Here is a 56,021-nt window from a genome sequence, read left to right as displayed (position 1 = left end):
TTCCTGGTCTACATGCTGGGCGCGGCCTTCATGGTGACGGTCTATTCGCAGTTGACCGCGGCAACGGCGCTGTTGGTCGGCGGAGCCGTGATGGGCTTCTTCGTCAACGGCATGCTCGGCGGCTATGGCGCGCTGATGAGCGAGCTCTATCCGACCGCCTCGCGGGCGACCGCGCAAAACGTGTTCTTCAATATCGGTCGCGCGGTCGCCGGCTTCGGTCCGCTGGTGGTCGGCATGATCAGCGCGTCCTACGGCTTTCCGACGGCGATCGCTGCTCTGGCGCTGCTCTACCTGCTCGATGTCGTAGCGCTGCTCGCGCTTGTCCCCGAGCGGCGCGGCGCGGAGCTTGAATGACCCGGCGTCCGCTCAGGACGCCTCGAGCAGGCCGTGCTTCGAGAGTGCCTGCCTGAGAGCTTCTGGCGTGGTGTGCTGATATGCCAGGAGACCGGCTTCCTTCGCACCGGCGACATTCTGCGCGAGGTCGTCGATGAAGAGAACGGCCCCGGGCGCCACCTGTAGCTCGGACAGGCAGCGGCGATAGCAGTCCGGGTCCGGCTTGGCCGTCTTGAACTGGGCCGAGGTGTAGATACGGGAGCCGAACAGCGAACGCAGCTCCGGCAGCAGCGTGTCGATGTGGTCGGCGACCAGCGTGGTATTGTTGGTCAGGACGGCGACATCGACGGTCTGCCGCAAGCGGGCGACAATCTCCAGCATCGCGCGGTCCGGCTGCATTGAACGGCGCCGCGCCTCCACCCACTCCGCGAGCGAGAGGGGATAGCCGATGCGTGTCCCAAAGCCTTGCAGATAGTCGGCGGCGGCGAGCGCTCCGGAATCGCCGAGCAGCTCGAATCCGCTGCCCCAGATCGCCGCGTGGACGGCCTCGCTGCTGGTCCCCGCAAGCTCTGCCAGATAGGCGACACGCGTCGGCCTGTCGTAGGCGCAGAGGACATTGTCCATGTCGAAAAGGACGAGCTTGATGGCATCGGTCACGGCGGCACTCGCGAGCAGGCCTGGTAGACGGCCCGCTCGGACTCATATCCCGTCGGACCGCCGGCGACAAATCCGGGGTGGAGCCCGATCGCCGCGATGCGCCCGCCGTCATCCCTCCAGCGTGAAGCCGACGCGCAGCGTCACCTGGTAATGACGTACGGCACCGTTCTCGATGTGGCCGCGGGTCTGCACCACCTCGAACCATTTCATCTCGCGAACGGTCTTGGCGGCGCGGCTGATCGCGTTCTTGATCGCGTCCTCGATCGAGGTCTCGGACGATCCGACGAGGTCCAGGATCTTGTAGACGTGATCGCTCTCGGTTGCGGGCATGGGTCTTCCCCTGTTTCGATTTGCGGCCGACGACGCGTTCGCGGAACGTGCATGCGGGTGCGCCTGGCGTTGACTCTGAACGGGCAGGGCGGCCTCAGGTTCCCCGCACCGTGATGGCCCGCATGCGCCAGCCGAGGTGGAGCGGGCCGCGCCTGGCTGCTAAGCGCTGGTGATGGACCCGGCACGACGCGACAGGACGATCGGCTCTCTCTGCCTCTGCGTGACGGCCTTCGGCTGGGCGTTGAACTGGCCGCTGATGAAGCTGCTGCTCCAGCAATGGCCGCCCCTGTTCGCGCGCGGGCTTGCGGGCGTTTGCGCCTCGCTCATTCTCGGTACTCTGGTGTTGAGCCGGAAAGAGTCGTTCGCCGTTCCGCGCGAGGCCATCCCGCGGCTGGTGTTCGCGACCTTCACCAATGTCTTTGCCTGGATGGGGCTCGGCACGGTCGCGATGAAATATGTGACGGTGAGCGAAGGCGCTCTGCTCGCCTACACCATGCCGATCTGGGCGATGCTGTTCGCCTGGCCGGTGCTGCACGCGCGGCCGGGCCTGCGGGACATCTTCGGGCTCGTCCTCGGCGTTGCCGGGGTCACGCTGCTCCTGAGCGGCAACGGCTTTGCGTTCGGCGCAGACAAGCTGGTCGGGATCACGCTCGCGCTGCTCTGCGCCATCCTGTTCGCGCTCGGCAACGTGCTCAACCGCAAGCCATTGCCGATGCCGCCGCTGGTCGTCGTCGTCTGGCAGGTCGGGCTCGGCTGCGCCGCCATGCTGGTCCTCGGTGTGCTGTTCGAGCGTCCCGACGTCACCGCGATCACCCCGCTGGGGCTCGGCTGCTTCGTCTACATGACGCTGGTGCCGATGGGCATCTGCTACGTGACCTGGTTCGAGACGCTGCGTCGCCTGCCGCCGACCACGGCCTCGACGGGCATGCTGATCGTTCCCGTGATCGGCGTGGTCTCTGCCGCCATCATTCTGGGCGAGCCGCTCGGCTATCGCGAGTGGACGGCGATGGCGCTCACGCTCGGTGGCGTGACGCTTGCCTTGCAGCGCGGGTAAGGTCGTCACGTCCCGTGCCGCGGAACGGAAGCGAGCGAGGCGGTTTTCAAATCGCCCGCCGGCGTCGGATGCCGCCGTTGCCGGCGCGAAGACGGGTGAGCTAACTTCCGCCCATGTCCTGGTCTCTTCGAGGTGCGATGATGATCGAGCGTTGGACGAGGGGCGCTCTGGCCGTGATCGGTCTTTGCGCCGTGCCTGCGCCGGGCATCGCGCAGGACGAGCTCGATGGCGCGCCGGTGCACATGTCGCTGCAGGTCACGACCGATCCCTCCACCATCGCGTGCCGCAGGCTTGAAACGGTCAATCCGGCCTCGCTCGGTTTCCTGCCGCTGCGCCGGACGTTCAGCGAGGATTTCGACGAGCATCCGCTGTCGAACGGGCGCTGGGTCCCCCATTATGCGGGCGGGGCCGCCTGGCCGGAGGCGCGCTATTGGGGCGGCGACGGCTCCGACTTCAAACGCAAGACCAGCGCCAATGGCGAGCAGCAGATCTACGTCGATCCGCGTTATGCCGGCCGCGCGGCCGCGCGGCCGCGCCGCTCGGGCTCGATCCGTTCAGGGTGAAGGACGGTGTGCTGTCGATCGTCGCCAGCCGCACGCCGCCGGAATTGAAGCCGGTGCTGTTCAACAACGAGTACATCTCGGGCATCCTGACGACCCAGGGTACGTTCGCCCAGAAGCACGGCTACTTCGAAATTCGCGCCAAGGTGCCGGTCGGCCATGCGGTATGGCCGGCGTTCTGGATGCTGGCGGACGACGGCGGCTGGCCGCCGGAGGTCGACGTGCTGGAAGGCCGCGGCGAGCGGCCGGGCGATCTCGTGATGACGACGCATTGGCGGATTCCCGCGACCCAGAAGATCCAGTCCTGCGGCTTCGATTTCGCGGTCGGCGACGCCTCCAGCGCATTCCATAACTACGGTGTGCTGTGGCAGGAGGACCGGCTGGTCTATTTCATTGACCGCAAGCCGGTGTCCGACATCGAGGTGCCGATCGGCTTCGACGATCCCATGTACATGATCGTCAATCTCGCGATCGGATCGAAGTTCTTTCCCGGCGTCAGTCAGGTCGACGCGGAATCGCCAACGAGCGTCGCATTCGAGATCGACCGCATTTCCGTCTATCAGATCGAAATGGAGCAGGCGCGGAGATAGCGATGTCGGCCGATGTCTCGCGGCGCTGTTTTACAGGGCTCGCGAGTCTTTGGACGGCCTGGGTTGAGTGCGGTGTCCTCTCGCGACGTGATATCAAGCAACGCGATCCGAGGGCGCCGGCTTCGACTCCTACGGATCCAGCTCCGTATCCCAGTACAGATAATCCAGCCAGCTGTCGTGCAGGTAGTTCGGCGGAAACAGCCGGCCGTTGCGGTGCAGCTGGTGCACGGTCGGGGCAAACGCGTTCTGGCGCGGAAACATCTTGGCCTGTGCCGGCGTCAGATTGCCCTTGCGTAAGTTACACGGCGAGCATGCCGCGACCACGTTCTCCCAGGTGGTCTGGCCGCCTTTGCTGCGCGGGATGATGTGATCGAAGGTGAGGTCTTCGGGCGAGCCGCAATATTGGCAGGCGAAACGATCGCGCAGGAAGACGTTGAACCGGGTGAAGGCCGGATGGGTGGTCGGCTTGACGAAGGATTTGAGCGAGACGACGCTCGGCAACTGCATCTGCAGCGTGGGACTGTGGACCGCCTGATCGTAGTGGGCGACGATGTTGACGCGGTCGAGGAACACCGCCTTGATCGCGTCCTGCCACGACCAGAGAGACAGCGGGTAGTAACTCAGCGGCCGGAAGTCCGCATTCAGCACCAACACCGGCCAACTGCCTTGCGAGACATGTGCGTTCAAGTAACGCTCCCGGCCTCCAATATACGCTGCGAAGCAGCATGTCCTGACATACTACATGCAGCGTGACGGGATTGTGAAGCCCGTTGAGCGACTTATTCAGGCGCATGCAATGCGGCGCCGGGGTGGCAAAAACGCTCAAAAAGCCGCGATCCCGCTCAGGGCAGACCGGCGGCGGGGAACCGTCAGCCCCGTTCGTCGCACGTTGCCGTGACTGCTACTCCCGTACCCGCTCCAGCTTCTGCAAGCACCTGCTCGCGCGCACGACGGCCGGCATCTCCTCGTCCGGAAAGCTCGTCTTCCAGTCGGTGACGCCGACCTCGCCGACATAGATGTCGCCCTTCGAGTCCAGCGCGATGCCGTGCGGTGCCAGGAATTTTCCGCTCGCAACACCCGGTCCGTCCTCGCCGCCGAGCCGCGCGATGCGTTTGCCCTTGGCGTCCACGATCGACAGCCGCGGCCCGAGATTGGGCACCTTGCGATTGACGGCCAGGCCGGGGCCGAGCTCGCCGATCACGAAGGTCGGACTCTTGGCCCCGCCGCAGCAGCACAGCGCGCAAGGGCGGTGCAGATTATTCCACTGCGTCTCGTACGCGCCTTCGCCATTGAACACCTGGACGCGATGGTTCTCGCGGTCGGCGACATAGACCCAGCCGTCGGCGTCGGTGGCGATATTGTGCACGATGTTGAACTGGCCGGGATCTGTGCCGGGCTCGCCCCAGCTCTTGATCAACCTGCCGTCGGGGGTGAACTTGTGCACGCGCGCATTGCCATAGCCGTCGGAGACGTAGATCTCGCCCTTCGGCGACAGGGCGGTATGGGTGCAGCGGTGGAACGGTTCCCCGCTCATGAACGGCGCAGGCTTGGCAGGGATGCCGATGGTCAGCAGCACCTTGCCGTCGGTGGTGCATTTGCGCACTGTGTGGTCGCCGTCATCGGTGCAATAGAGATTGTCGTCGGCATCGATGTGCAGGCCGTGCGCGCGCGAGAACAGGCCTTCACCAAAGCTGCGCAGGAAATTGCCCTCGCGGTCCAGCACCACCATCGGATGGGCGCCGCGGTTGAAGACGTAGACGCGGTCCTTGCTGTCGACCGCGACCGAGGCGACGTCGCTGAGCTGCCAGCCGTCGGGCAGTTTCGCGAAATTGTCGACGACGCGATAGCGGTGCTCGCCGCTGCCGAGAATGGCTGGCATGGGTCTCTCCTTCTGTCATTCCGGGGCGCGACGAAGTCGCGAGCCCGGAATCCATTTGGCCGCATAGTTTGGTGGATATATGGATTCGGGGTTCGCGCTGACGCGCGCCCCGGAATGACGTTTGTGGTTATGCCCCGCCCAAAATCCCTTCCTCGATCGCCTTGATCTGCAGCGCGAGATATTTCGAGTTGATGCGGCACTGCGCGAGGCTGCCGGCGATGAACCACAGGCCGGGCTGTTTCGTGCGCGTATACATGTTGCGCAGCTCGAAGCCTTCGCCAAAGCCCCAGATCGGGCCGACGCGGTCGGCGACGGCATCGCCGTACAGCTTTCGCACCAGATATTCCTGCGGCTTGTAGCCGGTGGAGAGCACGATGAGGTCGGCCGGGATGATCACACCGTCCTTCATCCGCGCGCCGTCAGCGACAAAGCTCTCGATGTCGTCGAACTGCCTAAGCTTGACCTTGCCCTCGACGATCAAATTGGAGCAGCCGACGTTGAAATAATAGCCGCCGCCGCGGGTGAGGTATTTGAACTGCCAGCCTGTGCCGGCCTCGCCGAAGTCGAGCTTGAAGCCGACGCGCGCGAGGCCGTCGAGCAGATCCTTGTCGAGCTGCTTCGACTGCTCCGTCAGCATCACATGCGTCTTCTTCGCCAGCGGCGTCGGCATCGAGGCGGCGATCAGGTCGTTGTCCTCGAGCGTGCCTTCATTGTAGGTGGCATAAGCGAGCTGCGCCGACGGCTCGATATTGGTGACGAGCGTGGGCGAACGCTGCACCAGCGTCACCTCGGCGCCGCTGGAATACAGATCCTGCGCGATATCGTGCCCGCTGTTGCCGGTGCCGATGACGATCGCGCGCTTGCCGGTCCAGTTCTCGCCGTCCTCGTAGCGGCTGGAATGCAGCAGCGTACCCTTGAAATTGTCGAGGGTCGGAATGGCAGGAATGTTGGCAATGCCGCTGACGCCGGTCGCCATGATCACGTGGTGCGGATGCATGGTCCGCGTGCTGCCGTCGGCGCGGCGCAGCGTCACCGTCCAGTGACCTCTGGCCTCGTCATAGCTGCCGCCTTCGAACTCGGTGCCGGTCCAGAAATTCAGCTCCATGGCGTCGACATAGGCCTCGAACCAGTTGGCGAGCTTGTCCTTGGGGATGTAGGTCGGCCAGTTCGGCGGAAACGGCATGTAGGGCAGGTGATTGACCTGCACCTGGTTGTGCAATGTCAGCGCGTGGTAGCGCTTGCGCCAGTTGTCGCCGATCCGCGTCTCGCGATCGACGATCAGCGTGTCGACCTGCAACTGCTTCAGCCGCGCTGCGATCGCGAGCCCGGCCTGGCCGCCGCCGACCACCAGCACGGCCGGATCGCGGTCGGCGTAGTCGCGCGAGGCGTTGCGCAGATCGAGCCAGTTCGGTCCGCGGAAATCGCGCGAATAAGCCTGGCCGCGCGGGCGCGAGGTGCCGAGCTGCTCCTCGAAGCCCTTCAATTCGTCGAGCGCGGTGAGCAGCGTCCATGCCTTGAGGCGGTCGCCGTCGGTGCTGTCAGGTACGAGCCTGATGATGCCGCTGCCGCGCCCGATCGCGGTTTCGAAATTGAAGATGGCTTCGATGCTGCTGGTGCCGGCACGCGTCACTTTGCGGGGCTGCGCGCGGTTGGGGGCGATCTCGAACCTGGCCGGTGCCGCCTTGGGCGCGAGCGCCGCCAGCGCTGGCGCAATCGCTTCGCGGCCCGCGAGCGTTTGCAGGTTCCAGCTCAGCGCCAGCACATCGCGCCAGAAGCTGTCGGCGACGAAGAGGGCGGCCAGCGCGGGGGGATCGCTCTTGCCCAGCGTGTGCTCGAACACGTCGAGCCAGCTCTGCGCGGCGACGGAAATATCCTTCGTCCTGTCCAGCATGCGCGACCTCGTGGCCGTCTTCGCGGCGTTTCCTCTGGTCGAAGCTATACGGTTTCGCTGGCCGCCAAAAGCCGATGACCCGAGCAATGCCGGCATATGGCCCTGCTCGGACGGTATATGCCGGCGATGCTTCAGCGAGGGGGCGGCGGCGGGCGGCTAAGGCCCAGCCGCCCTCTGGTCCGCCCAATAGGGATCGCGCAGCTTGCGCTTGAAGATCTTTCCGGTTGCCTCGCGCGGCAGCGTATCCAGGAACCGGATCTCCTTCGGCACCTTGAAATTGGCCAGCCGGTCACGCAGCCAGGCTTGCACGGCACTGGCGGAGAGCTGGATGCCGGTGTCGGGCTCGATGCAGGCGCACAGCCGCTCGCCGTATTCCAGGTCGGGGATGCCGAACACGGCGCAGTCGCGGACGCCGGGCATCGCGATCAGGACGTTCTCGATCTCGGCAGGATAGATGTTGACGCCGCCCGAGATCACCATGTCGCGCTTGCGGTCGCACAGGAACAGATAGCCGTCCTCGTCGAGATAGCCGACGTCGCCGACGCTGACGAGGCCGTCGCGCCCCGCCTCGGCCCGCGCCTGCGCCTTGCCGTGATAGTCGAAATCGGGCACCGCGGTCTGGCGCATGTAGATTTCGCCGACCTCGCCAGCGCCGCAGAGGCTGCCGTCATCGCGAAAAATCTTGACGATGCCGCCTTCGATGGCGCGGCCCACCGTGCCAGGCTTCTTCAGCGCTTCCTCGGCGGAGTGCCACACCGGGATTCCGGTCTCGGTCGAGCCGAAATACTCGTTGATGACAGGTCCCCACCACTCGATCATGGCCCGCTTGATCTCGGGCGGGCAGGGTGCGGCGCCATGCACGACAAAGCGCAGCGACGACAGATCGTAGCGTTGTCTGACGGCCTCGGGCAGCCGCAACAGCCGCACGAACATGGTCGGCACCATGTGGATATGCGTCACGCGGTGGCGCTCGATCAGCGCCAGCAGCTCCTCGGCGTCGAAGCGCGGCTGAAGGACGATGGTGCAGCCGTTGCGGAAGGCCATCATGCCGTAGGAGTGCGGCGCCGAGTGATACATCGGCCCGTTGATCAGCACGACCTGGCCCTCGCGCGGCTTGATGCCATAGGCGATCGCGCCGACGCGCTCGGAGGCGGCCGCCTGTTCGGGCTGCATCGGCATGCGCCGCACGCCCTTGGGCATGCCCGTGGTCCCCGAGGTGTAGATCATCGCCGCCGCCCGGCGCGGCGGCTCCTGCATTTCCGGATGACCGTCGCGCCAGCGGTCCCAATCGGCCAGTCCCGCGGCAACCCCGGTCAGCTCGGGCGGAATCGCGAAGGTCGCCGCCAGCTCGGGCGGCGTTGCCACGACGAGCAGGCTGACATCCTCCGGAACGCCGCTGCGAATTTGCGGTAGCAGATCGGCGTGGCAGACCAGGATCTTCGCGCCGCTGTCGATCAGGATGTAGCGGACCTCCTCGGCCTTCAGGTGCCAGTTGATCGGCACCACGGGGCTGCCGAGTGCGGCCGAGGCTGCGACCACCTCGAACAAGGCGAAGTCGTTGCGCAGCATCATGGCGACCGGCGCGCCTTCGGCAAGGCCGAGGGTGCGAAGCCCGCTCGCCGCGCGTTTGATGCGCGCCTGGATCCCGTCATAGCCGATCCGGCGCTCGCCGCTGATGATCATGGTCTGTCCTTGTTCCGCTCGAGGCTAGCGATCGTCCAGCACGTCGCCGAAGCCGACCCAGCTCTTGCCGTTGAAGCGCCGGAGCTGAAGCTGCTGGAACGGCAGATAATCGTCGGGGCCGGTCGTAACCGACATTCCCGGCAGCAGCAGCGGCAGCTTCACCTCCTTCAGCGCGGCGGCCTGACGCATGATGTTGTCGCGGCTGACATCGTCCTTGCACGCCTTCAGCACCGTCATCAGCAGCGTCGCGTAATGGTAGCCGGCCGCGTAGTTGGAGTTGGAAAGGTCGGCGTTCGGCATGTATTGCTTCATGAAGGCGAAATACTCCTTCACGCCGGGATCGCTGGCCCATTGCGGGTCCATCGTGTCCTTCTGGTTGCTCGACGAGATCAGGCCGACGGCGTTGTCGAGCCCCGCCGGCTCGAGGAACGAGATCGACGAGGCCGAGGTCGGCACGAAGAACAGCTCGGGCTTCCAGCCGATCTCGGCCACGCCCTTGATCATCTGCGAGGTGAACTTGCCGAGCACGACGCCGAACAGCACGTCGGCGCCCGACGCCTTCAGGGTCGAGAGCTGCGAGCTGATGGTCGGCGCGCTGGTCTCGTAGGTCGCTTCCGCGACGATCATGCCCGCGGCCTTGGCGCCGAGCGCGCGTTTGAAGCCGGCGACATAGTCGCGGCCGAAATCGTCGTTCTGGGACAGGATGGCGATCTTCGCGTCGGGCTTGGTCCGCAGCACGTGCTTGGCATAGACCACGCCCTCGGATTCATAGGCGGCCATGCCGGGCATGGTCCACGGATATTTCTGCGGGTCGGCCCATTTGGTCGCGCCCGAGAGCACGAATAATTGCGGCACCTTCTTGCTGTTCAAATAGCGCTGCACGGCGCTGTTGGTGGCGGTGCCGAGCGAGCCGAACATCATCAGCACCTCGTCCTGCTCGACCAGCTTGCGGGTCTGCTCGACCGTCTTCGGCGGCGAATAGGCGTCGTCCAGCGTGATGAACTTGACCTTGCGGCCGTTGATGCCGCCTTCGGCATTGACCTTCTCGAAGAAGGCTTCCTGCGTCCGGCCGATCGCGCCGAAGCCGGAGGCCGGGCCGCTATAGGGCAGGGTCTGTCCGATCCGGATCTCGTCCGTGCCTTCGGCGCGAGCGCCACCGCCGGCGAGCGCCAGCAGGGACAGGCCGATCAGTGTGGCTGCCAGCTTCATGATGTCCTCCCGTTTTTCTTTCAGTCTGAACCGTCAGGCGCTGGCGCGCATCAGGAATTCCTGCCGGGCCTGATCGAATTCACGCTTCATGCGGTCGACGAGCTCGGCGACCGGAGGGACATCGGTGATCTGGCCGATGCCCTGGCCAGATCCCCAGATGTCGCGCCATGCTTTCGATTTCATGTTGCCGCCGGAGCCGAAATTCATCTTCGATTTGTCGGCGACCGGGAGGTTGTCCGGGTCCAGCCCTGCGGCGGCGATCGAGGGGCCGAGATAGTTGCCGTGCACGCCGGTGAACAGGTTGCTGTAGACGATGTCGTGAGCGGCGTGCTGCGTCAGCGCGGACTTGTAGGCCTCGTCGGCATTGGCTTCCTGCGTCGCGATGAAGCGCGTGCCCATGTAGGCGAGGTCGGCGCCCAGCGTCAGCGCCGAGGCGATGCCAAAACCGTCGCTGATCGCACCGGACAGCAGAATGGCGCCGTCGAACCATTGCTTGACCTCGCGCACCAGCGCGAAGGGAGACAGCGTGCCGGCGTGTCCGCCGGCACCGGCGCAGACCAGGATCAGTCCGTCGACGCCCTGCTCGGCGGCTTTCCGCGCGTGCTTGACGTTGATGACGTCGTGGAACACCAGCCCGCCATAGGAATGCGCGGCTTCGACGATCTCCGCCGGCGGCCGCAGCGAGGTGATGATGATGGGCGCCTTGTGCTTCACGCAGGTCTCCATGTCCTTCATCAGCCGGTCATTGGAGGCATGACAGATCTGGTTGACGGCGTAGGGGGCGACCTTCTTGCCGGGATTGAGCGATTTGTATTCGCCGAGCTCGTCCTCGATGCGGCTCAGCCACTCGTCCAGCTTCTCGACCGGACGGGCATTGAGCGCGGGAAAGGAGCCGACCACGCCCGCCTTGCACTGGGCGATCACCAGCTCCGGCCCGGAGACGATGAACAGGGGCGAGCCGACGACGGGCAGCGCGAGCGAATTCTTCAAGGGAGTGGGCAGCGCCATCATGTCCTCCTGAAACGCGGCTCCGCCGGCAGGCGGATGACGAGGCGTTTCCTGGTGATTGTCGCGCGGGCGGATCGCCGCCCGTGTTGCGGATTTGATTGCACTATAAGGTTGGACGGCGCGCCCATGCCGTTCAATAATGAACGGATGATCATTCAGACATGAACGGGGCGGCCGATGGACTGGGACCTTTGCAAGACCTTCGTCGCGGTCGCCGAAACCGGCAGCTTCACCGCCGCTGCACGCCGGCTGCACACCAGCCATCCCACCGTCAGCCGCAAGATCGCGGCGCTGGAAGCCCAGCTCGGCACCCGATTGGTGGCGCGCGCCGCCGACGGCCTGGCGCTGACCGCTGATGGCAGAACCTTGCGCGAGCACGCCGAGGCCATGGCGGCAGCGGCGCTACGGGCGGAGACCGCGGTGGCGGCGAAAGGACACAAGGCGCGCGGCATCGTCAAGCTGTCGATCGGCGCGACGCTGGCCTCGCATTGGCTGATGCCGCGTCTGCCCGCCTTCCTGCGTGCGCACGATCATATCCAGCTCGAGATCATCACCCATCCGTTTCCGGCGAGCGTGCGCCGGCGCGAGGCGGACGTGGTGCTGCGGCCGTTCGACAGCGGCGAGGAGAACCTGGTCGGCCGCAAGATCGGCCGTCTCGGCACGGGCTTCTATGCCTCTCGCGATTATGCCGCCGGGCGGCCCCTGCCTGAACGGCGCGGCGATTGGAAGGAGCACAGCGTCATCGGCTTCGCCGATCAGACGTCCAATGCGCAGCTTGCGCGCTGGAGCGACGTCGTCACGCGGCAGGCAAGGGTGGCGATGCGTTGCTCGTCGCAGGGGGATATGTTGGCGGCGGTCCGCGCCGGCATCGGAATCTCCGCGCTGTCGTGCTTCGTCGCCGAAGCCTATTCCGATCTCGTGCGCGTCGCCCCGCAGAAGCTCGCCAGCGTCGCGGATCTCTGGCTGCTGGCCCATCCCGACCTCGTCGAGCTCCCGGCGGTGCGCGCGGTGGTCGACTTCGTCGCCGAATGCGCCCGGGCCGACCGCGCGAGGCTGCGGGGCTAGACCGATCCCGCGAGCACGCCCTCGCGCTTCTTCACCGCGCGATAATAGCTCCACCACAAATGCGCGGCCGCGCCGCGCAGCGGACGCCAGGGTTCGGCGAGCGGCGCCATCTGCTTCTCCGTCGGCCGTGCCTTGAGGCCGAGGCCGATCCTGATGGCCTCCTGCACGGCGAGGTCGCCGGCCGGCCAGGCATCGCCATGGCCAAGGCAGAACAGCAGATAGACGTCGGCGGTCCAGGGCCCGATGCCGGGCAATGCGATCAGCGTGTGGTGCGCGGCGTCGGCATCCTCCTCCGCGAGCACGTCGAGGTTCAGCCGCTGTGCGCCGATCTCGCGGGCGAGATGCTTCAGTGTCTTGATCTTGGCGGCCGAAAGTCCGAGCCGCCCCAGGCGGTCGGTGCGGGCGCGGCGCACGGCGTCGTGGTCGAACGGATCGAAGGCCGCCGACAGCCGTCCCCAGATCGCCGCGGCGCTCGCGGTCGACAGCTGCTGCCCGCAGACGATGTGGGCAAGACCCGCGAAACCCGGCTCCCGCCGCCGCAGCGCCGGCATGCCCGCGATCGTGAGCACGGGCTTGAGGCGCGGGTCGCGCTTGATCAGCGCGTCGACCGCTTCTTCGAGATCGGACTGGGTTTCGAGGTGGATTGTCATGGTTGCTCAACTCGTCATGCGCGGGCTTGACCCGCGCATCTATTATCCTACTCCGTCATTCCGGGGCGATGCGAAGCATCGAACCCGGAATCTCGAGATTCCGGGTTCGGTCCTGCGGACCGCCCCGGAATGACAGCCGTGGCGGCCAAGCCCGGCCATGACGAGATTCATGTCGATGGGACCACCCGTTTTCCGATTTGCCCCCAGCCCCAACGGCCACCTGCATCTCGGCCACGCCTATTCCGCACTGCTGAACTTCCAGCGGGCGCGCGAGACCGGCGGGCGATTGCTGCTGCGGATCGAGGACATCGACGCGACGCGGTGCCGGCCGGAGTTCGAGGCGGCGATCTACGAGGATCTCGCCTGGCTCGGGATTGAATGGGAGACGCCGGTGCGGCGGCAGTCGGAGCATCTCGCCGATTATCGCGCCGCGCTGGACAAGCTGTCGGCGCTCGGCCTCGTCTATCCCGCCTTCGAAAGCCGCGCCGAGATCGCAAGGCTCGTTGCCGCGCGCCAGGGGGATGGCCCGTGGCCGCGCGATCCCGACGGCGCGCCGCTCTATCCCGGCGATGCGAAGTCGCTCTCAGCTTCCGAGCGCGACCGGCTCATCGCATCGGGCGCGCCTTACGCGTTGCGGCTCGACATGGCGGCCGCCTGTCGGCGGGCCGACGGTCTGGCGTGGAACGAGCTCGGCGAGGGCCCCGGCGGCGCGTGCGGCGTCGTCCCGGCGCGGCCCGAGGCGTGGGGCGATGTGATCCTCGCCCGCAAGGAGACACCGACCAGCTATCATCTGTCCGTCGTCGTCGACGACGCGCTCCAGGGCGTCAGCGAGATCGTACGGGGCCAGGACCTGTTTCACGCAACCTCGGTGCACCGCCTGTTGCAGGTCCTGCTCGGCTTGCCTGAACCCGCCTACCGCCATCACCGGCTGATTTGCGACGGCGAGGGGCGGAAACTGTCGAAATCGAGCGGCTCGACCGGTCTGCGTGCCTTGCGTGCGGCCGGCACAACGCCTGCCGGCATCCGCCAGCAGGTGGGATTAGGTTAAGTTTCTCTGGGGGTTAGCGAAACGTCGCCGTGACTCCGGGTATTTCGCCGTGCCATGCTCGGCAAACAGCCCGGGGGTCCGAAGGGGATACTTCGAAGGGGATTCATGGCGGCGAAGAAGCGCCCAGCGCGCACCACGCGGACGACGAGGCGACCGCCTCGGAAGCGGTCCGGGGAGGCCGGACAGGTGCGCAAGCGCAGCACCAGGACGGACGCGCCCGACGTGGTCCAGGCGGCGCTCGCCGCCTTTGCCCATGAGGTCCGCACCCCTCTGACCGGCATTCTCGCGATCAGCGACCTGCTCGCGACCTCCGATCTCGGCGAACGTGAACGGCGCTGGGCCGACACCATCAAGGCCGGTGCCGAGCATCTGGCGAGCCTCGCCACGCTGTTCGTGGATGCCGCCAGAACCGGCGGCAAGGGCGGCAGCACGCTGCGGCAGGATCTGTTCGACCTCAGGACGCTCGCCCGCAGCGCCGGCGATTCGCTCGCCGGGCGTGCCGCGGCCAAGGGCCTTCAGGCCCAGGTCGAGATCTCCGCAAGGCTGCCGGGCCTCGTGGTCGGCGATCCCGTCCGCCTGCGTGCCGCGCTCGAGAACCTGATCGACAATGCCGTGAAGTTCACCGACCAGGGCGGCGTGGCGCTCGCGGTGACGCCCTGGCGTCCGGCCAAGGGCAAGACCAAGGGCAAGACCAAGACCAAGGGCAGGGCCGGCGTTGCCTTCGCGGTGTCCGACAGCGGCATCGGCCTGACCATGGCCGAGATCAAGCGGCTGTTCCGCCCGTTCACCCAGGCCAATGTCACGATCGCCTCGCGCTTCGGCGGCGCCGGGCTCGGGTTGTCCTCGGTGAAGCAGTTGGCGCGGGCGATGGGGGGCGACATCACGGTCGCGCCGCGGCGTGGCGGCGGCGCCACCTTCACGTTGACGGTATCGCTGGACGCGACGGGGCCGGCCAAGTCCCGCAAGTCGAAGGGCGACGCCGAGCCCGATGCGGTCGCCGCGCTCCGCGTGCTGAGTGTCGAGGACAATCCGTTCGGCCGCGTCGTTCTGAACACGATTCTGACCGAGCTCGGCCATCATGCCGAGTTCATCGGGCGCGGCGAGGACGCCGTCGGCCGGCTGGCGCAGGGTGCATTCGACGCGGTGCTGATGGACATGGTGCTGCCGGGCATCGACGGCGTCGAGGCCATCCGGCGGATCCGCACCATGGAGCCGCCGCTGGCGCGGATCCCGATCATCGGGGTATCCGGCCGCGGCGAGGACGAGGCCGCCTCGCGCGAGGCCGGCGCCGATGCCTTCCTGGTCAAGCCTGTGTCTCCTCGGGCGCTAGCGACTGCGCTGCTTGAAGCGACACGCCGTGAGGAAGCCGCGACTTGATGATCGCGGCATTGAGCTCGCCGCCGTAAACGAAGATCGCGGCGATGAAGTACAGAAACACCAGCGCGATGATCACCGAGGCGAGCCCCGCATACATGGTCACGTAGTTGTTGGCGAAGCGCGCCAGATATTGTCCGAACACGATGCCCGATATCAGCGACGCCACGATGGTGAAGACGATGCCGGGCAGGATCTGGAAGAAGCCGCGCCGCCCTGCCGGCAGCCAGGCATGCAGGATCAGCAGCGCCACCACCAGCGCGCCGACGGTGATGCCGTAACGCAGCCAGGTGAGGATGCTCTCGTTGGATTCGACGAACAGCGGAATGTGGGCACGCGCGGCCTCGATGATCAGCGGGCCGAGCACGATCAGGAACGCCATGGCGAGCGCGGTGAAGGCCGCGACCAGCGTGTAGCCGATCGATTCCAGCCGCAGCCAGTACCAGCGCCGCATCTCCACCACCGCATAGGCACGGTTGAGCGCAACCCGCAGCGCCTCGACGCCGTTGGAGGCGAAATAGACCGACAGCGCAGCGCCGATCGTCAGCACGCCGGTGCGGGTCGTGGTCAAGACGTCGTGGACCTCGCCCGAGATCGAATCGGCCACCTGCTTGGGCCAGATCTGCAGCATCAGGCTGGCGGCCTGGTCGGCGAGTTCCTTGGAGCCGAAGAAGCCGGCGAGCGAGGTCAGCACGATCAGGAACGGGAACAGCGCCATCAGCGTCGACAGCGCGATGTGGCTCGCAATCGCCCAGCCGTCGTCGGCGAGGAACGTATAGAACGCATCCATCACCACGACGTAGATGTAGCGGACGGCTTTCACGGCTGGCCCTGTACTGCTCCCTTTCGCCTCTTGGGGGGAGAGACGGAGAAGGCTTGCGATAGACGCAAATCGGAAATCATCCAGCCAGCTTCTGATATTATTGGCCTAAAAGCCAGATCGCCAACCAACCCAGTCGTCATTCCGGGGCGATGCGACGGGACCGCGCAAAGCGCGACCCGGAGCATCGAGCCCGGAATCCATTTCACGGCGCGTGACGCTGCTTGATGGATTCCGGGCTCGCGCCACCGGGCCGCATTGCGGACCCGTTGGCGCGCCCCGGAATGACGGGTGGGGAGATGGCGGACCGGCGCGCGCGGTGTTATCACCCCCCAATGGCATCTCTCCTGACTACTTTCATCCTGCCGGCGGCCGCCGGTGCAGTCGCCTTGGTGCTGCTGCTCGGTCTCATCAACATGATGCGCGGCGGCTCGCCCAATACCTCGCAGAAGCTGATGCGCTGGCGCGTGCTGCTTCAATTCGTGGCGATCGTCATCGCGATGCTCGCGGTCTGGGCGATGGGGCGCTGATCATGGTCGTACTCAATCGCATCTACACGAAGACCGGTGACGACGGTACGACGGCGCTCGGAACCGGCGAGCGGCGTCCGAAATACGATCTGCGTATCGAAGCCTATGGCACCGTCGACGAGACCAACGCCGCGATCGGCGTGGTCAGGCTCCATACCGGCGACGTGCCCGAGCTCGACGCGATGCTCGGCCGCATCCAGAACGATCTGTTCGACCTCGGCGCCGATCTTGCGGTGCCCGAGCGTGAGGGCAAGGCGGAGCGGCTGCGGGTGGTGGCGAGCCAGGTCGAGCGGCTCGAGCGCGACATCGATGCGCTGAACGACAAGCTCCAGCCGCTCACCTCCTTCGTGCTGCCCGGCGGCACGCCGGCCGCAGCCCATCTGCACGTGGCTCGCACGATATGCCGCAGGGCGGAACGGGTGATCGTGGAACTGGCAGCCCGGCGGGGCGAGCCGGTCAGCGCGGCTGGCATTCAATATATGAACCGCCTGTCGGACTTCCTGTTTGTGGCCAGCCGAGCCGCCAACGGTAATGGCGCCGGCGACGTGCTCTGGGTTCCCGGCCAGAACCGCTGACCCATCGAGCCCACCCGCGGGCCTTGCGCATTTCAGAAGGCCAAAATTAGGCCCGCTCGCGCGTTGACCGGGGCAGATCGGGCCTTTAGGTTCCGCGCCAGTTGATAACCCCCCTCCCAAATTGAGTGAAAGAGGATCGATGAAGGTCTTAGTGCCGGTAAAGCGGGTGGTCGATTACAACGTCAAGGTCCGCGTCAAGGGCGATGGATCGGGCGTTGAACTCGCCAACGTCAAGATGTCGATGAACCCGTTCGACGAAATCGCGGTCGAGGAAGCGCTGCGTCTGAAGGAAGCCGGCAAGGCGACCGAGGTCGTGGTGGTCTCCATTGGACCGGCGCAGGCGTCGGAGACGATCCGCACGGGTCTTGCCATGGGCGCCGATCGCGGCATCCTGGTGAAGGCCGAGGGCGCGGTCGAGCCGCTCGCGGTCGCCAAGATCCTGAAGAAGGTCGCCGACGAAGAGCAGCCGGGCCTCATCATTCTCGGCAAGCAGGCGATCGACGACGACTCGAACCAGACCGGCCAGATGCTGGCCGCGCTGCTCGGCTGGTCGCAGGCGACGTTCGCCTCGAAGCTCGAGGTCGAAGGGTCCGACTTCAAGGTGACCCGCGAAGTCGATGGCGGCCTGCAGACCGTCAAGCTCAAGGGACCGGCGATCGTCACCACCGATCTCCGTCTCAACGAGCCGCGCTATGCCTCGCTGCCGAACATCATGAAGGCGAAGAAGAAGCCGATCGCGGAGAAGACCGTCGCCGATTACGGCGTCGACATCGCCGCGCGCCTCGAGGTTCTCAAGACCACTGAACCGGCGGGCCGCAAGGCCGGCGTCAAGGTCAAGGACGTCGCCGAGCTGGTGTCGAAACTCAAGAACGAAGCCGGGGTGCTCTGATGACGACGCTTCTGATTGCCGAACACGACAATGCGTCGCTCAAGGATGCGACCAACAAGGCCCTGACCGCAGCAGCCGCGCTCGGCGCGGATGTCGAGGTGCTGGTCGCCGGCCAGAACGCCAAGGCCGCCGCCGATGCCGCTGCCAAGCTTGCCGGCGTCAAGAAGGTGCTGCTCGCCGACGGCGACCTCTACGCGCACGATCTCGCCGAGCCGCTGGCCGCGCTGATCGTCTCGCTGGCGTCGGGCTATGACGCGATCGTCGCGCCCGCGACCTCGCGCTTCAAGAACGTGATGCCGCGTGTCGCCGCCCTGCTCGACGTCATGCAGGTCTCGGAGATCACCAAGGTGGTCGCCCCCGACACCTATGAGCGGCCGATCTATGCCGGCAACGCGATCCAGACCGTGAAGTCCAAGGACGCCAAGAAGGTCATCACGGTGCGCACATCGACCTTCGCCGCAGCCGGCGAGGGTGGCAACGCACCGGTCGAGACCGTTCAGGCCGCGGCTGATCCCGGCCTGTCGACCTTCGTCGGCGAGGAGGTCGCCAAGAGCGACCGCCCCGAGCTGACCTCGGCCAAGATCATCGTCTCCGGTGGCCGCGCCATGCAGAGCCGCGAGAACTTCGCCAAGTACATCGAGCCGCTCGCCGACAAGCTCGGCGCCGGCGTCGGCGCCTCGCGCGCCGCGGTGGACGCCGGCTATGCGCCGAACGACTGGCAGGTCGGCCAGACCGGCAAGGTGGTGGCGCCGGAGCTCTATGTCGCGGTCGGCATTTCCGGCGCGATCCAGCATCTGGCCGGCATGAAGGACTCCAAGGTGATCGTCGCGATCAACAAGGACGAGGACGCGCCGATCTTCCAGGTTGCCGATTATGGCCTGGTCGCCGACCTCTACCAGGCGGTTCCTGAGCTGACGACCGAACTCGGCAAGCTCGGCAAGTAAAAGACGTCGAAAACACCGGCCGGAGGGATAAACTCCGGCCGGTGTTTCATTTCTGAGGCGTTTTCTTTGGCGTGGGGCACGCCGGGGAAGCGATCCAATCTAGGTTTCGAGCCCGGGTTCTGATTAAATCAAGCTTCTGATCAAATCAGACCTCCCGGCTCGGAGGATAGACAGGCGCGATATGCGCGCCGTTCCGGTGGATGACATTATGGCGGCAGTGATCAAGAAGGTCGGCGTGATCGGCGCGGGTCAGATGGGCAATGGCATCGCGCATGTCGCGGCGCTGGCTGGCTTCGACGTGGTGCTCAACGACGTCTCGGCCGAGCGCCTCAAGTCGGGCATGGCGACCATCAACGGCAATCTGGCGCGCCAGGTCTCCAAGAAGGCCGTCACCGAGGACGACAAGGCCAAGGCGATGGCGCGCATCACGCCCGCCGAAAAGCTCGACGATCTCGCCGATTGCGACCTCGTGATCGAGACTGCGGTCGAGAAGGAAGAGGTCAAGCGCAAGATCCTCCACGAGCTCTGCGCGGTGCTGAAGCCGGAGGCGATCGTCGCCTCCGATACGTCCTCGATCTCGATCACGCGCCTTGCCGCCGCCACCGATCGGCCCGAGCGTTTCATCGGCATTCACTTCATGAATCCGGTGCCGTTGATGGAGCTGGTGGAGCTGATCCGCGGCATCGCCACCGACGATTCCACCTTCGAGGCGTCCAAGGAATTCGTCGGCAAGCTCGGCAAGCAGGTCGCGGTCTCCGAGGATTTCCCGGCCTTCATCGTCAACCGCATCCTGCTGCCGATGATCAACGAGGCGATCTACACGCTGTATGAAGGCGTCGGCAACGTCGAGGCGATCGACGCGGCGATGAAGCTCGGGGCGCATCATCCGATGGGTCCGCTGGAGCTTGCCGATTTCATCGGCCTCGATACCTGCCTCTCCATCATGCAGGTGCTGCACGAGGGCCTTGCCGACTCCAAATATCGCCCGTGCCCGCTGCTGGTGAAATACGTCGAGGCCGGCTGGCTCGGCCGCAAGACCCAGCGCGGATTCTACGATTACCGCGGCGCCAAGCCGGTTCCGACTAGGTAAGTGGGTCTCGTGCCCCGGACGCTGCGCAGCGCGTCAGCGATGCGCTGCAGAGCCGGGGCCCAGTAAGCCGCGTGCATGATGATGCATGGGTCCCGGCTCGGCGTCGCGTCATTGCATGACGCGACGCGTCCGGGACACGGCCCCACCTCACTCGTGACAATTCATGTCGCGTTAACCCCTCGCGCCTAGGCTGCGGCCAGTACGAGGGTTCGCGTAATGGACATGATGGCGATGGTCAGCACCATGCTGGCCGCTCAGCAAGGCGCGCTGCAGTCGAATATTGCGGCGACGCTGACCAAGCAGAACGCGGATATGGAGAAATCCACCGTCCTGACGCTGCTCGGCGCCGGTCAGCCCTCGCTCGCCAATGTCGGCCCGGGTGTCGGCGGCAATCTCAACGTCACGGCCTGAACCTCAAAGCGACGCGGCGGCCTTGCCGGTCGCGGCCCGGAGCAGCTTCAGCGCGTCCTCGCTCGCCCACTCCGCCGGTCCCGCAATCGTCGCGATCTCGCAGCCCTGCGGATCGACCAGCACCGAAGTGGGCATGCCCAGGGCCCGGCCTATCGCTTTAAGATCCTGAAAAACCTTGGCTTTCGGGTCGCTAAAATAGCTGAGTCGGGCCAGATTGGCTTCCTTCAGGAAGTTTTTCGGCTTCTCGGCGTCGCGGGTGTCGATATTGATCGCGACCACCTCGAAATTCGGCCCCGACAGCTTGCCCTGGAGCTCGTCCAGCGCGGGCATCTCCTTGCGGCAGGGCACGCACCAGGTCGCCCAGAGGTTCACCAGCAGCGTCTTGCCGCGGAAATCGGACAGCTTCTTCGGCTTGCCGTCGGCGTCCTCGAAGGCGAGGTCGGGCAGCTTCAGGGGGGCGCTCGCCATGGTCAGCGCTGCCAGCTCGCCGTGGGCGAGGGGGGCGATTTTCTGGGCCGTCGCCACCGCCGGCTTGCAGGTCGGATCGCCGCCAGGCGACCGGCTGAGGCCCAGCCCGTAAAGGGCGGCGAAGCCGGCCAGGCCGCCGATCGCCACTGTGGCGATGACGAGGGGGACCCGGCGCGTGGCGGAAGGCTTCTTGTCGAGCATATCGTTTGTCATCCGGTCGCAGATATGGCTATCAGGGGCCTCTTAGTACGGCTCGCAGTGGCCGGCAAACGTGCGGCAAATCAAGGCGTGAGCAGGGGATCATGAGCAACAAGATGTGGGGCGGCCGTTTCTCGGAACGTCCCGACGAGATCATGGAAGAGATCAACGTCTCCATCGACGTCGATCGTCACCTGTTCGCCCAGGACATTGCCGCGTCCAAGGCCCACGCTGCGATGCTCGCCAGCCAAGGCATCATCACGGGCTCTGATGCGAAAAATATCGGCAAGGGTCTAGACACGATTTTGTCAGAGATCGGCAAGGGCGGCTTCGAATTCAAGCGCGCGCTCGAGGACATCCATATGAATGTCGAGAGCCGCCTGTCCGAGCTGATCGGCCCCGCCGCCGGCCGCCTGCACACCGCGCGCTCGCGCAACGACCAGGTTGCGACCGACTTCCGTCTCTATGTTCGCGACGTTCTCGACGAGACCGATGCCGCGCTTGCCGCGTTCCAGGCGGCGCTGGTCAATCGCGCGCTCGAACATGCCGCAACCGTCATGCCCGGCTTCACCCATCTGCAGACCGCGCAGCCCGTGACCTTCGGCCATCATCTGCTTGCCTATGTCGAGATGGCCGCGCGCGATCGCGGCCGCTTCCAGGACGCGCGCAAGCGGCTCAACGAATCGCCGCTCGGCGCCGCCGCGCTGGCCGGCACCTCGTTCCCGATCGACCGCCACGCCACCGCGAAGGCGCTTGGTTTCGACCGTCCGATGGCGAACTCGCTCGACGCCGTCTCCGATCGCGACTTCGTGCTGGAGACGCTGTCGGCAGCCTCGATCTGCGCCGTGCACATGTCGCGCTTCGCCGAGGAGATCGTGATCTGGACCTCGCCGCTGGTCGGTCTGATCCGGCTCAGCGACAAGTTCACGACCGGCTCCTCGATCATGCCGCAGAAGCGCAATCCGGACGCTGCCGAGCTCGTGCGCGCCAAGACCGGCCGCGTCATCGGCGCGCTCAACGGCCTGTTGATCGTGATGAAGGGCCTGCCGCTCGCCTATCAAAAGGACATGCAGGAGGACAAGCAGGGCGCGATGGAAGGCTTTGCCGCGCTGTCGCTCGCGATCCGCGCCATGACCGGCATGGTCCGCGACCTCGAGCCTGACGAAGCCAGGATGAAAGCGGCTGCCGGCGAGGGTTATGCCACCGCGACCGATCTCGCCGACTGGCTGGTGCGGACGCTGAAGATGCCGTTCCGCGAGGCCCATCACGTCACCGGCCGCATCGTTGCCAAGGCCGCCGAGGGCGGCGTGGCGCTGCACGAGCTGCCGCTTGGGGAGATGCAGGCGATCGAGCCGAAGATCACCAAGGACGTGTTCGGCGTGCTCTCGGTCGAATCGTCGGTGAAGAGCCGCACCAGCTTCGGCGGCACCGCGCCGAAGAACGTGGCGTCCCAGGCCAAGGCCTGGGCGAAGCGGCTGGAAAAAGAGCGAAAATTGGGCTGAGGGCAAAATTTCGCTGATGTTTCATGGTCATCCGGCTCTCGCCAGAGCGCGCCAATCTCTGTATGGTGCGGCCCGTAGTGGGGATTTCGTCGTGACGTCAAAGTTTCGCCCGGCCGGTTCGGGATGGGCCATCATTGTCTTGAGCCTGACGGCGCTCGCGCTGGCCGGCTGCGGCCGCAAGGGTCCGCTGGATCTGCCGCCGACCGCCTCCAACGCGCCTACGGCCAACGTTGCAGCTCCAACCGACACCGAGAGCGCAGCCCAGAAGTCGTCGAGCATGTTCAATCCCACCTCATCGGGTGCGGATGCCGCGCCGGCGGCGGCCAAGGGCCGGAAGAAACCGTTTATTCTCGACCCGCTCCTGGACGAACCGCCCGGCAAGAAATAAGCCGGGGCAACCGAGCCTAAGCCATGAATCATTTCGATTATCGCAACGGCGTGCTGCACGCCGAGGCGGTGAACCTGTCCGAGCTGGCCGCGACCGTCGGCACGCCGTTCTACTGCTATTCGACCGCGACGCTGGAGCGGCACTATCGCGTCTTCACCGAGGCCTTCGCCGGCGAAAAGGTGCTGGTCTGCTACGCCATGAAGGCGAACTCCAACCAGTCGGTGCTGCGCACGCTGGCCAAGCTCGGGGCCGGCGCCGACGTGGTCTCGGGCGGTGAGTTGAAGCGCGCGCTGGCCGCCGGCATTCCGCCAAACAAGATTCTGTTCTCCGGCGTTGGCAAGACCGAAACCGAGCTGCGCGCCGCGCTCGCCGCCGACATCCTCTGCCTCAACGTCGAATCCGAGCCGGAGCTCGAGCTGCTGTCGCGGCTTGCGACCGAGATGGGCAAGACCGCGCGCATCTCGCTGCGCGTCAATCCCGACGTCGACGCCGGCACTCACGCAAAAATCTCGACCGGCAAGTCCGAGAACAAGTTCGGCATCCCGATCGTGCATGCCCGTGAGGTCTACGCGCGCGCCGCGAAACTCCCGGGCATCGAGGTAACCGGCACCGACGTGCATATCGGCAGCCAGATCACCGACCTCTCCGGCATGGAGACGGCGTTCCGCATCCTCTCCGAATTCGTGCAGACGCTGCGGGCCGACGGCCACAATATCAGCCACGTCGATTTCGGCGGCGGCCTCGGCATTCCCTATTACATGGATCGCGAGGCGCCGCCGGCGCCGGCCGCCTATGCCGCCATGGTCAAGCGCGTCAGCCACAATCTCGGCTGCACGCTGATGTTCGAACCGGGCCGCATGATCGTCGGCAATGCCGGCATCCTGGTCGCCAAGGTGATCTATGTGAAGCACGGCGACGGCAAGAATTTCGTCATCATCGACGCCGCGATGAACGACCTCATTCGCCCGACGCTCTACGAGGCGCATCACGACATCCTGCCGGTGAAGCAGCCTGCCAAGGGCGCCGCCACCATCATGGCCGACGTCGTCGGCCCGGTCTGCGAGACCGGCGACTATCTGGCACTCGACCGCACGCTGCCGACGCCCGCGCCCGGCGATCTCATCGCCATCATGACCGCAGGTGCCTACGGCGCGGTGCAGGCCGGCACCTACAACACAAGGCCGCTGGTGCCGGAGGTACTGGTGAAGGACGATCAATACGCCGTGGTGCGCCCGCGCATCGAGGTCGAGCAGCTGATTGCGATGGATAAGCCCGCGCCGTGGCTGTGAGCCATTGACCGTAGCCCGGATGGAGCGCAGCGAAATCCGGGGTCTCGTCCAGCGGCAACAATCCCGGATTACGCTGCGCTCCATCCGGGCTACTGAAGCGGTTGCGGGATGGCTACTTCCCGGCCAATCCCCCCTTCGCTCCGCCGACCACAACACCCGCCTTCTTCTCGATCGGCTTGATCGCCGCGGTGAAGTCGGACTCGGCGCCCTCCGCGCTGATCACGGTCTCCCACAACCGTCCGACTGCATCCGCGACCTCCATCGACAGGCCGAGCTGCTTCATCTCCTCCAGCGCGAGCCGGACGTCCTTCACCATCAGTCCCGTGGCGAAGCCGAAATCGAAGCTGCGCGGCAGCACCGCGCGCGGAAACTTGTCGCGGCTCGCGGTGTTCATGCCGGAGCCGGCATTGATGACGTCGATCATCACGGCGGGATCGAGCCCGGCCTTGACGCCCATCACCACCGCTTCGGACGTCGCCACGATCGCGGTCGCCGACAGGAAATTGTTGGCGAGCTTCATGGTCTGGGCCGCACCGGGCTTCTCGCCGATGAAGAACACTTTTCCGATCACGTCGAGCGCCGGCTTGAGCAGCTCGAACTCGGACCTGGGCCCGGACACCATCACCGCCAGCGTGCCCTTCTCGGCGCCGCCGACACCGCCGGAGACGGGGCAGTCGATCTGCACGATGTTGCGCTTGGCGAGCAGGCCGTGAATCTTCACGGCCATCGCCGAGCCGACGGTGGAGAGGTCGACGAAGCGCTTGGCACGCTTGCCCTCGATCACGCCGTTCGCGCCGGTGGCAACTTCGAGCGAGGCCTGCAGCGAGGGCAGGCTCGCCATCACGGTCTCGACCTGGTCGGCGACGTCCTTCGGCGATGTCGCGACTGTGGCGCCGAGCGCCGCGAGCCTGTCCGCGACCTCCTTGCGGGTGTCGAACACGACGAGCCTGTGTCCTGCCTCGATCAGCCGCCTCGCCATCGGGAAACCCATGTTTCCGAGGCCGATGAATCCGATGTCCATGGTGTTTCCTTCTGTTTGTTGTTGTTGCGTCATCCGCGCTGTCGTCCCGGACAAGCGCGCCCAAAGCGCGCGCCGATCCGGGACCCAATCCCGGGAGGAGTTGTTATGCCGAAGCGGTCACTCCTGGTCCCCGTAACCACGTCTCCCTGTGGTTATGGATCCAGGATCTGCGCTCCGCTTGTCCGGGATGACAGTGGAGATTGGCGCTAAGCCTCATGCCTTGCCGTCGATCTCCGCAAACACCTCGCGCGCGATGCGGAAGCTGTCGACGGCGGCCGGCATGCCGCCATAGATCGCGACCTGCATCAGGATTTCGCGGATCTCCTCGCGGGTGACGCCGTTGGTGAGCGCGCCCTTCAGATGCGCGCGGAATTCGTGCTGGCGGTTGAGGATCGCGATCATGGCGATGTTGAGCATGCTGCGGGTCTTGCGCGGCAGCTCCTCGCGGCCCCACACGGTGCCCCAGCAATATTCGTTCAGCATCTCCTGGAACGGACGGTTGAAGTCGTCGACGTTCTTCAGGGCGTTGTTGACATAGGCTTCCCCGAGCACCGCTTTGCGGACTTCCAGCCCCTTGTCGTGCATCTTCTTGTCCATGGCGTTCCCTCTGCTTTCCCTGCATTTCCCTTGGGTGGCGCGCGGAAATTACGGGGTCGGGCGGGGCCAGTCACGTCCTCGTGTTATGCGGGAAAAGGGGTGTCTCCCGTACCGGAACGGATGCCTCAGTGCTGCCGTTGTGATAGGCTCCCCTCGACCGGGCAACCTGGAGAGTTGATTGAACGGCGTCACCCCCGACCCGTCAGACCCGACCCGCGACAGTGACGCTCTGTCGCGGCTGAAGCTGGCGCAGGCCCTCGATCGGGCCATTTATGCCATCGCGTGGGAGCGTGCCTGGCCGCATCTGGCGCGGCTTCTGACCGTCGTCGGGCTGTTCCTGGTGGTGTCCTGGGCCGGCCTCTGGCTGGCGCTGCCGTTCATTGCCCGTGCCATCGGTCTTTTCATTTTCGCCGGCATTGCGATTGCCGCGCTGTTACCCCTGATTCGCTACCGCTGGCCGAGCCGCGAGGAGGCACTTGGCCGGCTCGACCGCGGCTCCGGCATCCGACACCGCCCGGCCACGACGCTGACGGATACGCTGTCCTCGCAGGATCCGGTCGCGCAGGCGCTGTGGCAGGCGCAGCGCGAGCGCACGCTGGCCTCGCTCAAGCGCATCAGCGCCGGTTTGCCGCATCCGCGGCTGGCGTTGCATGATCCCTGGGCGCTGCGCGCGCTGGTCATGGTGTTGCTGGTCGCCACCTTCTTCGCCGCCGGCGACGAGCGTGCGATGCGGCTCGGGGCTGCCTTCGACTGGAACGGCGTGCTGGCGCCGGCCAATGTTCGGGTCGATGCCTGGGTGACCCCGCCGCTCTATACCGGCAAGCCGCCGATCATCCTGTCGGCCGCCAACAAGGAGGCCGCCGCGCTGCCGGCCGCCGGTCCGCTTGCCGTTCCCGCCGGCTCGACCCTGATCGTGCGCTCCTCCGGCGGCGCTCTCGATGTCGTCGTCTCCAGCGGCCTCAAGGAGGTTGCCCCCACGGAGGCCGCGCCCAAGGGCACCAACGAGAAGCACTTCACCATCACCGCCGACGGCACCGCGCATGTCCGTGCGCCCTCCGGCCAGCCGCAATGGGCGTTTGCGGCAACCCCGGACCGTGCACCGACGATCTCGCTCGCCAAGGATCCCGAGCGCCAGGCGCGCGGCGGGCTTCAGCTCTCCTACAAGATCGAGGACGATTACGGCGTTACCGGCGCGGAGGCGCACATCGCCTTGCGCGCGAACGACGCCAAAGACGGCGGCAAGGAGACCGACGGCAAGACCGCGGCGCGGCCTTTGTTCGAGCCGCCGAAATTCCCGCTGGTGCTGCCGAATGCGCGCACGCGCAACGGAGTCGGCCAGACGGTGAAGGACCTTAGCGAAGATCCCTATGCCGGCGCCGACGTCACGCTGACGCTCACCGCCAAGGACGAAGCCGGCAACGAGGCCAGGAGCGAACCCTTCAACATGCGCCTGCCCGAGCGTCTGTTCACCAACTCGCTCGCGCGCGCGCTGATCGAGCAGCGCCGCATCCTCGCGCTCGATGCCAACAAGAATTCGGACGTCTACACCGCGCTCGACGCGCTGATGATCGCACCCGAATTGTTCACGCCGGATGCCGGCTGCTATCTCGGCCTCCGGAGCCTTGCCACCCAGCTCGAAGCCGCCCGCACCGACGACGCGCTGCGCAATGTCGTGGCGAGCATGTGGGCCTTCGCGACCACCATCGAGGACGACGGCGTCGCCGGCAGCGTCAACGCCGCGCTGCGCTCGGCGCAGGACGCGCTCAAGGCGGCGCTGGACCGCGGCGCCAGCGAGGACGAGCTGAAGGTGCTGACGCAGAAGCTTCGTGAGGCCATGGCCGGCAAGGTGCGTGATCTCGCCCGGCGCGCCGAGCAGAATCCGCTCGGACCGCGGCAGCCGTTCCCGGCCGAGGTCCAGCTCATCCTCGACAAGGCGATCGAGCTGCGACAGAAGACCCAGCACGCGACGGTCGAGCAGCTCGCAGAGCTGGCGCAGCAGCAGGACGCGTTGCGCGAGCAGCTTCAGGCCTATCGGAAGTCGGCGAACAACCGGGCCAACAAGGCGGGGGACGACAAGACCAACCAGTTTACGCGGGACCGGAAATGCGGAAGCTAGCACGCGTGCCAGTCTTGAAGGCGATGTCGATCGCCTGCCTCGCTCTGCTGCTCGGCGGTGTCTCGCCGGCCGTTGCCCAGCTGGATCAGGATCCCGACGCGCTGCTCGACAGCGCCGAGAAGGCGATGCAGGAGTCCGGCGACAGCCTCAGGCAGAAGGAATCCGGCAAGAGCCTCGGCAACCAGTCCGACGCCATCCAGAAGCTCGAGGAATACAAGCGGGCGACGGAGCGGAGTCAGTCCTCCAGCCGGGACCGCAACTTCATCACGCAACGCGATCTCGACGAGTTGCTGAAGCAGATCGAGAAGGCCGCGCGCGAAGGCAATAAGGAGGCGGCCCAGCGCATGCTGGAGCAGCTCGCGCAGATCATGGAAAATCTCCAGATGGCGCAACCCGGGCAATCCGGCGAGAGCGAGATGGAGCAGGCGCTGAACGAACTCAGCGACATGATCCGCAAACAGCAGCAATTGCGCGACAAGACGTTCAAGCAGGGCCAGGACTCTCGGCGTGACCGCTCGCGCGGCAAGCAGGGCGACCAGTCGATGTCGGACCTGCAGCAGGATCAGCAGTCGCTGCGCGACCGCCTGAAGAAGCTGCAGGACGAGCTCGCCAAGCGCGGCCTCGCGCAGAAGGGACAAAAGGGCCAGAAAGGCCAGCAGGGTCAGAAAGGCCAGCAGGGCGATCCGGGCCAGAGCGGCGATCAGGACGGCGACCAGGGCGATGACGACGGCAGTCTCGACGCCGCCGATGGCGCCATGGGCGATGCCGGCTCGAAGCTCGGCGAGGGCAATGCCGACGGTGCCGTGGACTCGCAGGGCAAGGCTCTCGATGCCATGCGCAAGGGCGCGCAGAAGATGGCCGAGGCGATGCAGCAGGGCGATGGCGACGGGCAGGGCGATGGTCCCGGCAATCGCGCCGGCCGTCAGCAGAGCGGCGGCAATCAGACCGATCCGCTGGGGCGCCCGCTTCACGGCCGCGATCTCAGCGACGATTACTCCGTCAAGATTCCCGGCGAGATCGACGCCCAGCGCGTCCGCCGCATCCTCGAAGAGCTCCGCCGCCGCCTCGGCGACAGCTCGCGCCCGCAGATCGAGCTCGATTACATCGAGCGCCTGCTGAAGGATTTCTGAGGCGAAGTCGCCACAAGCTCACTGTCATCGCCCGGCCTTGACCGGGCGATCCAGTATTCCAGAGACAGCAGTGACTAAGTCGATAGGCCGCGGCGTACTGGATGCCCCGGACAAGCCGGGGCATGACAGCGGTATGTGTGGTTAAGGGCGCCCGCCACTAACCCTTCTTCGCCGCCAGCGCGTCCGCCACGGCGGTGCGGATGTCGGCGACCGAGAACGGCTTCGTCACGACGTCGTGCACCAGCGCATTGAGATTCGAGGCGCGCTCGCGCTGGTCGGCGAAGCCGGTCATCAAGAGAATGGTCAGATCGGGAAAATCGCGTGCGGCCGAAAGCGCGAGCGCAATACCGTCCATGACAGGCATCTGGATGTCGGTGAGCAGGAGGTCGAAGGCGCCGTCCTCGCGGGTCAGGATCTCCAGCGCCTCGGCGCCGTCTTGCGCGGTGACGGTCTGGTGGCCGTCCATGGCGATCGCGCGCGCCACCAGCTGGCGCATCGAATCCTCGTCGTCGGCGATCAGGATTTTAGGCATCAGATCAACTCTTGGGACGAACCTTCCCGTGCAGGACTGTGCAAGCTGATTATACGCTGCCGCCGGCAATGTCGCGCCGGTTAAAGAAGCGGACATCGATATTGCGGCCCTCTGGCGGCGGCGAGGCGAGGCGAGAGCGGAAGAAAGCGCGCTCGCCGGGCCGCAGCACGGTCTGCTCCAGCACGGTATTCCAGGCGTAGATCTCCGCGCCTTGTGCGTCGCGCACGGCGAAGCGCAGCCGCGGGATGTCGAGCGGCTTCTTGCCCTCGCCGACGATCATGCCCTCGATCACCAGCACCTGCTTACCGTCAACGGTCTCGCTGGACAGCTTGACGTCCTTGAAGGCGAGGCCCCGCAGGTTCACCTCGAGCCCGACCATCTTGTAGAACGCCGCCGTCTGCGGCAGCAGCCGCACCATGTCGCCGCGCCAGATCACCAGCGCCAGCACCAGCGCGCCCATGGCGGCGCAGGCGGTCGGCAGACCGAAATAGGATTTTCTAGGGGGCGTGGCGGCGACCGGACGGCTGACCCGTGCACCGCGACGGCTGAACAGGCCGCGGAACCAGGACTGGTGCTGCACCCCGACGACCTCCTCCTCGGCCGCCCGGGCCGCCGCGGACCACTCGTCCTCGGTGTCCTTGGCCTCTTCATCGGGCCAGTCGCTGGCGATCGAGGGGCTATCGACCACGGGCGTATCAGTGGCGCTCTCGTCCTTGGCGTAGGAGTTCCACTGCTCGGCGAGATCGGATTGGTCGTCGGCCTGGCTGGCTGCCGCCATGGCCGGGACGGATGCCTCCTCGATGGCATCCTCGGCATGGGCGATCCAGGTCTCCTTGCAACGGGAACAGCGGACCGCCCGCCCGTTCGCCCCCAGGCTCGCAAGCTTGATGGCGTAGGATGTCATACAATGGGGGCAGACGATATGCATGGACGAGCCTTGATGCATGAACCGGGACTTGAACGAGGTCTTGACCATGACCCGCCAGGAAGGACGGGACGGCCAGGATGTTGCCAAATATGCTACAGGCCGACCGTTAACGAACCGGAAACCATAACGGCGGCAAAACCCGTTGATCGCGCATGGCGGAGCGCAGCAATGCGACCCGCGCCCCCTCTCGAACGGAGCTGAACTTGGTTCGGTTCGAAAATGTCGGATTGCGTTACGGTCTGGGGCCGGAGATCCTGCGCGACCTCAGTTTCCAGATCCCGGCGCATTCGTTCCAGTTCCTCACCGGCCCGTCGGGTGCCGGCAAGACCTCGCTGCTGCGCCTGTTGTTCCTGTCGCACCGGCCGACGCGGGGCCTCGTCAATCTGTTCGGCCACGACATCTCGCAGCTCGGCAAGGACGAGATCGCCGATCTGCGCAAGCGCATCGGCATCGTGCTCCAGGATTTCCGCCTGCTCGACCATATGACGACCTACGAGAATGTCGCGTTGCCGTTCCGCGTCATGGGGCGCAGCGAGTCGAGCTATCGCAAGGAGGTGATCGATCTGTTGCGCTGGGTCGGGCTTGGCGAGCGCATGGACGCGCTGCCGCCGATCCTGTCGGGCGGCGAGAAGCAGCGCGCCGCGATCGCGCGCGCGGTGATCTCGCGGCCGCAGCTGCTGCTTGCGGACGAGCCGACCGGCAGCGTCGATCCGACACTCGGACGCCGCCTGCTGCGGCTCTTCATCGAGCTCAACAAGTCAGGCACCGCGGTCATCATCGCCACCCACGACATCGGCCTGATGGATCAATACGAGGCCCGCCGTCTCGTGCTGCATCAGGGACGGCTGCACGTCTATGAATAGGACCGACGAGCGCGGCGTGCTGGTCGATCTCGGACAGGAGCGTCCGCAGCTTCCGGCCAGGGCGCGCAACATGTCGCCGATCGTGCCGCGCGCCTCGATCCACGGCCGTGCGCTGGTTGCCGTCGTCGCCATCATGACCTTCCTGGCGTCGATGACCACGGGCACGGTGCTCCTGGTCAGCGCCTCCGCCGCGGAATGGCAGTCGGACGTCGCGAGCGAAATCACCATTCAGGTCCGCCCGCAAACGGGGCGCGATCTCGACCGCGACACCGCGGCCGTGACCGAGGCGATGCGCGCGCAGCCCGGCATCGTCGAGGTCAAGCCGTTCAGCCGGGAGGAGAGCGGCAAGCTGCTCGAGCCCTGGCTCGGCACCGGCCTGTCGATGGACGATCTGCCGGTGCCGCGCATGATCATCGCGCGCGTGCAGCCCGGCACGCAACTCGATCTCGGCGCCCTGCGCGCCCGCGTGACGCAAGTGGCGCCGAGCGCCAGCGTCGATGATCACCGCGCCTGGATCGAGCGGATGCGCTCGATGACCAACGCCACCGTGCTTGCCGGCCTCGGCATCCTCGCCCTCGTCATCGTCGCCACCATCATCTCGGTCTCGTTCGCGACCCGCGGCGCCATGGCGGCGAACCGTCCGATCGTGGAGGTGCTGCATTTCGTCGGCGCCGGCGATCGCTACATCGCCAACCACTTCCTGCGTCATTTCCTCCGGCTGGGCCTCGAGGGTGGCGTGATCGGCGGCGGCGTCGCCATGCTGGTGTTCGGCTTCTCCGAGTCGATCGCCGGCTGGTTCTCCGGCACCCCCGTCGGCGACCAGTTCGCCGCGCTGCTCGGCACCTTCTCGCTGCGGCCCTCGGGCTACATCGTGCTCGCGGTCCAGGCCGTGCTGATCGGCGCCATCACCGCAGTGGCCTCGCGCCAGACGCTGTTCGCGACGTTGAACGATGTGGATTGAGGTTTTTTTCCCTTCTCCCCTTGTGGGAGAAGGTGGCGCGAAGCGCCGGATGAGGGGTTCTGTCCACGCGTACAAATGTCGAGGTGAATGCGCGGAGAGAACCCCTCACCCGGCTCGCAGCTTCGCGGCGAGCCACCCTCTCCCACAAGGGGAGAGGGTTCAGAAACCGGACTCCACTTCGCCTCAAAACGTTTTAAAATCACCCCAGGGAAGGGATCACCGACATCACATGACCTCGCCGACCGACGATCGATCGCCGAAACTGCCGCGCGGCTGGCTGCGCGCGACAATCGTGTCGACGATTGCGCTCGCCTTCGTCGGCGCTGCGGCGGGCTTCATCGCGTTCCTGTCGCAATTGCGCGGCGCCGAGATCGCGCCAAGCCGCAAGGCTGACGGCATCGTGGTGCTGACCGGCGGCTCCTCGCGGGTGTCGGATGCGATGGAGCTGCTCGCTGCCGGATACGGCAAGCGGCTGTTGATTTCCGGCGTGCATCCGACGTCGACGGCGAGTGACATCTCGCGGACGCTGCCGGAGAACCAGTCCTTCATGACCTGTTGCGTCGATCTCGACCGCACCGCGCTCTCGACCCGCGGCAACGCGGCGGAGGCGCGGCGCTGGGCCGAGGGGCGCCGGTTCAAGTCGCTGATCGTGGTCACCTCGAACTACCACATGCCGCGTGCGCTGGTGGAATTCTCGCATGCGATGCCGCAGACGATTCTGATCCCGTTCGCGGTGGTCGGTGACAAATGGCGCGAGGAGCCGTGGTGGACCTCGGCCTCCACCCTGCGGCTGCTGTTGTTGGAATATGTCAAGTACATCGCGGCCGAGCTCAGGGTGCGGCTGGAGGATTTCGGGATTGACCTTTCGCCCGAGATGTCGGAGCAGCCTGCAGGTCAGCAGCCGAGGCGGCCCGCCACCGCCCAGGCCAACTGATCGGCAAAATAATCGGATCCTCGATGTTCCCAGTTTTCCTGCGCTCGCTCGTGTTCAACGTGCTGTTCTATGCCGTGCTGGTGTGCCTCGCGATCGTGGCGCTGCCGACCTTCGCATTGCCGCCGCGCGCGATGCTGACGGTCGCACAATGGTGGGCCAAGGCGACGCTGGTCCTGATGCGCGTGATCTGCAACATCAAGGTGGAATTCCGCGGCGTCGAGAACATCCCGACCGGACCATTGGTGATCGTCGCGAAACACCAGTCGTTCTGGGAGACGTTCGTGCTGCCCGGCTTCTTCAACCGCCCGATCTTCATCCTCAAGCGCCAGCTGATGCAGATCCCGGTGTTCGGCCAGTTCCTGGTCAAGACCGGGATGATCGCGATCGATCGCAATGCCGGCGTGAAGGCGTTGCTCGACATGACGCGGCGGGCGCGTGAGGCGGTACGGGGCGGAAAACAGCTCGTCATCTTTCCGGAAGGCACGCGCCGCGCGCCGGGTGCTCCGCCCGACTACAAGACCGGCTTTGCGCAGATCTATTCGTCCTGCGGCGTGCCTTGCCTGCCGATTGCGCTCAACTCCGGCCTGTTCTGGCCGCGCCGCACCTTCATGCGCTATCCCGGCACGCTGGTGGTGGAGTTCCTCCCCCCACTGCCGCCGGGCCTGCCGAAGGACGAGTTTCTCTCCCGCGTGCAAACGGCGATCGAGGATGCGACCGGCCGTCTCGTCGAAGCGGGCCGCAAGGAGCAGGAGCAGTTGATCGGCTCGGCGCCGAGCTACGCGCCGACCGGGGGCTAGCGATCTTCGGCTGGCGTCGGCGCGTGCAGGGAATGCCCATCACCATGCAGCATGGTCGCAAGCTGATGCAGTTGCGCATCGCGAAAGCCTTCGGCCTCGATCGCCTTCACCGTCGCGGTGACGTAGTCGCGGTTGGCGCCCGACTGGCCGTGGCCCTGGACGACATGACGGTGCTGCTCGGTGAGCGAGAGCCGGCCGGCATATTGAACATGGCCGCGGTCGACGACATAGGCGAGCGCGGAGACGCGCGCCCGCGCATCGTTCTCCAGCCAGACCGAGCGCATCACCTCGCGATAGACCGACGTGACCTGCTCTCGCGCCCGAAGGTAAGCGACAACGTCTGCGCGATTCTTCTCGGCGACGCGGAAGGCGATGCCGCGGCAGGCGCCGCCGCGGTCGAGCCCAAGCACCAGGCCCGGCTTTTCCGGCGTGCCGCGATGTACGAAGGAATAGACGCAGAGCGCACGATGCTCGCCGACCAGCCGCGCCGGGACGCGCTCCTCGAACGCGAAGCCCGGCCGCCACATCAGCGAGCCGTAGCCGAACACCCAGAGGTCGCCCTTGGCGGTGGTGATGGAGGAAAGGGTAATTTCCGACATTTCGGGCACGGCTACCAGAATGGGGGTCCCAAGCGAAGCGAATTCTCTGCCTTTCGCCGCAGGCGCGCCTCGCTTACATTTGCCAAAATCCGGGGTCAAAGGGTCGCCGCATGTCCAATATGACCGTTGCCGCAGGCCGTCGCTCCCGTTGGGGCCTTTTCATCGCACCCGTTGTCGTCCTGGTCCTTGCCGTCGCGTGGAGCTGCTTCTGGTTCTATGCGGCCTCGCAGGCCGAAGTGGCCGCAGACGCCTGGCGGGCGCAGGAGGCCAAGTCCGGCCGCATCTATGATTGCGCCAAGCGCTCGATCGCCGGCTTCCCGTTCCGCTTCGAGGTCCAGTGCTCCGGCGCCAGCGTCGCCCTGGTGTCGCAGAACGCGAGCAAGACGCCGTTCACGGCCAAGCTCGACAACATCCTGGTCGTTGCCCAGGTCTACGATCCCAAGCTCGTCATCGCCGAATTCTCCGCGCCCGCAACGCTGATCGATGGCGTTACGCAGAACACCTTCGTGGTGAACTGGAGCAAGGGCCGTAGCAGCGTGGTCGGCCTGCCGGCGGTGCCGGACCGCGCCTCCATCGTGTTCGACGATCCCACCCTCAACCGGCTCGATGGCAGCATGCAGGTGCCGCTCGCGCGGGCCAAGCAGGTCGAGCTGCACGGCCGTCTCGCGGACGGCTCGCCGGCCGATCATCCCGTGATAGAGACCGTGGCCCATATCGCGCAGGGCAGCATCCAGGGCGTGCATCCCCTGCTCGCCGAGCCGTTCGAGGCCGACACGCGCGCCAAGATCACCGGCCTGTCCGACCTCACGCCAAAGCCCTGGCCGCAGCGCTTTCGTGAAATCCAGGCGGCCGGCGGCCATATCGAGATCGTGCAGTCGCGGATCCAGCAGGGCGAGATGATCGCAGTCGCGGCCGGCACGCTCGGCCTCTCGGCCAATGGCCGCCTCGACGGCGAGTTGCAGATGACCGTGACGGGCCTCGAGCGCGTGATCCCGGCGCTCGGCATCGAGAAGATGCTGGAGGAGGGCGTGCCGCAGGCAACGCTCGATCGCGTCGCGCCCGGCGTGAAGTCGCAGGACCTCACCAATTTGTTCGGCGCGCTCGACCGCGCCGTCCCCGGCCTCGGCAAGGTCATCAAGCAGAACGCCAATGCCGGACTTGCCGCCGGCATCAACTCGATCGGCACCGAGAGCACGCTGGAAGGCAGGAAGGCGAGAAGCTTCCCGTTGAAGTTCGCCGACGGCGCCGTGCTGCTCGGCCCGGTCAAGGTCGGGCAAATTCCGCCGCTGTATTGAAGCCGCTCTCGTCATTCCGGGGCGATGCGTAGCATCGAGCCCCGGAATGACCAGCGAAACTACGGCTTCTTCAGCGCGCCATGCTGGCGGCCGAAATCCGCCGCGGCCGAATCCTGGCCGATCTCGACGATGCCGCGGCGAATGGCGCGGGTGCGGGTGAAATGGTCGAACAGCGCTTCGCCGTCGCCGCGGCGGATCGCGCGGGTGAGCTTGGACAGGTCCTCGGTGAAGGTGCCGAGCATCTCCAGCACGGCCTCCTTGTTGGCGAGGAAGACGTCGCGCCACATCGTCGGATCGGAGGCCGCGATGCGGGTGAAATCGCGGAAGCCGCCGGCGGAGAACTTGATGACCTCGGATTCCGTCACCTGCGCCAGCTCGTCGGCGGTGCCGACGATGGTGTAGGCGATCAGATGCGGCAGATGGCTGGTGATCGCCAGCACGAGATCATGATGATCCGGCGTCATCACCTCGACCTTGGCGCCCATCGCGGCCCAGAAGGCGCGCAGGCGATCGGTCGCCGCGGCGTCGACGCCTTCCGGCGGGGTGAGGATGCACCAGCGGTTGATGAAGAGCTCGGCGAAGCCTGAATCCGGCCCCGAATGCTCGGTGCCCGCGACGGGATGCGCCGGCACGAAATGAACGGTCTTCGGCAGATGCGGCGCCATGTCCCTGACGATGGCGCCCTTCACCGAGCCGACGTCGGAGACAACAGCACCGGGCTTCAGATGCGGCGCGATCTCCTGCGCCACCGGCCCGCAGGCCCCGACGGGAATGCAGAGGATGACGAGGTCGGCATCCTTCACCGCCTCCGCATTGGTCGCCACGACCTGGTCGACGATGCCGAGCTCGAGCACCCGCGCGCGCGTCTTCTCCGAGCGTGCGGTGGTGACGATCTCGCCGGCGAGCCCCTGGAGCTTCGCAGCGCGCGCGATCGAGCCGCCGATCAGGCCGAAGCCGATCAGCGCGACGCGCTGGAAGTGCGCCTGCGCATTCATTTGCCGGCCATGAAGTCGCGCAAGCCGTCGACCACGAGGCGGTTGGCCTCCTCGGTGCCGATGGTCATGCGCAGCGAATGCGGCAGGCCATAGTTCTTCAGCGCGCGCAGCACCAGGCCGCGCTTGGTGAGGAAGGCGTCGGCGTCGTCCGCGGTCTTGCCCTTCTCGGTCGGGAAGTGGATCAGCACGAAATTGGCGACGCTCGGCGTCACCTTCAGCCCGAGCTTGGTGATCTCCTCGGCCAGCCAGTTGCGCCAGGTCTCGGTGAACTGCTTCGACATCGCCTGATGCGCGGTGTCTTCGATCGCGGCGACCGCGGCATACATCGCCGGCGTCGACACGTTGAAGGGGCCGCGGATGCGGTTGACCGCGTCGATGATGTGCTCGGGGCCGAACATCCAGCCGATGCGCAGCGCGGCGAGGCCGTGGATCTTGGAGAAGGTGTGCGTCACCACCGTGTTCTCGGTGGTGGCGACCAGCTCGATCCCCATCTCGTAGTCGTTACGCGAGACGTAATCGCAATAGGCGGCGTCCAGCACCAGCAGCACGTGCGAGGGCAGGCCGGCGCGCAGGCGCTTGATCTCGTCGAACGGCACATAGGTCCCGGTCGGGTTGTTGGGATTGGCGAGCCAGACCAGCTTGGTCTTCCGCGTCACGGCCTTGAGGATGGCGTCGACGTCGCAGGTGAGGTTCTTCTCGGCCGCGACGACGTTCTTGGCGCCGACCGCCATGGTCGCGATCGGGTAGACCAGGAAGCCGTGCGTGGTGGAGATCGCCTCGTCGCCGTGGCTGAGATAGGTGTGCGCGAGCAGATTGAGGATTTCGTCCGAGCCGGCGCCGCAGATGATGCGGTTGGGATCGAGCCCGAAAGAACGGCCGATCGCCTCGCGCAGCACGCGCGAGGTGCCTTCCGGATAGTCTTCGAGATGATCCGCCACGCGCTTGAACGCCTCGATCGCCTTGGGCGAGGGCCCGAACGGCGTCTCGTTGGCCGAGAGCTTGAACACCTTGCGGCCCGGCTCGGCGACCGGGCTCTTGCCGGGCGTGTAGGGCGCAATATCGAGAATGCCGGGATTCGGCACGGGGCGGGACATCTTCAACTCCGAAAGTGGCTTTAAGCGGTACGCGATTTACGATTTTGGCCCGGTCGGGGGCACCGTATAGCGCGTTGCGTGGCTGCCGACGAGGGCCGTGGAGCGCACCGAGGCCCCCGCCTCGATCAGGGCAGCCCTGATTTTGTCGATGCTGGTCGCGCTCGTGACCGAGACCAGCAGCGCCGCGCCGTCGAAGGCGGTGTCGGGCACCGCCACGATCTCGGCGAGCGGCGACAGGGCGCGGGCGACCTCGGCGTTCCACCCGGACACGCGCACGCTGAAGGTCTCGACCTCGGTCACCAGGGCGCTGTCGGGGACGCGCGAGATCGCGAACACCGGCAGCGCGGCCGGATGGTCGGCGCGCTCGACGAACGGCATGCGCGCGATGATCTTCGGCGCGCCTTTTTCCTCGAGCGAGAGCCACCACGGCGTGCGGCTCGACGTCGCCGAGACCAGCGCCAGGTCGCCCTTGGATTTCGCCACCGCCTCGACCGCGGCCTGCGCGCTGAAATGCGCGACGTAAGGCACCGTGAAGCCGAAATGAAAGCGCGCGGAATCGCGCATCGCCGGCTCGCTCACCGAGATGTCGGCATGCACGGAGAACGGCGCCTGCACGTAGGTGAAGGTCGAGATGATGACGCGCCAGATGCTCTCGACGGTGTCGAGCGGCAGGATGCCGCGATGACGCTGCACGATCTCGCGCATCATGGAGGCCTCACGCGCGGGGCGGAATGCCGAGCCGACCTCCTGGGTCTGCTTCACCTGGATCAGGCGGTCGATGATGTCGCCGCGCTGCATCAGCAGGCGATGCATGGCCTCGTCGATCGCGTCGATCTCCTTGCGCAATTCCTGCAATGACGGCGGCGCGGGCGGACGTTGAGACATGTTGGGCTGTCGATTGTTCCGATGGGGGATGTCCTGATTAGGCAGTCGGGGCGGCGAAAGCAAAGAGAAATGACGTCCTTCCCGGTCGCCGCGACGGAGGCGAATTGGGCCGATCCGGGCCGCGACTTGACGAAAACCGCCCAAGACGGTAGCTTTTGCCCGTTCCGTGGTCATTTGAGCCGGCCGGCTTGCAGCCACGTTAAAAAACTCGCTAAACAGGCCGGGGACTCTTTCGATCCCGGCCGAACCTATCGTTCAGGCCGGGTTTTTCATGGCCTGATGCAAGTGGCGATCACGCGTTTGATCGCAAACGAGGTCGATGGTCATGGATGGCGTCAAGTCGATACCGAGTCCTGCGATCAGCGCTGACGAGCGGTCGCATGAGGTGGATCATCCGAGCTCGCAGGTCGCGCATTTCGGCACCGAGCAGCCGCTGCGGCTGGATTGCGGCGTCGATCTCACCCCGTTCCAGATCGCCTACCAGACCTATGGCGAGCTCAACGCCGATCGCTCCAACGCGGTGCTGATCTGCCATGCGCTGACCGGCGACCAGCATGTCGCCAACGTGCATCCCGTCACCGGCAAGCCCGGCTGGTGGGAGACCCTGGTCGGCCCCGGCCGCCCCATCGATCCCAAGCACTACTTCATCATCTGCTCCAACGTGATCGGCGGCTGCATGGGCTCGACCGGGCCGGCGTCGATCAATCCCGCCACCGGCAAGGTCTGGGGCCTGGATTTCCCTGTCATCACCATCCCCGACATGGTGCGCGCGCAGGCCATGCTGATCGACCGGCTCGGCATCGACACGCTGTTTGCGGTCGTCGGCGGATCGATGGGCGGCATGCAGGTGCTGCAATGGACCGCGGCCTATCCTGGCCGCGTGTTCTCGGCGCTGGCGATCGCCTGCGCGACGCGGCACTCGGCGCAGAACATCGCCTTTCACGAGCTCGGCCGCCAGGCCGTGATGGCCGATCCCGATTGGCACGGCGGCGGCTATGCCGATCAGGGCATCCATCCGCATCGCGGGCTCGCGGTGGCGCGGATGGCGGCGCACATCACCTACCTCTCCGACGCCGCGCTGCATCGCAAATTCGGCCGGCGCATGCAGGACCGCGACCTGCCGACCTTCTCCTTCGACGCCGATTTCCAGGTCGAGTCCTATCTGCGCTACCAGGGCTCCTCCTTCGTCGAGCGCTTCGACGCCAATTCCTACCTCTATCTGACGCGCGCGATGGACTATTTCGACATCGCCGCCGATCATGGCGGCGTGCTCGCCAAGGCGTTCGCGGACATCAAGACGCGCTTCTGCGTGGTCTCCTTCACCAGCGACTGGCTGTTCCCGACCTCGGAATCGCGCGCGCTGGTGCATGCGCTCAACGCCTCGAGCGCGCGGGTGTCGTTCGCCGAGATCGAGACCGATCGCGGCCACGACGCCTTCCTGCTCGACGTTCCCGAATTCTTCGACATCTCCCGCGCCTTCCTGCAATCGGCAGGCAAGGCCCGCGGGCTCACCTCCAAGAACGACTGACGAGGACGGCTAGCGATGTCTGTACAGGAAGTGTTGCCGCTGGGCGGCCTTGCGACGGGACAGTCCGGTCATTTTCGCGCCGACCATCTCCTGGTCGCCGACATGGTCAAGCCCGGCTCGAAAGTGCTCGACGTCGGCTGCGGCGAGGGCGATCTGCTCCAGCTGCTGGAAACGCGCGGCATCGACGGACGCGGCATCGAGCTGTCGCGCGAGGGCGTCAACCGCTGCGTGGCCAAGGGGCTTGCGGTGGTGCAGGGCGACGCCGACACCGACCTCGTCAATTATCCGGACGACGCCTTCGACTACGTGATCCTGTCGCAGACGCTGCAGGCGACCCGGCAGCCGAGGGTGGTGCTGGAAAACCTGCTGCGCATCGGCCGCCGCGCCATCGTCTCGTTCCCGAATTTCGGCTTCTGGAAGATGCGGCTGCAGCTGCTGATCGGCGGCCACATGCCACGTACCGAGAACCTGCCGGCGACCTGGTACGACACCGCCAACATCCATTTCTGCACCATCAAGGATTTCGTGCAGCTCTGCGACGCAATCAACGTCAAGATGGAGCGTTCGGTGGCGCTCGACCTCTACGGCCGCCCGATCCCGCTGAACCTGCCCTGGTGGGTGTGGAACATGTTTGGCGAGCAGGGCGTGTTTCTGCTGAGCCGCGGCGGGGGAAAATAGTCTCTCGTCGTCATTCCGGGGCGCGCGAAGCGCGAACCCGGAATCCATCGTGCCGCAGCGTATGACGTCCCATGGATTCCGGGCCTGCGCCTTTGGCGCATCCCGGAATGACAGCTAATGCGCGGCCCGCGACCTGGGATCCCGCGCCGGCCAGCGGCCCGCCTCGACCAGCGTCACGAACCGCTCCACGCTCTCGTTGAACAGCGCGGGTTCCTCCAGATTGAGCACGTGGCCCGATTTCGGAAACATCGCCAGCCCCGCCGCGGGCAGATGCTTCTTCAGGAACAGGCTTGGCCCGATACACGGATCGTCCTCGTCGCCGCAGATGATCAGCGCCGGCGTCGTCGCCTTCGCGATCGCGTCCGTCATCGTATAGATCGAGGGGCGGCCGCCCTGGAAGCCGCGCATCGTGCGCGCCGAGCCCTTGGCGTCGTGGCGCGCCAGCGCGGCGTAGAAATCGGCGTGTCCGCGCGGGTCCTTCACCAGGAACGGAATCCGGCTCGGTGCCTCGCGCGTGATTTTTGCGACCTCGGCGGAGCCCAGCGTCTCGAACTGCTCGGCATTGGCGCGGCACTGCTTGCGCCAGGCCTCCAGGTTTTCGAGCTCCGAGCCGGAGCCGACGCCGGCCAGCGTCATCGACAGCGCGCGCTGCGGCGCGTTCAATCCGATCTGCAGCGAGGAATAGGCGCCCATCGACAGGCCCACGAGATGCGCGCGCTCGATCTTGAGATGATCGAGCACGGCAAGCGCGTCGGTGTAGAAATGTTCGTAGGTGTAGACCTCGCCCTCAGGCACGTCCGACGGCGTGTAGCCGCGCGCCGAATACGTGATGCAGCGGTGGCCGCGCGAGAAGTAGCGCATCTGCGGCTCCCAATTGGTGTAGTCGGCCGCGAACTCGTGCAGAAAAATGATCGGCGTTCCCTGACCCGCTTCTTCGAAATAGATGCGGACGTCGTCCCTGGTCGTGGCGTGGGGCATTAACCGTTTCCCTCTCTTCAAGCCGCCTTTGCAGGATTGCAGTTAATGCTGTTGTCCGCAATGCGGCGGCATTGAACCAGTGTCGGCACAAAATCATCACAGCTATTCGCGGGCAGCCCGCGTCTTTTTCTCGCCACATCCGGCGGCTTAACGGCCAGACGGATGTCGGCCTCAGCGAGGGGCGGACGGGAAGTGGGGTGTCAACGAAGGATGAAGAATGGTTGAGTTGTTTGCGTCTCGCCTGTCGCGTTGTGTTGTTGCGCTGGCGATCTTCTCCGCGGCGGTTGCCGCATTCGTTTCTCCGGCCTCAGCGCGGCCGCATCATCGTCATAGCGCAGAGCGGCACGCTTACGTGCACCACGCCAGACATCATCATTATCGCCATCATGCGAGCCGCTCGCGCTTCGAGCGCAGCGCCGCGCAGTTGCAGGCGAGCGGATTCGCCGACACCCAGGCGAGCTACGATCCGAACGCCAACGGCGGCGGCATGGCCCATAGCGCCATGGCGAACACCGCAATGGCCAATAGCGGCGGCTTCGGCGGCGGATCGAGCCTTGTATCCGAGGCGCGCCGCTATGTCGGAGGCAATCCGACCGGGCGCGGCAGCCTGTGGTGCGCGCGTTTCATGAACATGGTGCTGGAGCACACCGGCCATAAGGGCTCCGGCTCCGACATGGCGAGCTCGTTCGCGCGTTACGGCACCCGTGTCTCCGGTCCGCAGGTCGGCGCCATCGCGGTCATGTCGCGCGGCCGCCGCGGCGGTCATGTCGGCATCATCACCGGCATCGACGCGCAGGGCAATCCGATCATGATCTCCGGCAACAACGGCAACCGCGTCCGCGAGGCGCCGGTCTCGCGCGGCCGGATCTATGCCTATGTGATGCCGAATTGAGGTGAGATCGGTAGGGTGGGTTAGCTGGCGGTCGCGCGAAGCGCGGTCCGCTGGCGTAACCCACCTCTTCTGTTTCGGCGGAGACAGGCGGTGGTGGGTTACGCCTACGGCTAACCCACCCTACGAACCGTCACACCAATCTCGGCTCTTCCACCGCGACCGCATCGCCGATGCCGATCTCGCCACCTTCGATGACCTCGCCATAGATGCCGCAGTCCATGTGGCCGAGATGACGCGAAAGCGTCGGCGGGATCTCGAGATCGCGCTTGGCCGTCACCGGGTCCACATTGGTGGCGGGGCAGCGGACGATGCGCTTGACGACCTTCAATCGGGCCTGCCCGATCGCGAGCGTCTGGCCGACGAGATCGAGCTCCGACCAGGCCGGCCACCCCGTCACGTAGAGATTGGCGCGGAAGCGCAAGGGATGCACCGCGGTGCCGCCCAGCATGGTCTCGATCGCGCGCACGCTGTTCAGGTTGATGATGGAGACGACCTTGCGGGCGACGTCGGAGAAGCTGTGGTCGCGGCCGGAGAGAACCTTGGGCGGTCCCTTCAGCTCCGGCTGGAAGTTCTCCGTGAAATAGCGCTCGATGGCGGCGCGCCCGGCCGCGGTCTCGAGGTTCCCGCTGGCGACGGTCTGGCCGTCCTTGCGGATGGTCAGGACGTTGCTGGCATCGTCGAAGCGGCTGTCGAGCTCGGCCAGCCGCTCATTGCGCGCGAGCATCAGGAACTGGATTTTCGGCTTCCACTCGGGCTGCTCGGGATCGAAGCCGCTCGGGCCGTTCTCGATGGCGTAGCGGCGGTCGGCGGGAAGGGTCTGGCCCGTCCGCAAAAGGACGCGGCGCAGAGGCTCCGGCGTCAGGCCCTTGATCGGGTAGCGGTAGAGGCCGGTAATCTCGGCGGTCTGGCTGGCTGGCTTTGCGGCAGGGATCATGCCGTCACTTAAGGGATTCGCCCCGGCCCCGCCAAGCCGGCGGATCGGCGCACGAAATTGTGAACTCGCCTCTTTCGCATCCGCAACCTGCTTCCCACATCTGCCTCAGGCCGGCGGCAACGTCGGTAAATGACGATCGTTTACCGCTTGAGAAACCTCAATGCAGTCAGCGGAAACCCAATGAAGATGCCGTATTGGGGTGCCTTAGAGGGCCCCGAGGGCAGGCCGAGGGACAAAAGAGATGAATATCGAAAAGTATACCGAACGCTCCAGGGGCTTCATCCAGTCCGCGCAGTCGCTTGCGATGCGCGAGGGGCACCAGCAGTTTTCCACCCTGCATATGCTGAAGGTCCTGCTGGACGACAATGAGGGGCTGGCTTCCGGCCTGATCGACCGCGCCGGCGGCAATTCCCGCGCAATTCTGAAGGCCACCGAGGACGCTCTCGGCAAGGTGCCGAAGGTCTCCGGCGGCGGTGCCGGGCAGATCTATCTGGCACCCGAGCTCGCCCGCACCTTCGACGCGGCCGAGAAGGCTGGCGAGAAGGCCGGTGACAGCTTCGTCACGGTCGAGCGGCTGCTGCTCGGCCTCACGCTGGAGAAGACCAGCGAGGCGGGCGCGATCCTCAACAAGGGCGGTGTCACCCCGCAAAACCTCAATGCGGCAATCGAGGCGCTGCGCAAGGGCCGCACGGCCGACAGCGCGACCGCCGAGAACGCCTATGACGCGCTGAAGAAATATGCCCGTGACCTGACCCAGGCGGCGCGCGACGGCAAGCTCGACCCGGTCATCGGCCGCGACGAGGAGATTCGCCGTACCATCCAGGTGCTGTCGCGCCGGACCAAGAACAATCCCGTCCTGATCGGCGAGCCCGGCGTCGGCAAGACCGCCATCGCCGAAGGCCTCGCGCTGCGCATCGTCAATGGCGACGTGCCCGAGAGCCTGAAGGACAAGAAGCTGCTGTCGCTCGACCTCGGCGCGCTGATCGCGGGTGCAAAATACCGCGGCGAGTTCGAGGAGCGGCTGAAGGCCGTGCTTCAGGAAGTGACCGGGAGCGAGGGCACCTTCATCCTGTTCATCGACGAGATGCATACGCTGATCGGCGCCGGCAAGGGCGACGGCGCGATGGACGCCTCCAACCTGCTCAAGCCGGCGCTCGCCCGCGGCGAGCTGCACTGCATCGGCGCGACCACGCTCGACGAGTATCAGAAGCACGTCGAGAAGGACGCCGCACTGGCGCGGCGCTTCCAGCCGATCTTCGTCAGCGAGCCCTCGGTCGAGGACACCATCTCGATCCTGCGCGGCCTGAAGGACAAGTACGAGCAGCACCACGGCGTGCGGATCACCGATTCCGCGCTTGTTGCGGCGACGACGCTGTCCAACCGCTACATCACCGACCGCTTCCTGCCCGACAAGGCCATCGACCTCATGGACGAGGCCGCGGCGCGGCTGAAGATGCAGGTCGATTCCAAGCCCGAAGAGCTGGATTCGCTCGACCGCGAGATCATCCGGCTCAAGATCGAGCAGGAGGCTCTGAAGAAGGAGAGCGATCCCGGCTCCAAGTCCCGGCTCCAGACCCTGGAAAAGGATCTTGCCGAGCTCGAGGAGAAGTCGGCGGCGCTGACCGCGCGCTGGAGCGCGGAGAAGAACAAGCTCTCCGATGCCCAGAAGCTGAAGGCCGAGCTCGACGGTTTGCGTGTCGAGCTGGCCAATGCGCAGCGGCGCGGCGAATTCCAGAAGGCCGGCGAGCTGGCCTATGGCCGGATCCCGCAGCTCGAGAAGCAGCTTGCCGATATCGAGGCCAAGGAGAACTCCGGCGAGATGGTGGAGGAGGCGGTCACCGCCAACCACATCGCGCAGGTGGTCTCGCGCTGGACCGGCGTGCCGGTCGACAAGATGCTGGAAGGCGAGAAGGAGAAGCTCCTGAAGATGGAGGAGCAGCTCGGCCAGCGCGTCGTCGGCCAGGCCGAGGCCGTGCGTGCGGTCGCGACCGCCGTGCGCCGTTCGCGCGCAGGCCTGCAGGACCCGCACCGTCCCACGGGCTCGTTCATGTTCTTGGGCCCGACCGGCGTCGGCAAGACCGAGCTGACCAAGGCCTTGGCGGAGTACCTGTTCAACGACGAGACCGCGATGGTCCGCCTCGACATGTCCGAATACATGGAGAAGCACTCGGTCTCACGGCTGATCGGCGCGCCTCCGGGCTATGTCGGCTATGACGAGGGCGGCGCGCTCACCGAGGCGGTGCGGCGCCGGCCCTACCAGGTCGTGCTGTTCGACGAGATCGAGAAGGCGCATCCTGACGTCTTCAACGTCCTGCTGCAGGTGCTCGACGACGGCCGCCTGACCGACGGCCAGGGCCGCACGGTCGACTTCCGCAACACGCTGATCATCATGACCTCGAACCTCGGTTCGGAGTATTTGGTGAACCAGCCGGAGGGCGAGGACACCTCGGCCGTGCGCGAACAGGTGATGGGAATGGTGCGCGGGCATTTCCGGCCCGAATTCCTCAACCGCGTCGACGAGATCATCCTGTTCCACCGCTTGCAGAAGAGCGAGATGGGCCGGATCGTCGAGATCCAGTTCACCCGGCTGCAGAAGCTCCTGACCGATCGCAAGATCGTGCTGACGCTCGATGCCGCGGCTCGCGACTGGTTGGCTGCCAAGGGCTGGGACCCAGCCTACGGCGCAAGGCCGCTGAAGCGCGTGATCCAGCGCCACCTCCAGGATCCGCTCGCCGAGATGATCCTGGCCGGCGACGTCAAGGACGGCGACAACGTTGCGATCTCGTCCGAAGGCAACGTGCTGACTTTCAACGGCAAGGCGCCGCAGACCGCCGAGATCGCCCAGTTCGAGGCGCCGGCGGCGAAGCGGAAGCTGAACTGAACGCGGCCGTTCGAAGCCTGAAACGACAACCCGCCCCGGAGAGGTCCGCCTCGCCGGGGCGGCTTTTTGTGGGCTGAGGGTTTGCCTTCCTAAGTTGGAGTTTTTGGATCGACCGGCGTGCCGGCAGCAACGGCCTGGCCGCTCGGCATCAACGCGCGGGTATCGGTCAGGGCCTGGTTGAGGCCGGCCACGTCGTCTCCGGGGAACTGCTTGCCATATATCTCTTCCGATGTCGGATTCCGTCCGTTTGTAGTGACGAGACCCCGATGAATGTCGTGAGTCCATGACGCGACCAGCAGGCATTGCATCTGCCAAATCTTGACGTCTTCTGCCTCGAGACCGAGTTCGCCCTTGAGGAGCCCGTTCCATTGCTCTTGTGTCAGTCCGAATGGTCCAAACTTAGTGTCTTTGACGGCATCGTCGATTCCGGACCGAAGCTTGGCGACGGCGACGAGATAGTGGGCCCAGGCGCCAAATCTATTTCCCTGTTCGATACATTCCGCGGCGAATGTCGGTCGATCAATCTCGGCCACTAGCTCCTCCTCTTACACGTCAACACTTCCTCGCTTGGGCAATCCTCAATCGCGTGATGTCCTTCGGCGAAAGCGCGCCAGATTGACCGGTCTTGCCCAGGAAAGTCATGATTGCGACCCGGGTTGACGACCCCGGTCCTCCGAGCTTGCCGTCGTGGAGCGACGCGCAGACCTTGGCTTGCCAACCGGCAATCATTTCGGATGAGAGTTGCTTTTCGAAGCTGTTGAGTCTGTTATCGAACATCGCGCTCGGATCTGTCCCAGCCGGATCGAGCGGCTGCAGCTGGGTCTTTGAGTTGGAGATCAGAGCTGCGGAGCCAAGGCCCGTTCCATTCGTCGTGTCCCTGGCCGACTTGAACATGACCGTCCCGGTGGCGGCATCAATCTCCATATTCGTCGGGGTGTTGTTGATCGATCGGTTCAGTAGGTAACGGATGCCTTCACGCGTACACTGATATTCGATTGTGCTGACCGCGTTCAGTGCATCGGAAAATGTGTATCCCCCAACGGCGACGTTGTTATCGAAGTTGGACTGATCCACCTGGTTCAGAAAGAATTCCGCGTATTTGTTCTGCGCGGTCTCCACCAGCGTTCGGGCCACGTCGCGGTCGATCGACAGATATCGGTATTCTTCAAAGGCATTGAGCCCATCGTTCACGCCCGTCGTGGCGATCAGGAATGATTTTGTCAGCGTGGCGTTCGCATTCACCAGCGCCAGCACCGCGCTGGTGAATGAGGCGCCAACACCGATTTCCTTCTTGATGAACTCCAAGTACTGGTTGCCCTCGTCGAGCCTCATCAGATGATTTCGGCAGACGAGTTGGGCAGCTCGAAGCCCCGTTCGGATGTAGTACTTGACCAGGGGCTTTGTGCCCAAGGTCTGCACATATGTCAGATAGTCGGCTCTTGGCGCGGCCATGCCGTTGATGAGATGCGGCGTGATCCGCCCGCTGGTGGGCATGACGAAAGGCAGCGTTTGAAAGCCCGCCCGCTCTGAACGAAATTGAATGTCCTCGTAAGGTACGGTCGAAAATCCGTACGCCTGCAGCATGAGGATTGACGCCTGGATAAAGAGCTGGATCGACGTATCCGTCTCACCGCTCGACACAAGGCGTGGAGGATTCAACGCTCCTCCCCAACCGCACCCACCCAAGCCAATCGCAACAACAATGACTCTAAGAAATGTACGAATACGCACAGCCGCCCCCGCCGCTGCAAATTATGGGCACATCGAAACACGCGCGGAGATTGTTGACAATCTAAAGGAGAGTTGAATCCAATCGCGCGCAAAAAAGTTATGGGCGCGTTGCGGTTGCGCCACATCGCAACTTAAGCTTTTGATTCAAAGGAGGCTTTCATCACGCAATGCTGGCGGCGAGCGATACGAGCGAGCGCTAGCTCGTCAGTCTCTACCAGCGGCTGCCTTGCTGCAATGCACCGTGACAGCTGAGGTTTGGCGAGGGTGACGTCCCGCCCCGATGTCGTTCCAACATGTCGACAACCACCCTGCGCGGGAGAGGTCAAACGGTCAGCATCCGACTGGAAGCTGCGCGCCGATCCGTCGCGGTCAGTTTTGCAGTACGCCGCTACTTCTTCACCACCTTGTAGATCGCATTCTCCACGTCCGACGAGAAGTAGATCGCTCCGCTCGCCCCGATCCCGACGCCGGTCGGAATGTTGGTCGGCAATCCGCCAGGCGCGCCCTCGAGGCCGATCGAAAGATTGGCCACGATTTCCGTCACCTTGCCATCCTCCGGCGCGATCGCGATCAGACGCTTGGCGCCGACTTCCGCCACGATCAGGGTGCCGTCGCTGCCGCGCGCGATGCCTTCCGGCATTTTCAGCTCCTTGGCGACCACGGTCTTTTCGCCGTTGCTGTCGATCCGGGACACGGTGCCCGCAAAAGCCTCGGTGACGTAGACTTCGTCGGCCTTGCCACGGACCAGCCCGACCGGGCCCTCGAGGCCGCCAATCAGCGTGGTGCGGTCCTTGCCGTGCTCGCCGCTCACCTTGACCAGCGACTTGGTGCCGAGCTCCGCCACCAGGATGCTGCCGTCCGCGAGCACGATCGCATCGTGCGGCGCCTTGAAGCCGTGCAGCATGTCGCGCGTTGCGCCGGTCTTGGCGTCGATCACCTGCACGGTGCCGGTGAACCAGCTCGACAGCACCACGTCGTTGTCCCGCGCCGTCGCGCTCATCGGATATTCGAGCGTGGTGCCAGCGGCGTGCATGCGGGCCTTCTCGGTGACCTCGCCGGTCGCGCCGTCCACCGTACGATAGGCGAACACGTCGGCGATGTGGATCGTATCCTTGCCGTTCTCCGAGGTGACGCCGATGCCGCCCGGTAGCGCGAGCTTGCCGACGATGACCTGCCTGGCCTGGCCGGTCGCGGGATCGACCTCCTGGATGCCGTTGTCGGCCATGTTGGAGACGTAGATGCGGTCCTTGTCGTCGATCGCGAGATTGTCCAGCGACGGCTTCAGTTGCGCGACCACGGTCTTGGTGCCCGATTTGGGATCGACCCGGACGAGCTGACCGAGCGCGGTGTCGACCACCCACAAATTGCCCTTGGAATCGAAGTTCACCGCGGCTGGGATCTTGAAGCCGTCGGCGACGACGGTCAGCTCGGCCTTGTCGACGTCGACCTTGGCGACCTGTCCCTTGAACCAGAGCGGGCCATAGAGCTTGTCGTCGGGACCGAACTCGAAGCCGTTGAGGCCGCCCATCTTCTCCATGATCTGGCGCGGCGGCTTCACGCCCTCGACGTCGATTTCATAGAGCGTGTCGCCGAGGAAAACGGTGGTGGCGTAGAGCCGGCCGTCCTTGCGGAAGGCGAGCGAGTTGATTCCGGGAAGGCCGCTCGCGAGCTTCTTGATCGGGCCCTCGCCCTTGCGCGAATAGAGGTCGCCGGTCAGAAATCCGGTCCAGGCCATGGTGCCGTCAGGCGCGAACGCGATGTCGTCGGCCATGCCCACAGGCGAGGGAATTGCAACCTTGGCGGTACCGCCTGTGATGTCGACCTCGTAGAGCGCAGCGCCGGCGACGCTGCCGGCGAACAGATGGCCGGCCTTGTCGACACCGAGCCCGTGCACGCCATGGAAGGCCGAGCCGGGAACGAGCTTCGTCACCTCCCAATTGTCGGCAAATGCGGTCGTGGTAGCCAAAAGCGCAGCGACGAAGGCTGTGCAGGCGAGCCTGTTCTTCATGGCGAGACCTCCCGTTTTTTGGAAAGTATTCGCTCCTCGGGCCGCTTTGGCAAACGAAACTTCACGTTGTGACGCTGGCAAGCAGCCTCACGCGAACAACGAAGAATTCGGATTGTGTTTGACGATGTCCGGCCGGTCTCGGCCGGTTGCTATCAGCGGTTGCTGACCTGCAATGGGCCGCCGGTCGCGTCCGACATACGGGCGATGGCGCCGCCGCGGCCGCTCATCATGCCCTCGAGCCGGTCGCGCTCCTTCTCGAAGCTTGCGAGCATCGGGCCTTCGAGCGACCGGCCGCGCGGCAGCTTTACGCGCATCGGATCGACGAAGCGGCCGTTGACCAGGATCTCGTAGTGGACGTGGGGGCCGGTCGACTGGCCGGTCGAGCCGACGAAGCCGATCACCTGGCCCTGACGCACCTTCTTGCCCGCCTCCATGCCCTTGGCGAAAGCCGACATGTGGCCGTAGGCGGTCTCGTACCCGTTGGAATGCTTGATGCGGATGTACTTGCCGTAGCCGCCTTCGGGGCCGGCCTTCTCGATCACGCCGTTGCCGGAGGCGAAGATCGGCGTGCCGTAGGCGGTGGCCCAGTCGACGCCGGTGTGCATCTTCACATAACCGAGGATCGGATGGCGGCGACCGCCGAAGCCCGAGCGCATGATGGCGTTGTTGACGGGCTTCCTGACCAGGAACTTCTTCGCGCTCTTGCCGGTCTCGTCATAGTAGTCGACGACGCCATCGTCGGGGCTCTGGTAACGGTAGTATTTCTTGGTCTCGCCGCCGACGGTGAGGGAGGCGAACAGCACGTCGTTCTTTTCGCTCGACGTCACGCCCTCGTCTTCGCCGGCATAGAACACGTCGAAGGAATCGCCCGGCTGCACCTTGCGCTGGAAATCGACGTCGTAGGAGTAGATCTTGATCATGTCCTCGATGACCGGCATCGGCACCTTGTTGCGCATCGCGGTCTCGTAGATGCTCTGGTACAGCCGCACGCCGGAGCCGTCATCGTCGTCATCGTCATCGCTGCTCGCGTTGGCCGCAGCGTCGGCGACGGTGTTCATGCTGGAGACGTCGACCGCGACGTATTTGCCGAGATCGGACAGCGCCGCGATCGCCTCGACCATGGTCTCGTTGGCGACGACGACGCGGTAGGGCTGGAGGCGGGCGCCGGGATTCGCGGGCGCCATCAGGATGCGGAGCTTCTCGCCTTCCTTCAGGCCGCCGTCGCGGCCGCGGGGCCCGAGCGTCGCGGTGATCGCCTTGATCTCCTCGGCGTTCGCGCCGAGATCGCGCAGCACCGAAGCGACGCTGTCGCCCTTCTTGACCAGATGGACGCGTTCGCCGTTGGGATTGCCGCCGGTGATCTGCTCCTTGGTCTTGGGCAGCAGCGTCACGTTTTCCGGCACCACGCGCGTCTCGAAGCCGGCATAGGGATCGGAGGGCGAGGCCTCGGGAGCGTAGGCGGTTCTGATGTCGGAGGGGCCGGTCGCGCCGGAAATGTCGGCGGCGGCATTGGCGAGCGAGGCGTAGCGCACCCCGCCATTGCCGCGCCAATTGGCGGCGTCGCGCACCCGCATCAGGATGTCGTCGAGCGCCACCACGGCGGAGATCTTGGCCTTCGGCAGCACCGACGACAGGTCCTTGGTGACGAAGGAGACTTCCGCGTCGGGCTCGACCGCTTCCGGATTGTTCGGGTCTTCCGCTGCCGTCTTCGGATCGGAGCCGACATCGGTGAGCAGGCGCTGGGCGTTGAACGGCGGAATCTTCGCCGACAGATCGCTCGTCGTCATGGACAGATTGCCGGCGATCCGCACGAAGGGACGCACCCGCATCACGTCGCGGTTGCCGACGCGGGCGACGGTGGAGACGCGCACGATGTTGCGGGATGCCGTGGATTCGCTCGGCGGCGGCAGGCGGTCGCTCTTGTGCAGCGTGGCGGCGCGATCGGCGGCGCCGAATGCACCGCGCAGCGCGCCCTCGACCCGCTCCGGCACCTTGGCGAAGGTCATTTCGCCGTCGAGCGATGCGAAAACGGCGCCGCCGATCAGGGCTGCGCCGCAGAGTCCGGTCAAGATTGTCCCGCTGAACCACTGCACCGAAACGCGGCGGCGGTCGATCACGGCGGCCTCGGAACCGTCGACGGACAGCGGCGGCTCGTGGCCGAGATCGATGATCCCGGTCTCACGCCCGTAAGCGCCGCGTGACGTCCTGTGGTTCACTCAAGTCCCCCAATCAACGACCCAAGAAGCCCGGTCCGAACCTTGTCCTCGTCGCCCTCTTGAAGGGGCATCGCCGGAAAAAGGCAAGCCGCACAGGCGTCCGCGCTCAGGAGGCCCCCGACGGGGACCGGCCGAAATTACGAACAGCTGGACGGAAAAAGCGCTCTCGATGTCTCTCGAATGTCCGGGGAAGGCCGCGTCATCTGCAAGATCGCCTTCCTCTGACCCCATGAAAACCGCCGGCAGCCCCCACTGGCATCCCGCGATTCAAGCTTGTCTCTTATCAGAACGCCGCGGGATTGTGGCTCAAGTACGGCGCCTGTCATGGAAAAAGTTTCCTGAACGGGCGGCCTTAACTGGCCCCGTCTGACTACGGGCGGGGCCCGGCCCGAGCGGGCGTAAGCCCCCTCGGGCACAGAAGGGCCCGTCGGCCCAGAGCGGTCGGGTCGGGGAAGGTCCCCGCCCGCCCGGGCCGGTGGTGGGGGCCTGGAAGGGCGCCGGGAGGGGGGCTCCGGAGGGGCCCTGAAGCCCCCTCGGGAGCCCGCCAGTGAGCAAACTTTTTTTCAGATTTTTTGCCGCGCGGGGGCGGCCATCGCATTCCATGGGTCGCTAATTGATTGGAATCGCTTGAATTTTTTCGACGATCCACTGTGCGACGATTTGTTGACGATTGGCGTTGACAGCCCGGAAGGTGGGGCCTATAACCCCAACCACTGAGCGCGGCGCCGCCGGGTCACTGACCAAGGCGAGCGAACGCGCCACTGATGCTCCTCACCTTGTTGAGTGAACACAACAGCCGACACCAGTCGGTTGGAGTTCATCCATCGTCGGTAAGGGTGTCGGAACCCTTCCTCTCTGGAAGGTTGGGGCCTCATCGGTCCCGGGCTGTTTGACAAGTGAAGATGAAGAAAGAGAAACGTGGACGGCGGAGTCCTTGCGGGTCTCGCTCTTGAAAGGCTTCGGTCTTTCGGGTTCGGGACCGGACGAAAGACTTCGGCGGTACACGTTTTAAAGGAAACACCATCGTTGCCAGCGATGTGAATCGCGGGCAGCACATCGACTTCGGTCGATAATGGTGGGACCTCGTCAAACGTTGTGATCAGCCGGTTCAAAGTTCAAGTCCAACTTGAGAGTTTGATCCTGGCTCAGAGCGAACGCTGGCGGCAGGCTTAACACATGCAAGTCGAGCGGGCGTAGCAATACGTCAGCGGCAGACGGGTGAGTAACGCGTGGGAACGTACCTTTTGGTTCGGAACAACACAGGGAAACTTGTGCTAATACCGGATAAGCCCTTACGGGGAAAGATTTATCGCCGAAAGATCGGCCCGCGTCTGATTAGCTAGTTGGTAGGGTAATGGCCTACCAAGGCGACGATCAGTAGCTGGTCTGAGAGGATGATCAGCCACATTGGGACTGAGACACGGCCCAAACTCCTACGGGAGGCAGCAGTGGGGAATATTGGACAATGGGGGCAACCCTGATCCAGCCATGCCGCGTGAGTGATGAAGGCCCTAGGGTTGTAAAGCTCTTTTGTGCGGGAAGATAATGACGGTACCGCAAGAATAAGCCCCGGCTAACTTCGTGCCAGCAGCCGCGGTAATACGAAGGGGGCTAGCGTTGCTCGGAATCACTGGGCGTAAAGGGTGCGTAGGCGGGTCTTTAAGTCAGGGGTGAAATCCTGGAGCTCAACTCCAGAACTGCCTTTGATACTGAAGATCTTGAGTTCGGGAGAGGTGAGTGGAACTGCGAGTGTAGAGGTGAAATTCGTAGATATTCGCAAGAACACCAGTGGCGAAGGCGGCTCACTGGCCCGATACTGACGCTGAGGCACGAAAGCGTGGGGAGCAAACAGGATTAGATACCCTGGTAGTCCACGCCGTAAACGATGAATGCCAGCCGTTAGTGGGTTTACTCACTAGTGGCGCAGCTAACGCTTTAAGCATTCCGCCTGGGGAGTACGGTCGCAAGATTAAAACTCAAAGGAATTGACGGGGGCCCGCACAAGCGGTGGAGCATGTGGTTTAATTCGACGCAACGCGCAGAACCTTACCAGCCCTTGACATGTCCAGGACCGGTCGCAGAGATGTGACCTTCTCTTCGGAGCCTGGAGCACAGGTGCTGCATGGCTGTCGTCAGCTCGTGTCGTGAGATGTTGGGTTAAGTCCCGCAACGAGCGCAACCCCCGTCCTTAGTTGCTACCATTTAGTTGAGCACTCTAAGGAGACTGCCGGTGATAAGCCGCGAGGAAGGTGGGGATGACGTCAAGTCCTCATGGCCCTTACGGGCTGGGCTACACACGTGCTACAATGGCGGTGACAATGGGATGCTAAGGGGCGACCCTTCGCAAATCTCAAAAAGCCGTCTCAGTTCGGATTGGGCTCTGCAACTCGAGCCCATGAAGTTGGAATCGCTAGTAATCGTGGATCAGCACGCCACGGTGAATACGTTCCCGGGCCTTGTACACACCGCCCGTCACACCATGGGAGTTGGTTTTACCTGAAGACGGTGCGCTAACCCGCAAGGGAGGCAGCCGGCCACGGTAGGGTCAGCGACTGGGGTGAAGTCGTAACAAGGTAGCCGTAGGGGAACCTGCGGCTGGATCACCTCCTTTCTAAGGATGGCTCTTCAGAAGCTTGCTTCTATCGAGCTGTTTTAGAAACATCAGTGGCCAACAGATCGCCAGATCGTTGAGCTGCATTGGCGGGATTTCGCCGTCTTCGTTTCTCTTTCTTCGCGGACGAACACGCGCTGGGGCTGCAAGCATGCAGAATCCCCGGTCCTTAACAGGATAAGCGTTAGGGGCTTGTAGCTCAGTTGGTTAGAGCGCGCGCTTGATAAGCGTGAGGTCGGAAGTTCAAGTCTTCCCAGGCCCACCACTTTCATCGAGTGAGCATTCGTCTTCTGGTTACGGGGCCATAGCTCAGCTGGGAGAGCGCGTGCTTTGCAAGCATGAGGTCGTCGGTTCGATCCCGTCTGGCTCCACCAGATGGTTT

Annotated in this window: 50 protein-coding genes, 2 tRNA genes, 1 rRNA gene, 1 pseudogene and 1 riboswitch (1 of these 55 running past the window's edge); of the genes and pseudogenes, 29 read left to right on the top strand and 25 right to left on the bottom strand. The window is 65.2% G+C overall.

Translation table 11 applies throughout. The annotated features are described in order from the left end of the window. Window positions 1–354, top strand: the final stretch of a protein-coding gene (locus TSA1_RS20230) for an MFS transporter (protein ID WP_245448371.1). 900 nt of this gene lie to the left of the window's left edge; the window shows 354 of its 1,254 coding nt (coding positions 901–1,254); its start codon lies off the left edge, out of view; the stop codon is at window positions 352–354. Between the two features lie 12 nt (window positions 355–366). Here TSA1_RS20230 and TSA1_RS20225 read toward each other — a convergent pair whose 3' ends face one another. Together TSA1_RS20225 and TSA1_RS20220 are read right to left on the bottom strand one after the other, a co-directional pair. Beyond that, window positions 367–990, bottom strand: coding sequence for an HAD family hydrolase (locus TSA1_RS20225; RefSeq protein ID WP_245448369.1), 624 nt, complete (start codon window positions 988–990; stop codon window positions 367–369). 108 nt (window positions 991–1,098) lie between these two features. After that, window positions 1,099–1,320 (bottom strand): dodecin, encoded by a 222-nt coding sequence (locus tag TSA1_RS20220; RefSeq protein ID WP_035711602.1) that lies wholly within the window; start codon window positions 1,318–1,320, stop codon window positions 1,099–1,101. 172 nt (window positions 1,321–1,492) lie between these two features. Between TSA1_RS20220 and TSA1_RS20215 the strand changes: the two genes are divergently transcribed. Together TSA1_RS20215 and TSA1_RS41060 are read left to right on the top strand one after the other, a co-directional pair. After that, entirely contained in the window at window positions 1,493–2,374 is an 882-nt protein-coding gene (locus tag TSA1_RS20215; protein ID WP_100177875.1) for a DMT family transporter, read from the top strand. A gap of 140 nt (window positions 2,375–2,514) precedes the next feature. Beyond that, a pseudogene (locus TSA1_RS41060) lies at window positions 2,515–3,524 on the top strand (glycoside hydrolase family 16 protein). A 129-nt stretch (window positions 3,525–3,653) separates the two neighbouring features. Here TSA1_RS41060 and TSA1_RS20205 read toward each other — a convergent pair. The 6 genes from TSA1_RS20205 to TSA1_RS20180 all read right to left on the bottom strand — a co-directional run bounded on the left by TSA1_RS20205 (window position 3,654) and on the right by TSA1_RS20180 (window position 11,194). Continuing rightward, complete coding sequence (locus TSA1_RS20205) at window positions 3,654–4,211, bottom strand: HNH endonuclease (protein WP_028134115.1); 558 nt, start codon at window positions 4,209–4,211, stop codon at window positions 3,654–3,656. A 214-nt stretch (window positions 4,212–4,425) separates the two neighbouring features. Next, a complete protein-coding gene (locus TSA1_RS39775) occupies window positions 4,426–5,403 on the bottom strand; it encodes a peptidyl-alpha-hydroxyglycine alpha-amidating lyase family protein (RefSeq protein WP_100177874.1) in 978 nt (325 codons plus the stop codon). 127 nt (window positions 5,404–5,530) lie between these two features. Then, a complete protein-coding gene (locus TSA1_RS20195) occupies window positions 5,531–7,294 on the bottom strand; it encodes a flavin-containing monooxygenase (RefSeq protein WP_100177873.1) in 1,764 nt (587 codons plus the stop codon). Window positions 7,295–7,450: 156 nt separating this feature from the next. Beyond that, on the bottom strand, window positions 7,451–8,977 hold the full coding sequence (locus TSA1_RS20190) for an acyl-CoA synthetase (protein ID WP_100177872.1): 1,527 nt from the start codon (window positions 8,975–8,977) through the stop codon (window positions 7,451–7,453). A 24-nt stretch (window positions 8,978–9,001) separates the two neighbouring features. Continuing rightward, window positions 9,002–10,186: an ABC transporter substrate-binding protein gene (locus TSA1_RS20185; protein WP_100177871.1), complete on the bottom strand. Its 1,185-nt coding sequence runs from the start codon at window positions 10,184–10,186 to the stop codon at window positions 9,002–9,004. Window positions 10,187–10,219: 33 nt separating this feature from the next. Next, complete coding sequence (locus TSA1_RS20180) at window positions 10,220–11,194, bottom strand: NAD(P)H-dependent flavin oxidoreductase (protein ID WP_100181236.1); 975 nt, start codon at window positions 11,192–11,194, stop codon at window positions 10,220–10,222. 177 nt (window positions 11,195–11,371) lie between these two features. On the opposite strand from TSA1_RS20180, the gene TSA1_RS20175 reads away from it, so the two are divergent. Next, entirely contained in the window at window positions 11,372–12,259 is an 888-nt protein-coding gene (locus TSA1_RS20175; protein WP_100177870.1) for a LysR family transcriptional regulator, read from the top strand. Here the strand turns inward: TSA1_RS20175 and TSA1_RS20170 are convergent. Beyond that, window positions 12,256–12,909, bottom strand: a complete 654-nt coding sequence (locus TSA1_RS20170) for a DNA-3-methyladenine glycosylase family protein (protein WP_100177869.1) — start codon at window positions 12,907–12,909, stop codon at window positions 12,256–12,258. The two genes, TSA1_RS20175 and TSA1_RS20170, sit on opposite strands and share 4 nt — an antisense overlap. Window positions 12,910–13,084: 175 nt before the next feature. Here TSA1_RS20170 and gluQRS point away from each other — a divergent pair, with 175 nt between their 5' ends. Together gluQRS and TSA1_RS20155 are read left to right on the top strand one after the other, a co-directional pair. Next, entirely contained in the window at window positions 13,085–13,957 is an 873-nt protein-coding gene (gluQRS, locus tag TSA1_RS20160) for a tRNA glutamyl-Q(34) synthetase GluQRS (RefSeq protein WP_100181235.1), read from the top strand. A gap of 105 nt (window positions 13,958–14,062) precedes the next feature. After that, window positions 14,063–15,334, top strand: a complete 1,272-nt coding sequence (locus TSA1_RS20155; protein ID WP_100177868.1) for an ATP-binding protein — start codon at window positions 14,063–14,065, stop codon at window positions 15,332–15,334. Here the strand turns inward: TSA1_RS20155 and TSA1_RS20150 are convergent. Beyond that, a complete protein-coding gene (locus TSA1_RS20150; RefSeq protein WP_100177867.1) occupies window positions 15,261–16,154 on the bottom strand; it encodes a YihY/virulence factor BrkB family protein in 894 nt (297 codons plus the stop codon). The genes TSA1_RS20155 and TSA1_RS20150 overlap by 74 nt on opposite strands. 332 nt (window positions 16,155–16,486) lie before the next feature. On the opposite strand from TSA1_RS20150, the gene TSA1_RS20145 reads away from it, so the two are divergent. The 6 genes from TSA1_RS20145 (at window position 16,487) to TSA1_RS20120 (ending at window position 20,590) form a co-directional block, all read left to right on the top strand. Further along, window positions 16,487–16,681, top strand: coding sequence for a twin transmembrane helix small protein (locus TSA1_RS20145; RefSeq protein WP_028139921.1), 195 nt, complete (start codon window positions 16,487–16,489; stop codon window positions 16,679–16,681). A 2-nt stretch (window positions 16,682–16,683) separates the two neighbouring features. After that, window positions 16,684–17,256 (top strand): cob(I)yrinic acid a,c-diamide adenosyltransferase, encoded by a 573-nt coding sequence (locus TSA1_RS20140; protein ID WP_100177866.1) that lies wholly within the window; start codon window positions 16,684–16,686, stop codon window positions 17,254–17,256. Between the two features lie 139 nt (window positions 17,257–17,395). Continuing rightward, the gene (locus TSA1_RS20135; RefSeq protein ID WP_100177865.1) at window positions 17,396–18,145 is read left to right on the top strand and encodes an electron transfer flavoprotein subunit beta/FixA family protein; all 750 of its coding nucleotides are present in this window, start codon (window positions 17,396–17,398) and stop codon (window positions 18,143–18,145) included. Continuing rightward, the gene (locus tag TSA1_RS20130; protein WP_100177864.1) at window positions 18,145–19,089 is read left to right on the top strand and encodes an electron transfer flavoprotein subunit alpha/FixB family protein; all 945 of its coding nucleotides are present in this window, start codon (window positions 18,145–18,147) and stop codon (window positions 19,087–19,089) included. The genes TSA1_RS20135 and TSA1_RS20130 overlap by 1 nt, the downstream gene beginning before the upstream one ends. 208 nt (window positions 19,090–19,297) lie before the next feature. Further along, window positions 19,298–20,179 carry a 3-hydroxybutyryl-CoA dehydrogenase gene (locus TSA1_RS20125; protein ID WP_100181234.1) on the top strand — a complete coding sequence of 294 codons (882 nt, stop codon included), beginning with the start codon at window positions 19,298–19,300 and terminating at the stop codon, window positions 20,177–20,179. A 216-nt stretch (window positions 20,180–20,395) separates the two neighbouring features. Continuing rightward, window positions 20,396–20,590, top strand: coding sequence for a hypothetical protein (locus TSA1_RS20120; RefSeq protein ID WP_008543352.1), 195 nt, complete (start codon window positions 20,396–20,398; stop codon window positions 20,588–20,590). A 3-nt stretch (window positions 20,591–20,593) separates the two neighbouring features. Here the strand turns inward: TSA1_RS20120 and tlpA are convergent, their stop codons facing one another. Then, a complete protein-coding gene (tlpA, locus tag TSA1_RS20115) occupies window positions 20,594–21,259 on the bottom strand; it encodes a thiol:disulfide interchange protein TlpA (RefSeq protein WP_100177863.1) in 666 nt (221 codons plus the stop codon). Window positions 21,260–21,360: 101 nt separating this feature from the next. On the opposite strand from tlpA, the gene argH reads away from it, so the two are divergent. The 3 genes from argH to lysA all read left to right on the top strand — a co-directional run bounded on the left by argH (window position 21,361) and on the right by lysA (window position 24,435). Next, window positions 21,361–22,758 (top strand): argininosuccinate lyase, encoded by a 1,398-nt coding sequence (gene argH / locus TSA1_RS20110; RefSeq protein WP_100177862.1) that lies wholly within the window; start codon window positions 21,361–21,363, stop codon window positions 22,756–22,758. Between the two features lie 91 nt (window positions 22,759–22,849). Continuing rightward, window positions 22,850–23,146 carry an LPS translocon maturation chaperone LptM gene (lptM, locus tag TSA1_RS20105; RefSeq protein ID WP_100177861.1) on the top strand — a complete coding sequence of 99 codons (297 nt, stop codon included), beginning with the start codon at window positions 22,850–22,852 and terminating at the stop codon, window positions 23,144–23,146. Window positions 23,147–23,169: 23 nt separating this feature from the next. Beyond that, window positions 23,170–24,435 carry a diaminopimelate decarboxylase gene (gene lysA, locus TSA1_RS20100; RefSeq protein ID WP_100177860.1) on the top strand — a complete coding sequence of 422 codons (1,266 nt, stop codon included), beginning with the start codon at window positions 23,170–23,172 and terminating at the stop codon, window positions 24,433–24,435. Between the two features lie 112 nt (window positions 24,436–24,547). Here the strand turns inward: lysA and TSA1_RS20095 are convergent, their stop codons facing one another. Both TSA1_RS20095 and TSA1_RS20085 read right to left on the bottom strand, forming a co-directional pair. After that, complete coding sequence (locus TSA1_RS20095) at window positions 24,548–25,456, bottom strand: NAD(P)-dependent oxidoreductase (protein ID WP_100177859.1); 909 nt, start codon at window positions 25,454–25,456, stop codon at window positions 24,548–24,550. Window positions 25,457–25,669: 213 nt separating this feature from the next. After that, complete coding sequence (locus TSA1_RS20085; protein ID WP_028134137.1) at window positions 25,670–26,053, bottom strand: carboxymuconolactone decarboxylase family protein; 384 nt, start codon at window positions 26,051–26,053, stop codon at window positions 25,670–25,672. Window positions 26,054–26,231: 178 nt separating this feature from the next. On the opposite strand from TSA1_RS20085, the gene TSA1_RS20080 reads away from it, so the two are divergent. Then, window positions 26,232–28,169, top strand: a complete 1,938-nt coding sequence (locus TSA1_RS20080) for a TIGR02302 family protein (RefSeq protein WP_100177858.1) — start codon at window positions 26,232–26,234, stop codon at window positions 28,167–28,169. Continuing rightward, on the top strand, window positions 28,157–29,299 hold the full coding sequence (locus tag TSA1_RS20075) for a DUF4175 family protein (protein ID WP_100177857.1): 1,143 nt from the start codon (window positions 28,157–28,159) through the stop codon (window positions 29,297–29,299). Before TSA1_RS20080 ends, TSA1_RS20075 begins: the two co-directional genes overlap by 13 nt. Before the next feature lie 157 nt (window positions 29,300–29,456). On the opposite strand, the gene TSA1_RS20070 is transcribed toward TSA1_RS20075, so the two are convergent. Both TSA1_RS20070 and TSA1_RS20065 read right to left on the bottom strand, forming a co-directional pair. Continuing rightward, the gene (locus TSA1_RS20070; protein ID WP_092186647.1) at window positions 29,457–29,831 is read right to left on the bottom strand and encodes a response regulator; all 375 of its coding nucleotides are present in this window, start codon (window positions 29,829–29,831) and stop codon (window positions 29,457–29,459) included. A gap of 49 nt (window positions 29,832–29,880) precedes the next feature. Beyond that, window positions 29,881–30,759 carry an MJ0042-type zinc finger domain-containing protein gene (locus TSA1_RS20065; protein WP_174719319.1) on the bottom strand — a complete coding sequence of 293 codons (879 nt, stop codon included), beginning with the start codon at window positions 30,757–30,759 and terminating at the stop codon, window positions 29,881–29,883. A gap of 203 nt (window positions 30,760–30,962) precedes the next feature. Here TSA1_RS20065 and ftsE point away from each other — a divergent pair, with 203 nt between their 5' ends. From ftsE to TSA1_RS20045, 4 genes are all read left to right on the top strand, one after another. Continuing rightward, window positions 30,963–31,622 carry a cell division ATP-binding protein FtsE gene (ftsE, locus tag TSA1_RS20060; RefSeq protein ID WP_063694655.1) on the top strand — a complete coding sequence of 220 codons (660 nt, stop codon included), beginning with the start codon at window positions 30,963–30,965 and terminating at the stop codon, window positions 31,620–31,622. Continuing rightward, window positions 31,615–32,583, top strand: a complete 969-nt coding sequence (locus TSA1_RS20055) for a cell division protein FtsX (RefSeq protein ID WP_100177856.1) — start codon at window positions 31,615–31,617, stop codon at window positions 32,581–32,583. The genes ftsE and TSA1_RS20055 overlap by 8 nt, the downstream gene beginning before the upstream one ends. A gap of 229 nt (window positions 32,584–32,812) precedes the next feature. Then, the gene (locus TSA1_RS20050; protein WP_100177855.1) at window positions 32,813–33,517 is read left to right on the top strand and encodes a YdcF family protein; all 705 of its coding nucleotides are present in this window, start codon (window positions 32,813–32,815) and stop codon (window positions 33,515–33,517) included. A 23-nt stretch (window positions 33,518–33,540) separates the two neighbouring features. Beyond that, window positions 33,541–34,314 carry a lysophospholipid acyltransferase family protein gene (locus TSA1_RS20045; protein ID WP_100177854.1) on the top strand — a complete coding sequence of 258 codons (774 nt, stop codon included), beginning with the start codon at window positions 33,541–33,543 and terminating at the stop codon, window positions 34,312–34,314. On the opposite strand, the gene TSA1_RS20040 is transcribed toward TSA1_RS20045, so the two are convergent. Beyond that, entirely contained in the window at window positions 34,311–34,913 is a 603-nt protein-coding gene (locus TSA1_RS20040; protein WP_174718986.1) for a gamma-glutamylcyclotransferase, read from the bottom strand. The two genes, TSA1_RS20045 and TSA1_RS20040, sit on opposite strands and share 4 nt — an antisense overlap. A gap of 110 nt (window positions 34,914–35,023) precedes the next feature. Here TSA1_RS20040 and TSA1_RS20035 point away from each other — a divergent pair, with 110 nt between their 5' ends. Then, on the top strand, window positions 35,024–36,208 hold the full coding sequence (locus tag TSA1_RS20035) for a DUF2125 domain-containing protein (protein ID WP_100177852.1): 1,185 nt from the start codon (window positions 35,024–35,026) through the stop codon (window positions 36,206–36,208). 59 nt (window positions 36,209–36,267) lie between these two features. Here TSA1_RS20035 and TSA1_RS20030 read toward each other — a convergent pair whose 3' ends face one another. From TSA1_RS20030 to TSA1_RS20020, 3 genes are read right to left on the bottom strand one after another with little or no spacing between them, the layout of a single operon-like run. Then, window positions 36,268–37,203: a prephenate/arogenate dehydrogenase family protein gene (locus TSA1_RS20030; protein ID WP_100177851.1), complete on the bottom strand. Its 936-nt coding sequence runs from the start codon at window positions 37,201–37,203 to the stop codon at window positions 36,268–36,270. Then, window positions 37,200–38,297: a histidinol-phosphate transaminase gene (gene hisC, locus TSA1_RS20025; RefSeq protein WP_100181232.1), complete on the bottom strand. Its 1,098-nt coding sequence runs from the start codon at window positions 38,295–38,297 to the stop codon at window positions 37,200–37,202. Before hisC ends, TSA1_RS20030 begins: the two co-directional genes overlap by 4 nt. 36 nt (window positions 38,298–38,333) lie before the next feature. After that, entirely contained in the window at window positions 38,334–39,182 is an 849-nt protein-coding gene (locus tag TSA1_RS20020) for a chorismate mutase (RefSeq protein ID WP_100177850.1), read from the bottom strand. A gap of 156 nt (window positions 39,183–39,338) precedes the next feature. Further along, window positions 39,339–39,418, top strand: a riboswitch (SAM riboswitch). A gap of 89 nt (window positions 39,419–39,507) precedes the next feature. On the opposite strand from TSA1_RS20020, the gene metX reads away from it, so the two are divergent. Beyond that, a complete protein-coding gene (metX, locus tag TSA1_RS20015; protein ID WP_100181231.1) occupies window positions 39,508–40,710 on the top strand; it encodes a homoserine O-acetyltransferase MetX in 1,203 nt (400 codons plus the stop codon). A gap of 15 nt (window positions 40,711–40,725) precedes the next feature. Beyond that, a complete protein-coding gene (gene metW, locus TSA1_RS20010; RefSeq protein ID WP_100177849.1) occupies window positions 40,726–41,388 on the top strand; it encodes a methionine biosynthesis protein MetW in 663 nt (220 codons plus the stop codon). Between the two features lie 114 nt (window positions 41,389–41,502). Here the strand turns inward: metW and TSA1_RS20005 are convergent, their stop codons facing one another. After that, window positions 41,503–42,366: an alpha/beta fold hydrolase gene (locus tag TSA1_RS20005; RefSeq protein ID WP_100177848.1), complete on the bottom strand. Its 864-nt coding sequence runs from the start codon at window positions 42,364–42,366 to the stop codon at window positions 41,503–41,505. Between the two features lie 217 nt (window positions 42,367–42,583). On the opposite strand from TSA1_RS20005, the gene TSA1_RS20000 reads away from it, so the two are divergent. Next, window positions 42,584–43,258, top strand: a complete 675-nt coding sequence (locus TSA1_RS20000; RefSeq protein WP_100177847.1) for a TIGR02594 family protein — start codon at window positions 42,584–42,586, stop codon at window positions 43,256–43,258. Between the two features lie 130 nt (window positions 43,259–43,388). Here TSA1_RS20000 and TSA1_RS19995 read toward each other — a convergent pair whose 3' ends face one another. Then, the gene (locus TSA1_RS19995) at window positions 43,389–44,192 is read right to left on the bottom strand and encodes an MOSC domain-containing protein (RefSeq protein ID WP_100177846.1); all 804 of its coding nucleotides are present in this window, start codon (window positions 44,190–44,192) and stop codon (window positions 43,389–43,391) included. Between the two features lie 241 nt (window positions 44,193–44,433). Here TSA1_RS19995 and clpB point away from each other — a divergent pair, with 241 nt between their 5' ends. Continuing rightward, window positions 44,434–47,073, top strand: a complete 2,640-nt coding sequence (clpB, locus tag TSA1_RS19990; RefSeq protein ID WP_100177845.1) for an ATP-dependent chaperone ClpB — start codon at window positions 44,434–44,436, stop codon at window positions 47,071–47,073. Window positions 47,074–47,162: 89 nt separating this feature from the next. On the opposite strand, the gene TSA1_RS19985 is transcribed toward clpB, so the two are convergent. The 4 genes from TSA1_RS19985 to TSA1_RS19970 form a co-directional block, all read right to left on the bottom strand. Further along, window positions 47,163–47,606: a hypothetical protein gene (locus TSA1_RS19985; RefSeq protein ID WP_100177844.1), complete on the bottom strand. Its 444-nt coding sequence runs from the start codon at window positions 47,604–47,606 to the stop codon at window positions 47,163–47,165. A 19-nt stretch (window positions 47,607–47,625) separates the two neighbouring features. Next, the gene (locus TSA1_RS19980; protein WP_145984336.1) at window positions 47,626–48,732 is read right to left on the bottom strand and encodes a hypothetical protein; all 1,107 of its coding nucleotides are present in this window, start codon (window positions 48,730–48,732) and stop codon (window positions 47,626–47,628) included. A 460-nt stretch (window positions 48,733–49,192) separates the two neighbouring features. After that, window positions 49,193–50,812, bottom strand: coding sequence for an NHL repeat-containing protein (locus TSA1_RS19975; protein WP_100177842.1), 1,620 nt, complete (start codon window positions 50,810–50,812; stop codon window positions 49,193–49,195). Between the two features lie 152 nt (window positions 50,813–50,964). Beyond that, entirely contained in the window at window positions 50,965–53,028 is a 2,064-nt protein-coding gene (locus TSA1_RS19970) for a M23 family metallopeptidase (protein ID WP_100177841.1), read from the bottom strand. A gap of 1,122 nt (window positions 53,029–54,150) precedes the next feature. Here TSA1_RS19970 and TSA1_RS19965 point away from each other — a divergent pair. The 3 genes from TSA1_RS19965 to TSA1_RS19955 all read left to right on the top strand — a co-directional run bounded on the left by TSA1_RS19965 (window position 54,151) and on the right by TSA1_RS19955 (window position 56,013). Then, window positions 54,151–55,639: ribosomal RNA gene (locus TSA1_RS19965) — 16S ribosomal RNA — on the top strand. A 188-nt stretch (window positions 55,640–55,827) separates the two neighbouring features. Next, window positions 55,828–55,904, top strand: a tRNA-Ile gene (locus TSA1_RS19960). A 33-nt stretch (window positions 55,905–55,937) separates the two neighbouring features. Then, a tRNA-Ala gene (locus TSA1_RS19955) sits at window positions 55,938–56,013 on the top strand. Window positions 56,014–56,021: the final 8 nt, after the last annotated feature.

Origin of the sequence: Bradyrhizobium nitroreducens (assembly GCF_002776695.1) — a bacterium.
Lineage (GTDB): Bacteria > Pseudomonadota > Alphaproteobacteria > Rhizobiales > Xanthobacteraceae > Bradyrhizobium > Bradyrhizobium nitroreducens.
The sequence above is the reverse complement of the archived record's forward strand: the minus strand, read 5'-3'. Positions and strand labels throughout refer to the sequence as shown.

Bases quoted from the DNA above. Each gene is read 5' to 3' on its own strand.
- TSA1_RS20220 (WP_035711602.1), bottom strand. From the start codon at position 1,320: ATGCCCGCAACCGAGAGCGATCACGTCTACAAGATCCTGGACCTCGTC.
- TSA1_RS20215 (WP_100177875.1), top strand. From the start codon at position 1,493: ATGGACCCGGCACGACGCGACAGGACGATCGGCTCTCTCTGCCTCTGC.
- TSA1_RS39775 (WP_100177874.1), bottom strand. From the start codon at position 5,403: ATGCCAGCCATTCTCGGCAGCGGCGAGCACCGCTATCGCGTCGTCGAC.
- TSA1_RS20195 (WP_100177873.1), bottom strand. From the start codon at position 7,294: ATGCTGGACAGGACGAAGGATATTTCCGTCGCCGCGCAGAGCTGGCTC.
- TSA1_RS20190 (WP_100177872.1), bottom strand. From the start codon at position 8,977: ATGATCATCAGCGGCGAGCGCCGGATCGGCTATGACGGGATCCAGGCG.
- TSA1_RS20185 (WP_100177871.1), bottom strand. From the start codon at position 10,186: ATGAAGCTGGCAGCCACACTGATCGGCCTGTCCCTGCTGGCGCTCGCC.
- TSA1_RS20180 (WP_100181236.1), bottom strand. From the start codon at position 11,194: ATGGCGCTGCCCACTCCCTTGAAGAATTCGCTCGCGCTGCCCGTCGTC.
- TSA1_RS20175 (WP_100177870.1), top strand. From the start codon at position 11,372: ATGGACTGGGACCTTTGCAAGACCTTCGTCGCGGTCGCCGAAACCGGC.
- TSA1_RS20170 (WP_100177869.1), bottom strand. From the start codon at position 12,909: ATGACAATCCACCTCGAAACCCAGTCCGATCTCGAAGAAGCGGTCGAC.
- gluQRS (WP_100181235.1), top strand. From the start codon at position 13,085: ATGGGACCACCCGTTTTCCGATTTGCCCCCAGCCCCAACGGCCACCTG.
- TSA1_RS20155 (WP_100177868.1), top strand. From the start codon at position 14,063: ATGGCGGCGAAGAAGCGCCCAGCGCGCACCACGCGGACGACGAGGCGA.
- TSA1_RS20145 (WP_028139921.1), top strand. From the start codon at position 16,487: ATGGCATCTCTCCTGACTACTTTCATCCTGCCGGCGGCCGCCGGTGCA.
- TSA1_RS20140 (WP_100177866.1), top strand. From the start codon at position 16,684: ATGGTCGTACTCAATCGCATCTACACGAAGACCGGTGACGACGGTACG.
- TSA1_RS20135 (WP_100177865.1), top strand. From the start codon at position 17,396: ATGAAGGTCTTAGTGCCGGTAAAGCGGGTGGTCGATTACAACGTCAAG.
- TSA1_RS20130 (WP_100177864.1), top strand. From the start codon at position 18,145: ATGACGACGCTTCTGATTGCCGAACACGACAATGCGTCGCTCAAGGAT.
- TSA1_RS20125 (WP_100181234.1), top strand. From the start codon at position 19,298: ATGGCGGCAGTGATCAAGAAGGTCGGCGTGATCGGCGCGGGTCAGATG.
- TSA1_RS20120 (WP_008543352.1), top strand. From the start codon at position 20,396: ATGGACATGATGGCGATGGTCAGCACCATGCTGGCCGCTCAGCAAGGC.
- tlpA (WP_100177863.1), bottom strand. From the start codon at position 21,259: ATGCTCGACAAGAAGCCTTCCGCCACGCGCCGGGTCCCCCTCGTCATC.
- argH (WP_100177862.1), top strand. From the start codon at position 21,361: ATGAGCAACAAGATGTGGGGCGGCCGTTTCTCGGAACGTCCCGACGAG.
- lysA (WP_100177860.1), top strand. From the start codon at position 23,170: ATGAATCATTTCGATTATCGCAACGGCGTGCTGCACGCCGAGGCGGTG.
- TSA1_RS20095 (WP_100177859.1), bottom strand. From the start codon at position 25,456: ATGGACATCGGATTCATCGGCCTCGGAAACATGGGTTTCCCGATGGCG.
- TSA1_RS20085 (WP_028134137.1), bottom strand. From the start codon at position 26,053: ATGGACAAGAAGATGCACGACAAGGGGCTGGAAGTCCGCAAAGCGGTG.
- TSA1_RS20075 (WP_100177857.1), top strand. From the start codon at position 28,157: ATGCGGAAGCTAGCACGCGTGCCAGTCTTGAAGGCGATGTCGATCGCC.
- TSA1_RS20070 (WP_092186647.1), bottom strand. From the start codon at position 29,831: ATGCCTAAAATCCTGATCGCCGACGACGAGGATTCGATGCGCCAGCTG.
- TSA1_RS20065 (WP_174719319.1), bottom strand. From the start codon at position 30,759: ATGCATATCGTCTGCCCCCATTGTATGACATCCTACGCCATCAAGCTT.
- TSA1_RS20055 (WP_100177856.1), top strand. From the start codon at position 31,615: ATGAATAGGACCGACGAGCGCGGCGTGCTGGTCGATCTCGGACAGGAG.
- TSA1_RS20050 (WP_100177855.1), top strand. From the start codon at position 32,813: ATGACCTCGCCGACCGACGATCGATCGCCGAAACTGCCGCGCGGCTGG.
- TSA1_RS20045 (WP_100177854.1), top strand. From the start codon at position 33,541: ATGTTCCCAGTTTTCCTGCGCTCGCTCGTGTTCAACGTGCTGTTCTAT.
- TSA1_RS20040 (WP_174718986.1), bottom strand. From the start codon at position 34,913: ATGTCGGAAATTACCCTTTCCTCCATCACCACCGCCAAGGGCGACCTC.
- TSA1_RS20035 (WP_100177852.1), top strand. From the start codon at position 35,024: ATGTCCAATATGACCGTTGCCGCAGGCCGTCGCTCCCGTTGGGGCCTT.
- TSA1_RS20030 (WP_100177851.1), bottom strand. From the start codon at position 37,203: ATGAATGCGCAGGCGCACTTCCAGCGCGTCGCGCTGATCGGCTTCGGC.
- hisC (WP_100181232.1), bottom strand. From the start codon at position 38,297: ATGTCCCGCCCCGTGCCGAATCCCGGCATTCTCGATATTGCGCCCTAC.
- TSA1_RS20020 (WP_100177850.1), bottom strand. From the start codon at position 39,182: ATGTCTCAACGTCCGCCCGCGCCGCCGTCATTGCAGGAATTGCGCAAG.
- metX (WP_100181231.1), top strand. From the start codon at position 39,508: ATGGATGGCGTCAAGTCGATACCGAGTCCTGCGATCAGCGCTGACGAG.
- metW (WP_100177849.1), top strand. From the start codon at position 40,726: ATGTCTGTACAGGAAGTGTTGCCGCTGGGCGGCCTTGCGACGGGACAG.
- TSA1_RS20005 (WP_100177848.1), bottom strand. From the start codon at position 42,366: ATGCCCCACGCCACGACCAGGGACGACGTCCGCATCTATTTCGAAGAA.
- TSA1_RS20000 (WP_100177847.1), top strand. From the start codon at position 42,584: ATGGTTGAGTTGTTTGCGTCTCGCCTGTCGCGTTGTGTTGTTGCGCTG.
- TSA1_RS19995 (WP_100177846.1), bottom strand. From the start codon at position 44,192: ATGATCCCTGCCGCAAAGCCAGCCAGCCAGACCGCCGAGATTACCGGC.
- clpB (WP_100177845.1), top strand. From the start codon at position 44,434: ATGAATATCGAAAAGTATACCGAACGCTCCAGGGGCTTCATCCAGTCC.
- TSA1_RS19975 (WP_100177842.1), bottom strand. From the start codon at position 50,812: ATGAAGAACAGGCTCGCCTGCACAGCCTTCGTCGCTGCGCTTTTGGCT.